This window comes from Pseudomonas sp. G2-4, from assembly GCF_030064125.1.
GTDB lineage: Bacteria > Pseudomonadota > Gammaproteobacteria > Pseudomonadales > Pseudomonadaceae > Aquipseudomonas.
Genome location: NZ_CP125957.1, coordinates 3,428,438 through 3,486,108 on the forward strand (window position 1 = coordinate 3,428,438; position 57,671 = coordinate 3,486,108).

At 60.2% G+C, this 57,671-nt stretch carries 45 protein-coding genes and 1 pseudogene (2 of these 46 running past the window's edge); 26 read left to right on the forward strand and 20 right to left on the reverse strand.

What is annotated here, in order from left to right:
• Together QNH97_RS14875 and QNH97_RS14880 are read left to right on the forward strand one after the other, a co-directional pair.
• A protein-coding gene (locus QNH97_RS14875; RefSeq protein ID WP_283552680.1) for a sugar phosphate isomerase/epimerase family protein crosses the window boundary here: on the forward strand, positions 1 to 624 show its 3' portion. The gene continues 336 nt to the left of window position 1, outside the view; 624 of the gene's 960 nt are visible here — the last part of the coding sequence; its start codon lies off the left edge, out of view; the stop codon is at positions 622 to 624.
• A 97-nt stretch (positions 625 to 721) separates the two neighbouring features.
• The gene (locus QNH97_RS14880; RefSeq protein ID WP_283552681.1) at positions 722 to 2,140 is read left to right on the forward strand and encodes a sugar porter family MFS transporter; all 1,419 of its coding nucleotides are present in this window, start codon (positions 722 to 724) and stop codon (positions 2,138 to 2,140) included.
• A gap of 244 nt (positions 2,141 to 2,384) precedes the next feature.
• On the opposite strand, the gene QNH97_RS14885 is transcribed toward QNH97_RS14880, so the two are convergent.
• The gene (locus QNH97_RS14885) at positions 2,385 to 2,870 is read right to left on the reverse strand and encodes a winged helix-turn-helix transcriptional regulator (protein ID WP_283552682.1); all 486 of its coding nucleotides are present in this window, start codon (positions 2,868 to 2,870) and stop codon (positions 2,385 to 2,387) included.
• A gap of 252 nt (positions 2,871 to 3,122) precedes the next feature.
• On the opposite strand from QNH97_RS14885, the gene QNH97_RS14890 reads away from it, so the two are divergent.
• From QNH97_RS14890 to QNH97_RS14905, 4 genes are read left to right on the forward strand one after another with little or no spacing between them, the layout of a single operon-like run.
• Entirely contained in the window at positions 3,123 to 4,106 is a 984-nt protein-coding gene (locus QNH97_RS14890) for an MBL fold metallo-hydrolase (RefSeq protein ID WP_283552683.1), read from the forward strand.
• Between the two features lie 7 nt (positions 4,107 to 4,113).
• Positions 4,114 to 5,007: an alpha/beta hydrolase gene (locus QNH97_RS14895; protein ID WP_283552684.1), complete on the forward strand. Its 894-nt coding sequence runs from the start codon at positions 4,114 to 4,116 to the stop codon at positions 5,005 to 5,007.
• 49 nt (positions 5,008 to 5,056) lie between these two features.
• Positions 5,057 to 5,467 (forward strand): hypothetical protein, encoded by a 411-nt coding sequence (locus tag QNH97_RS14900; protein ID WP_283552685.1) that lies wholly within the window; start codon positions 5,057 to 5,059, stop codon positions 5,465 to 5,467.
• Positions 5,468 to 5,522: 55 nt separating this feature from the next.
• Positions 5,523 to 5,936, forward strand: coding sequence for a tautomerase family protein (locus QNH97_RS14905; protein ID WP_123417567.1), 414 nt, complete (start codon positions 5,523 to 5,525; stop codon positions 5,934 to 5,936).
• Between the two features lie 66 nt (positions 5,937 to 6,002).
• Here the strand turns inward: QNH97_RS14905 and QNH97_RS14910 are convergent, their stop codons facing one another.
• Positions 6,003 to 7,121 carry an NADH:flavin oxidoreductase gene (locus QNH97_RS14910; RefSeq protein ID WP_283552686.1) on the reverse strand — a complete coding sequence of 373 codons (1,119 nt, stop codon included), beginning with the start codon at positions 7,119 to 7,121 and terminating at the stop codon, positions 6,003 to 6,005.
• 102 nt (positions 7,122 to 7,223) lie between these two features.
• On the opposite strand from QNH97_RS14910, the gene QNH97_RS14915 reads away from it, so the two are divergent.
• Complete coding sequence (locus QNH97_RS14915) at positions 7,224 to 7,607, forward strand: winged helix-turn-helix transcriptional regulator (RefSeq protein ID WP_123417569.1); 384 nt, start codon at positions 7,224 to 7,226, stop codon at positions 7,605 to 7,607.
• 192 nt (positions 7,608 to 7,799) lie between these two features.
• Here the strand turns inward: QNH97_RS14915 and QNH97_RS14920 are convergent, their stop codons facing one another.
• Positions 7,800 to 7,994 carry an OprD family outer membrane porin gene (locus QNH97_RS14920; RefSeq protein ID WP_502944542.1) on the reverse strand — a complete coding sequence of 65 codons (195 nt, stop codon included), beginning with the start codon at positions 7,992 to 7,994 and terminating at the stop codon, positions 7,800 to 7,802.
• On the opposite strand from QNH97_RS14920, the gene QNH97_RS14925 reads away from it, so the two are divergent.
• Both QNH97_RS14925 and QNH97_RS14930 read left to right on the forward strand, forming a co-directional pair.
• Positions 7,911 to 8,579, forward strand: a complete 669-nt coding sequence (locus tag QNH97_RS14925) for an SDR family NAD(P)-dependent oxidoreductase (protein WP_502944541.1) — start codon at positions 7,911 to 7,913, stop codon at positions 8,577 to 8,579. The two genes, QNH97_RS14920 and QNH97_RS14925, sit on opposite strands and share 84 nt — an antisense overlap.
• A gap of 129 nt (positions 8,580 to 8,708) precedes the next feature.
• Complete coding sequence (locus QNH97_RS14930; RefSeq protein ID WP_283552688.1) at positions 8,709 to 8,858, forward strand: hypothetical protein; 150 nt, start codon at positions 8,709 to 8,711, stop codon at positions 8,856 to 8,858.
• A gap of 515 nt (positions 8,859 to 9,373) precedes the next feature.
• On the opposite strand, the gene QNH97_RS14935 is transcribed toward QNH97_RS14930, so the two are convergent.
• Positions 9,374 to 10,936, reverse strand: coding sequence for a carbohydrate porin (locus tag QNH97_RS14935; protein WP_283552689.1), 1,563 nt, complete (start codon positions 10,934 to 10,936; stop codon positions 9,374 to 9,376).
• A 168-nt stretch (positions 10,937 to 11,104) separates the two neighbouring features.
• Here QNH97_RS14935 and QNH97_RS14940 point away from each other — a divergent pair, with 168 nt between their 5' ends.
• The 6 genes from QNH97_RS14940 (at position 11,105) to QNH97_RS14965 (ending at position 17,939) form a co-directional block, all read left to right on the forward strand.
• Positions 11,105 to 12,379: an ABC transporter substrate-binding protein gene (locus QNH97_RS14940; protein WP_283552690.1), complete on the forward strand. Its 1,275-nt coding sequence runs from the start codon at positions 11,105 to 11,107 to the stop codon at positions 12,377 to 12,379.
• Positions 12,380 to 12,400: 21 nt separating this feature from the next.
• Positions 12,401 to 13,363, forward strand: a complete 963-nt coding sequence (locus tag QNH97_RS14945) for a carbohydrate ABC transporter permease (RefSeq protein ID WP_283552691.1) — start codon at positions 12,401 to 12,403, stop codon at positions 13,361 to 13,363.
• Complete coding sequence (locus QNH97_RS14950; RefSeq protein ID WP_283552692.1) at positions 13,360 to 14,202, forward strand: carbohydrate ABC transporter permease; 843 nt, start codon at positions 13,360 to 13,362, stop codon at positions 14,200 to 14,202. Before QNH97_RS14945 ends, QNH97_RS14950 begins: the two co-directional genes overlap by 4 nt.
• A 27-nt stretch (positions 14,203 to 14,229) precedes the next feature.
• Complete coding sequence (locus tag QNH97_RS14955) at positions 14,230 to 15,372, forward strand: ABC transporter ATP-binding protein (protein ID WP_283552693.1); 1,143 nt, start codon at positions 14,230 to 14,232, stop codon at positions 15,370 to 15,372.
• On the forward strand, positions 15,369 to 16,871 hold the full coding sequence (locus QNH97_RS14960) for a glycoside hydrolase family 32 protein (protein WP_283552694.1): 1,503 nt from the start codon (positions 15,369 to 15,371) through the stop codon (positions 16,869 to 16,871). Before QNH97_RS14955 ends, QNH97_RS14960 begins: the two co-directional genes overlap by 4 nt.
• Before the next feature lie 75 nt (positions 16,872 to 16,946).
• Positions 16,947 to 17,939, forward strand: coding sequence for a LacI family DNA-binding transcriptional regulator (locus tag QNH97_RS14965; protein WP_283552695.1), 993 nt, complete (start codon positions 16,947 to 16,949; stop codon positions 17,937 to 17,939).
• A 114-nt stretch (positions 17,940 to 18,053) separates the two neighbouring features.
• Here the strand turns inward: QNH97_RS14965 and QNH97_RS14970 are convergent, their stop codons facing one another.
• The 7 genes from QNH97_RS14970 to QNH97_RS15000 form a co-directional block, all read right to left on the reverse strand.
• Complete coding sequence (locus QNH97_RS14970) at positions 18,054 to 21,917, reverse strand: M10 family metallopeptidase (protein WP_283552696.1); 3,864 nt, start codon at positions 21,915 to 21,917, stop codon at positions 18,054 to 18,056.
• A 113-nt stretch (positions 21,918 to 22,030) separates the two neighbouring features.
• The gene (locus tag QNH97_RS14975; protein WP_283552697.1) at positions 22,031 to 23,362 is read right to left on the reverse strand and encodes a TolC family protein; all 1,332 of its coding nucleotides are present in this window, start codon (positions 23,360 to 23,362) and stop codon (positions 22,031 to 22,033) included.
• 1 nt (position 23,363) lies between these two features.
• The gene (locus QNH97_RS14980) at positions 23,364 to 24,683 is read right to left on the reverse strand and encodes an HlyD family type I secretion periplasmic adaptor subunit (RefSeq protein ID WP_283552698.1); all 1,320 of its coding nucleotides are present in this window, start codon (positions 24,681 to 24,683) and stop codon (positions 23,364 to 23,366) included.
• A gap of 18 nt (positions 24,684 to 24,701) precedes the next feature.
• Positions 24,702 to 26,405, reverse strand: a complete 1,704-nt coding sequence (locus QNH97_RS14985) for a type I secretion system permease/ATPase (RefSeq protein WP_283552699.1) — start codon at positions 26,403 to 26,405, stop codon at positions 24,702 to 24,704.
• 299 nt (positions 26,406 to 26,704) lie between these two features.
• A complete protein-coding gene (ocd, locus tag QNH97_RS14990) occupies positions 26,705 to 27,769 on the reverse strand; it encodes an ornithine cyclodeaminase (RefSeq protein WP_283552700.1) in 1,065 nt (354 codons plus the stop codon).
• A gap of 30 nt (positions 27,770 to 27,799) precedes the next feature.
• Entirely contained in the window at positions 27,800 to 29,200 is a 1,401-nt protein-coding gene (locus QNH97_RS14995) for an amino acid permease (protein WP_283552701.1), read from the reverse strand.
• Between the two features lie 98 nt (positions 29,201 to 29,298).
• Positions 29,299 to 30,330, reverse strand: coding sequence for a histone deacetylase family protein (locus QNH97_RS15000; RefSeq protein WP_283552702.1), 1,032 nt, complete (start codon positions 30,328 to 30,330; stop codon positions 29,299 to 29,301).
• A gap of 125 nt (positions 30,331 to 30,455) precedes the next feature.
• On the opposite strand from QNH97_RS15000, the gene QNH97_RS15005 reads away from it, so the two are divergent.
• Entirely contained in the window at positions 30,456 to 30,941 is a 486-nt protein-coding gene (locus QNH97_RS15005; protein ID WP_283552703.1) for an Lrp/AsnC family transcriptional regulator, read from the forward strand.
• A 231-nt stretch (positions 30,942 to 31,172) separates the two neighbouring features.
• Here the strand turns inward: QNH97_RS15005 and fabF are convergent, their stop codons facing one another.
• The 3 genes from fabF to QNH97_RS15020 are packed head-to-tail and all read right to left on the reverse strand — an operon-like array spanning position 31,173 to position 36,702.
• The gene (gene fabF, locus QNH97_RS15010) at positions 31,173 to 32,459 is read right to left on the reverse strand and encodes a beta-ketoacyl-ACP synthase II (RefSeq protein ID WP_283552704.1); all 1,287 of its coding nucleotides are present in this window, start codon (positions 32,457 to 32,459) and stop codon (positions 31,173 to 31,175) included.
• Between the two features lie 56 nt (positions 32,460 to 32,515).
• On the reverse strand, positions 32,516 to 35,596 hold the full coding sequence (locus QNH97_RS15015; RefSeq protein ID WP_283552705.1) for an efflux RND transporter permease subunit: 3,081 nt from the start codon (positions 35,594 to 35,596) through the stop codon (positions 32,516 to 32,518).
• Positions 35,593 to 36,702 (reverse strand): efflux RND transporter periplasmic adaptor subunit, encoded by a 1,110-nt coding sequence (locus QNH97_RS15020; RefSeq protein WP_283552706.1) that lies wholly within the window; start codon positions 36,700 to 36,702, stop codon positions 35,593 to 35,595. Before QNH97_RS15020 ends, QNH97_RS15015 begins: the two co-directional genes overlap by 4 nt.
• A 221-nt stretch (positions 36,703 to 36,923) precedes the next feature.
• Between QNH97_RS15020 and QNH97_RS15025 the strand changes: the two genes are divergently transcribed.
• The gene (locus QNH97_RS15025; RefSeq protein ID WP_283552707.1) at positions 36,924 to 38,378 is read left to right on the forward strand and encodes an efflux transporter outer membrane subunit; all 1,455 of its coding nucleotides are present in this window, start codon (positions 36,924 to 36,926) and stop codon (positions 38,376 to 38,378) included.
• Positions 38,379 to 38,453: 75 nt separating this feature from the next.
• Complete coding sequence (locus QNH97_RS15030; RefSeq protein WP_283552708.1) at positions 38,454 to 39,239, forward strand: SDR family NAD(P)-dependent oxidoreductase; 786 nt, start codon at positions 38,454 to 38,456, stop codon at positions 39,237 to 39,239.
• A 55-nt stretch (positions 39,240 to 39,294) separates the two neighbouring features.
• Here the strand turns inward: QNH97_RS15030 and QNH97_RS15035 are convergent.
• From QNH97_RS15035 to QNH97_RS15045, 3 genes and pseudogenes are all read right to left on the reverse strand, one after another.
• Positions 39,295 to 39,489, reverse strand: a pseudogene (locus QNH97_RS15035) (outer membrane protein transport protein); the annotation flags it as partial.
• 50 nt (positions 39,490 to 39,539) lie between these two features.
• Positions 39,540 to 40,319, reverse strand: a complete 780-nt coding sequence (locus tag QNH97_RS15040; RefSeq protein ID WP_283552709.1) for a thioesterase family protein — start codon at positions 40,317 to 40,319, stop codon at positions 39,540 to 39,542.
• Positions 40,320 to 40,542: 223 nt separating this feature from the next.
• Complete coding sequence (locus QNH97_RS15045) at positions 40,543 to 41,163, reverse strand: TetR/AcrR family transcriptional regulator (protein ID WP_283552710.1); 621 nt, start codon at positions 41,161 to 41,163, stop codon at positions 40,543 to 40,545.
• A 343-nt stretch (positions 41,164 to 41,506) separates the two neighbouring features.
• On the opposite strand from QNH97_RS15045, the gene QNH97_RS15050 reads away from it, so the two are divergent.
• The 4 genes from QNH97_RS15050 (at position 41,507) to QNH97_RS15065 (ending at position 48,336) form a co-directional block, all read left to right on the forward strand.
• On the forward strand, positions 41,507 to 42,271 hold the full coding sequence (locus QNH97_RS15050; protein WP_283557493.1) for a substrate-binding periplasmic protein: 765 nt from the start codon (positions 41,507 to 41,509) through the stop codon (positions 42,269 to 42,271).
• 198 nt (positions 42,272 to 42,469) lie between these two features.
• Positions 42,470 to 43,723 (forward strand): multidrug efflux RND transporter periplasmic adaptor subunit MexE, encoded by a 1,254-nt coding sequence (gene mexE, locus QNH97_RS15055; RefSeq protein ID WP_283552711.1) that lies wholly within the window; start codon positions 42,470 to 42,472, stop codon positions 43,721 to 43,723.
• 15 nt (positions 43,724 to 43,738) lie between these two features.
• Positions 43,739 to 46,918 (forward strand): efflux RND transporter permease subunit, encoded by a 3,180-nt coding sequence (locus QNH97_RS15060; RefSeq protein WP_283552712.1) that lies wholly within the window; start codon positions 43,739 to 43,741, stop codon positions 46,916 to 46,918.
• Positions 46,915 to 48,336, forward strand: a complete 1,422-nt coding sequence (locus QNH97_RS15065; RefSeq protein ID WP_283552713.1) for an efflux transporter outer membrane subunit — start codon at positions 46,915 to 46,917, stop codon at positions 48,334 to 48,336. The genes QNH97_RS15060 and QNH97_RS15065 overlap by 4 nt, the downstream gene beginning before the upstream one ends.
• Before the next feature lie 120 nt (positions 48,337 to 48,456).
• On the opposite strand, the gene feaR is transcribed toward QNH97_RS15065, so the two are convergent.
• From feaR to QNH97_RS15080, 3 genes are all read right to left on the reverse strand, one after another.
• A complete protein-coding gene (gene feaR, locus QNH97_RS15070) occupies positions 48,457 to 49,419 on the reverse strand; it encodes a transcriptional regulator FeaR (RefSeq protein WP_283552714.1) in 963 nt (320 codons plus the stop codon).
• A gap of 123 nt (positions 49,420 to 49,542) precedes the next feature.
• On the reverse strand, positions 49,543 to 50,163 hold the full coding sequence (locus tag QNH97_RS15075; protein ID WP_283552715.1) for a DUF3156 family protein: 621 nt from the start codon (positions 50,161 to 50,163) through the stop codon (positions 49,543 to 49,545).
• Positions 50,108 to 51,607: an APC family permease gene (locus QNH97_RS15080; RefSeq protein WP_283552716.1), complete on the reverse strand. Its 1,500-nt coding sequence runs from the start codon at positions 51,605 to 51,607 to the stop codon at positions 50,108 to 50,110. Before QNH97_RS15080 ends, QNH97_RS15075 begins: the two co-directional genes overlap by 56 nt.
• A gap of 292 nt (positions 51,608 to 51,899) precedes the next feature.
• Here QNH97_RS15080 and QNH97_RS15085 point away from each other — a divergent pair, with 292 nt between their 5' ends.
• The 4 genes from QNH97_RS15085 to QNH97_RS15100 form a co-directional block, all read left to right on the forward strand.
• Entirely contained in the window at positions 51,900 to 53,228 is a 1,329-nt protein-coding gene (locus tag QNH97_RS15085; RefSeq protein WP_283552717.1) for an alginate export family protein, read from the forward strand.
• Between the two features lie 149 nt (positions 53,229 to 53,377).
• Positions 53,378 to 54,865: an aldehyde dehydrogenase family protein gene (locus QNH97_RS15090; RefSeq protein ID WP_283552718.1), complete on the forward strand. Its 1,488-nt coding sequence runs from the start codon at positions 53,378 to 53,380 to the stop codon at positions 54,863 to 54,865.
• Positions 54,866 to 55,074: 209 nt separating this feature from the next.
• Entirely contained in the window at positions 55,075 to 55,875 is an 801-nt protein-coding gene (locus tag QNH97_RS15095; RefSeq protein ID WP_283552719.1) for an endonuclease/exonuclease/phosphatase family protein, read from the forward strand.
• Positions 55,876 to 56,054: 179 nt separating this feature from the next.
• Positions 56,055 to 57,671 carry the 5' portion of an autotransporter family protein gene (locus QNH97_RS15100; RefSeq protein ID WP_283552720.1) on the forward strand. Its footprint extends 807 nt past the window's final position, so only the first 1,617 of its 2,424 coding nucleotides appear in the window; its start codon is at positions 56,055 to 56,057; its stop codon lies off the right edge, out of view.

Consider the following 57,671-nt stretch of genomic DNA (forward strand, 5'->3'; position numbering starts at 1 on the left):
GAAGGTCAGGCCGGCGACAGTATGCCGAACTGGGTTATTGCCTCATGGCCTCCCGAAACCCAGACAATGCTGCGCTATCAATGGGAAGAACGTCTGCTGCCCTTCTGGAGCGAGATCGCTGATCTGGCCAAGGAAAATGGCGTGGAGCGTATCGCTCTGGAATTGCACGGTAACCAGTGCGTCTACAACGTCCGCTCGCTCCTGAAACTACGCAATGCAATCGGACCGGTGATTGGCGCCAACCTCGATCCCTCTCATCTGTTCTGGATGGGCGCTGACCCGCTGGTCGCCGCCGAGGCGCTGGGCGACGCCATTTACCACGTGCACGCCAAAGACACTTTGCTTAATGCGCCAGTCCAGGCCGTGGATTCACTCCTGGAAAATGGCTCATTGATGGACATCTCATCCCGAAGCTGGTCGTACATCACACTTGGATTCGGCCACGGTGAGCAATGGTGGCGGCAGTTCTGCTACCGCTTGAAGATGGCTGGCTACGATGGCTGGCTATCGATCGAGCATGAGGACGTTTTACTCAACAGCCTCGAGGGTTTGGAAAAATCCGTAAGACTGCTACAGAGCGTCATGCCGGTTGCCACCAGCGATTTCAAACCCCAACCCATCTGAATCGCACCACGAGAAAAACCAATGTAATTGCGTATTAAAACGCTCACCGCGATGGCGAGTGAGCATCAACCCATGAGTTCCAGTCAGGAATATCACAATGACAATTAATTCCTACGGAAATACGGCAGACACTTCAGCCGCCTATGTCAGTCCTGAAAAACACCAGGCACAGCGCTACCTGCAAAAAATCACTTGGATTGCCACATTTGGCGGCCTGCTCTTCGGCTTCGATACCGGCGTCATCAATGGCGCCTTGCTCTACATGAAAGATGACCTGGGCCTGACACCATTCACAGAAGGTTTGGTCGCCAGCGCCCTATTGATCGGCGCAATGATGGGGGCGCTGTTCAGCGGTCGCCTATCGGACCTCAAGGGTCGCCGCCGTATCATTCTTTTCCTCGCCGTAGTGTTTTTTCTTGGCGCGTTGGCTTGTGCGCTGGCGCCCACTCTCAACGTGATGGTGGCCGCCCGCTTCACGCTGGGGTTAGCGGTGGGCGGCGCATCGGTCGTCGTGCCGGCGTACCTTGCAGAAATGGCTCCATCCAGCATTCGCGGCCGCATCATTACCCGCAACGAGTTGATGATCGTCACTGGGCAATTCCTGGCCTTCACCACTAACGCCACACTGGGCAATTTGTTTAGCGATCTCGACGGTGTTTGGAGATGGATGCTTGCCTTGGCAACCCTGCCAGCAGTGGCACTCTGGTTGGGAATGCTCTATATGCCGGAAAGCCCGCGCTGGCTGGCCACCAAAGGCCGCTTCAGAGAGGGCCTGGAAGTACTCAAACTGGTACGGGAAGAGTACTACGCCAAGGCTGAGATGGAGGCGATCACGCAGCAGATCAGCAACGAACGATTCATCAGAAAAGGCGGCTGGCGCGACCTGTCTCAAAAGGGCGCGCGGCGAATCTTTTTGATTGGCATCGGTATCGCTGTTACGTCGCAGTTGACCGGAGTCAATTCAATCATGTACTTCGGCACGCAGATCCTTACAGAAGCGGGTCTGGAGCAACGCAGCGCACTGATCGCTAATGTCGTAAACGGCATTATTTCGATTGGCGCAACCTTCGTGGGCATTGCTCTGCTGGACCGCGTGGGCCGTCGCCCGATGATGCTGCTCGGTTTCACTGGCACCACATTGTCTTTACTGTTGATTGGCTTGGTTTCAGTTTTTGTCGATCCCTCCGTCACACGCGCCATGCTCATCCTCGGGGCCATGGCGATGTTCCTTGCCTCAATGCAAGGGCTGATCGGGCCCGCCTTTTGGGTACTTTTGGCGGAAATTTTCCCAATGCGCATCCGCGGCGGATGCATGGGAATGGCGATCGCAGCGTTCTGGTTGACCAACGTGATGATCGGCATGTTCTTTCCGTCTTTGGTTGCAACGATCGGGATCGGCCAAACCTTCTTTGTGTTTGTGGGGGCAGGACTCCTGTCTCTGACTTTCGTCGCGGTGTGGGTACCGGAGACACGAGGCAGCACGCTCGAGGAGATTGAACAGCGGTTGTATGGCTAGGCGGGATGAAGTCTCCCCTCAACTGCCGCTCCTCCGCTTCCTATTTCGTGGCATGTTTTTTTGGGAAGCGGCTCTTCTCTGCTGATGGCCGTGCCCGAGGTCAGGCTGCTTTCTTTACGACGCAATTCAAAGCTGCAACCCCTTCGGCCCGTGGCGCTTTTGTACATCTCGCACAAGGCTAAAGCTATTCGAGCATGGATAGCTTTGCACCACATGTTGTATGTCATGAGGCCAAAAATTGGTACTAAGTAGCGATCGCCTGCTCGTCGTCGGCCCGGAGCTTGTCCAATACTGAGCGCTCCGGACGCGGTGCACCGAGATGCAAGTAACGTAGTTCATCCATAAAGGCACTCCAAAGTGAAGGGCCGCCCTTTTCCAGCACCTCCGCGCGCAAAGACGCTTCCTTGCTCGGATGCGTATGCCGAACACCCCAGGCAGCCACATGCGAGAGCAGAGGGACAAGCTGTATCGCCGCTTCCGTGAGGCTGTAAATCACTTTCTGCTGGTGACTCGGATCCGGGCATCGTGTCAGCAGGCCAGACGCGGTCAAGTGTTTCAGCCTACTCGCGAGGATGTTCGTGGCGATGCCTTCCTGGTTTTTCTCCAGCAGGACGCCATAAGTGCGTCTGTTCTCGAACATGACATCGCGGATAACGATCAGGCTCCAGCGGTCGCCGATCTGCTCAAGCGTCAGGTTGATCGGGCAGCCCGATCGTCTTGTTTGTTGCACAGCTACTCTCCTTGAATTTCCACTTGCATTGTGCAAGGTGCTCGAATATTATTCAACCACTTGCACATTGCAAGCACTATGACAGCTCAGGCGAATCGGTAAAAGAATCGAACATCCGGGCTTTCATCACGGGTAACACCGGCAATTCGATGCTGCGTATGGCCGGAAAGGCGGTAACAGCTGGCGTTTTGCTAAAGATCATTACAGCTGTACGTACCTACATACCCACCACACACAATGGTTAAGAACACTATGAAATTCTCCACCATCACTTCGCGTACCCTGCTCGCGCTATCGTTAGCATTCGCCGGCGCCTTCGCTGCTGTAGCTCCGGTCCAAGCTGCAGCGCCGATGCAGCACAAGCAGGTTCCGGGCTTCTATCGCACGATGATTGGCGACTATGAAGTCACTGCGCTCTATGACGGCGGCGGTAGTATCGACTCCAGTCTCCTACACGGTGATCCCGCGCTCATTCAGTCCCTCTTGGCACGCTCCTTCCAAAACGATCCCAAGCATGTTTCGGCAACCGTCCAAGGCTTCCTCGTCAACACTGGCTCCAAACTCCTTCTCATTGATACCGGTGCAGGCGGCCACTGGGGCCCTCCCACTTTGGGCAAGCTCGCGCAGAACTTGAAGGCCTCCGGCTACAAACCGGAGCAGATCGACCTGGTTCTACTGACTCATCTCCACGCTGACCATGCTGGCGGTATTTACCAAAACGGGAAACGCGTCTTTCCGAACGCGACCGTGATGATGACGAAGGCCGACGCCGACTTTTGGCTGTCGAAGGAAATCATGGCCCAGGCCCCGGAGGACGCAAAAATCTTCTTCAAAGTCGCACAGGATGGCGCCGCGCCTTACATCGCCGCAGGCAAATGGAAGCCGTACGAAGGCATGGCCGAAATCGTCCCCGGTATCGCACCGTATGCCATTCCCGGCCACACGCCCGGTCACACCGGCTACATGATTTCCTCAAAGGGTCAGTCGCTGCTCATCTGGGGCGACGTAGCTCATGTTGGCGCCGTCCAAATGCCGCATCCGGAAATCAGCATCGCCTTCGACTCAGACAGCGCGTCGGCCATCAAAACGCGTGAAGACCTGCTGGTGAAACTCGCTGCGGACAAGACGATGATTGCCGCAGCCCACATGCCGTTCCCTGGCCTGGGCCGTCTTCGCAAAGCCGACAACAGCGAGGGCTATGACTGGGTACCGACGACTTTCCTCAACCTGGAGTGAGCTGATCATGACTTACGATTCATCTTCCGTCCGTGAGCTTCGGGATGCGATGTTCGCCTTCGACTTTGCGCATCCTGTACGCACCATCGAGACGCTCCGCGTCGGCATGGAGGCAATTTCACAAGCGAACCCGCCGGCGGCCGACCTAACCGTCGAGACGATCGAGCTCGATGGCGTAGCCGCGGTGGCGATTACGGCTCCCGGCGCATCCAAAGATCGAGTCATCTACCATTTCCATGGTGGTGGCTGGGTGGCTGGCTCTCCTGCCTCGCATTTGGGCATGCTTGGGGAGCTGTCTCGAGCGGCAAAGTCCCAGGTCATCGTTCTGGACCACTCCAAGGCACCCGAGCACCCATTTCCAGCCTCCTACGACGAGTCCATCCGCGGCTACGAAGCCGTGCGTGCGCTTGGCAAGCCGTTTGCCGTGACAGGTGATTCCAGTGGCGGCGGCATGGCTCTCAACGTTCTGGCCTATGCAGCCTCGAAGGGCCACAAGGACGCGCGAGCAGCGCTCCTAATTAGCCCGTGGGCAGACTTAACGCTGACGCTGCCCTCGTTAACTCAGCTGGCCCACCGAGACCCCATGGTCAACGTGAGCGGGATGCGGGACATGGTAGAGGCTTACGCTGGCAACCACGATTTGAAGGATCCGCTCATCTCACCTTTGTTCGCCGACATGCATGGTTTTCCTCCGCTGCTCATACATGTCGGAAGCGACGAAGTACTTCTCGACGACGCGCTTGAAATTGACCGAAAGGTGCGCGCTGCCGGCGGCGAGTCACACCTTGAGGTCTGGCCGGAGATGCTGCACGTCTGGCACATTCAGACAGCCTCTTTGCCTCAGGCCCACGACGCGCTCCAGAGAGCCGGCGAGTTTCTCATCGGGCACCTCGCTGACTAGCACGCGCACGCACACTGCAAAAACTGCAGACATTAGATAGGAGATTGTAATGACTACTGACACCACCCCACCGGGAACAGCATGGATGCAAATCGTCAAGAAGAAAGGAACAAGCGACTTCGCGACGTCGTTCACTGCTGACGCCAGCCTTCAGACCTCAGCCCTAAGCAAGACCGTGATCGGCCCGACATCCATCGGGGCATTCTTTGCCGCGACGAGCACGATGTACGAAAACTTCGTGTTCACTGCGGAGACGGTTGACGGTACGAAGACTTACCTTGAGTGGGATGCCACCCACGGTGGTAAGCCGGTCGCCGGCACCACCATCATCACTCGGAATGAGGCTGGCCTCGTCCACAATATCAAGCTCTTTCAAAGCCCGTTCCACGTCGTCCGTGAGTTCTCGGCTGGCCTGAAAGAGCGACTCGAAGAAACACTCGGTCAAGACTTCTTTAGCTAAGCCGGGCCAGTTCGTCGCCGCGTAGTAGCTGAACGACACAACTGAGGAAGCACTCATGCCAATTTTTCACGCCCACATCCCAGCTCAAAAGTTCTCTAGTGAAGAGAAACGCGCACTGGCGGACGCCTTGAATCTCGCTCTTCATGAAGCCATGGATACGCCCAGGGATGACCGTTTCGTCATCATCAGTGAGCACAAGGACGATGAGCTTTTCATCCATCCGACTTTTCCTGACATGAAGAGATCTGACAAGCGCATGGTCGTAACGGTGACGATAGGCACGAGCAGGACAGTGGAGCAGAAACGCAAGCTCGCGGAGTTGGTCACCCGTTACGCGGTAGAAAAGGTGGGCGTCAGCCAGGACGATATCAGCCTGATCATGTATGCCGTTCCCTTGGAGAACATGAGCTTCGGCGGCGGCAAGCTGGTCTCTGACATTGACCTCTCCATGCCTTGGGTAAACAAGTAAGAAATACGAAACTGCCCCGTTTTTGGAAACGGGGCAGCGGAATTGACTCGAAACGAATTTTGAGGCTCAAACCAATTCAGCTAAAGATGCCGGATTGAAGCCCTTCAGATCCGCGTAATCGCCTTTTTCCACTTTGGCGACCCAATCCGTGTCACTCAGCAGAACGCGCCCTACTGCGATCAGATCAAACTCTTCGCGCTCCATACGCTCGACGAGCCGATCCAGCCTCGCAGGGGTTGATCCTTTGCCGGCGAAGGCGTTAGTGACATCATTATCCAGCCCAACCGAACCGACGCTAATGGTTGTGGCGCCAGTGACTTTCTTCGCCCAACCCGCGCAGTTCAACCCGTTCTCACCGTCAATTTCGGGAAACTCAGGTTCCCAGAAGCGCCGCTGCGAGCAGTGCAGGACGTCCACACCGGCCTCGACCAGTGGCAGCAGCCAGTCCTCCATCACCGCTGGCGTGTCAGCGACGCGTACGCCGTAGTCCTGTTGCTTCCACTGGCTGACGCGCATGATGATCGGAAATTCAGGGCCAACAGCCTGACGAACAGCAGATACGATCTCACTGGCAAAACGCGAGCGTTCCTTGATTGTCGGGCCGCCGTAGCGGTCAGTGCGCAGATTGCTACCAGCCCAGAAAAACTGATCGATTAAATAGCCATGGGCTCCGTGGATCTCGACGGTATCGAAGCCCAGTCGTTTGGCATCTGCTGCGGCCTTGGCGAACGCTGCGACCGTGTCTGCAATGTCCTCTTCACTCATCACCACGCCACGCAGGTCACCTGGCGAAACAAGGCCCGACGGGCTTTCCACTGGCGCATCAGGCTCCCAGTCGTTGATGTAACGCGTGGACCCAGTGTGCCAGATCTGCGGTGCCATGCGCCCGCCAGCGTTGTGGACCGCATCGATCACGTTTTTCCACCCAGCCAGCGCCGCTTCGCCATGAAAAAAAGGGATGCCTGCGTCATTGCGTGATGCTGGGCGATCAATCACGGTGCCTTCCGACAAAATCAGCCCGACACCTCCCTCTGCCCGCCGCCGGTAATAGGCGGTGCTCGCTTCACCCGGGATGCCTTCGGGTGAGAACAGCCGCGTCATCGGCGCCATGACAATCCGGTTTTTCAGTTCAAGTGACCGGATGGAAAGAGGATGAAATAAAACGCTGGTATCAGGGTTCGACATTGGATGGACTCCATTTGCTTTCGGAAGCCATATAAGTATATTTTGTAAACCAAATGTCAATTAGGCACCTAGAGTCGCCTAGGCATACATGAGGAAACTTCGATGCTGGAATTAAAGCCGCAATGTTTTTCGTCGGAGTGCCCAAGCCGGGCGCTGTTCGACCAAATCGCAGATAAATGGTCAATGATGGTTCTGGCGGTGCTTGATGACGGGCCGCATCGCTTCAATGCCATCAGACGCCGCCTGGAAGGCGTCACCCAGAAGGCACTTACACAGTGCCTCCGGCGGCTGGAACGAAATGGTCTCGTCTCGCGCCAGGTCATTTCGTTTTCGCCTGTGGCAGTGCAGTATCAGATCACCCCACTGGGTCGAACACTGCAGCAGCCATTTCGCGAATTGCATAAATGGACGCTCGACAAATTGCCTGAGGTTGAAGCGGCCCGGTCGAAGTTTGACGAAGCCGCGGAGGATAAGCTGACGGTGTGATTCGGTTAGCCGCGCGCGCTACAGTTTATAGTTAAATGTCATCAGTGCATTACGCGGCGCCCCATAACTGACAGTATCGAAATCGCCTTTCTGCATTGCATATTTTTTATCAAACACATTGTTCACATTGACTGATACATCCATGTTTCTTGTCAGTTCATAACGTGCCATCAGTGACGAACCAGTGACGTTTTATAGCAGCGAGATGGGATAACTGATGAAAATCCGGTTTTCATCAAACTCATTGTTGAAGTCGTGGCGCACTTGCCAGGATTTTTCCTGGGCGTCATCGCCGCTGAGTTTTTGCAGGCCGACGTAGAAGGTGTTTCCGCCGTATTTGGCCGAGAGCATGGCGAAGGCGGTTTTGTTGTCCAGATCGCCGGCCAGGGCGTTGCCGTCTTCCTTGCCGATGAAGTAGCCGAGGTTGGCGGGCTCGATGTGCTGGTGGCGAATGCCGGCATTGCCAGCCCTGGCGCGATCTGTGATTTGTCCATCAAGGACTGGGACGACATGTTCTCGGTCAATCTTCGCGGCGCCTGGCTGCTTGCCAAAGCCAGCTACCCGCATTTGCGCGAGAGCCGAGGCTCGGCGTGCTTCACCTCGTCGATGTCTGGCCAGCTTCCGCATGCCGGCTCAGGCGCCTACAGCCCCACCAAAGCGGCATTGACGATGCTCGCCCAGACGCTCGCGCTGGAATGGGCGCCTGACGGGATCCGTGTCAACGTGGTATCCCCTGGGATGACGCACACGCCGATGTCGGAAAAAATGTACGCCGATCCCCAGATCAAGAAAGCACGGGAAGCAATCATCCCGCTGGCGAGAATCGGCGACCCCATGGATATCGCGAATGTGATCGAGTTTCTCGTTAGCCCTTTATCCGGGTATGTCACGGGACAGGATATTTGTGTCGATGGCGGCTTCTCCAAATCGATACTGAGTCATATCCCGGGCCGACCAAGCTCCAAATCTTAAGCACGATTGGTTAAGAGTGGATTGATCACCCAAGTAAGAAGGTGCATGGCTAGCGCAGCAGTGGCTTGGAGTCATGCCAACCCAGGCCGTCTACCTAGCAGGCATCTACTGCCACCCGAGCGCAGCGCGATGCAAGTACCTCCTGAACTGGCGAACTTCACCGTTCGTTATGTCGAGGACGCCCTGGCTGACAGCTTCCGTTCGGTAGAGGTGTATCAGACCCGCTGGTTGCTGCAGGCCCTGGCGGTCATCGATACACCTGTAGTCAGTTCGTTCTAAAACTCGCCAACCGCAGCGCCCGCCCGCCTTCCCCATTCGCCAGCCACAGCTCACTGACGCTCAATAACCGCGCGAGCTGTTTTATTCGAGATGGAGGCACGCCTCGAGCGAACCAATTCGTCAAGCATTGGGGGCTAACGCCAAGCACTTCGGCGAACGACGTGGGTGCAACAGCGTACTCATCCAACAACGTTCGCAGACGTTGGCCTGACGCGCGTCGATCTTCCAGTCGAGCCCTGGGGTAGGACTCCGTGTTTTTATCCTCGATCATTGTTGCCCTGCTCCAGCCAGTACGATTGGCGCGGCATATGAACACTGCGACTCGGAATACGGAACGTTGCGAAGCGTAACGATCGAAAAAAAGAATAGGCCTACCCGCTGTAGTACCGAACTCCTACAGACCTATCCTCACGGCACCTTCGGACCCCGCTCACGGTTGCTGAGCGCAACGTTGCGCTCAGCAACCGTGAAGGGCTGAGAATCAAGTCTGTAGAACTAGCAACAAATACCGCTCTCTAGAACCAGGTCTCCATCTGTATCCCGTATTGCCACACGCCGCCGGCACTGAAGTCAGATTTACCGAATGAATCCGAGGCGCTGTAGCGGTCCAGATCCGAAGACCAATCCATGACACTCGCAAACACACGCAACTCAGGGCGCGTGAGCAGGTCGCCGAAGTCCGGCTTGAAGGTCGGGGCGATGGTGAATTTCCAGAAGTTACCGTCGACCGCATTGCGTTGCTGGTAGCCCTTGGGATCGAGGTCCATGGTTTGCCAGCTCATCTCGTAGGCCATTTCGAAATTGCTGTTGATTTCATTGGCCAACCGCACGTTCAGCGTCATCCAGCGGTAGTCGTCACCCTTGACGTAGCGGTCCTTGCTCTGTTCGGCCAGCAAGCTGGGGCCGATGCGCCAGCCGGGTGCGATGGGAGTCTCGCCGTAAAGCGCCAGGCGTAGCGCACGGGCATCGTCGATCAGCTCGCCATCGGAGCCGATGTTCTTGACCTCCGCCCCCAGGCCTTGCCCATAGAGCAGCGCCGCCTTGGTGAAGCCTTCCCGGCCGAAGAAGTTCTTCTGGTGGTTGGCCACCATGCTGTGCAGACCGGAGTCCGCTGGCGTCAGGCCCGCTTCGTTGCTGCGGACACCGATGTCGTTTTTCTTTGACCCGATGGCATTGAACATCCACTGCCACTGGCCATTGTCGAAAAACTGGTTGGAAGTCAGGATGTAGCTTTCCACATCGGCATTGACCCCGCCCTCACTGAACTCTCCGTAGTTACGCCCCATCAACGAGTAATTCGAGCGCCAGTTCTTATTCATCTGCACATCGTAGATACCACCGCCGGTCCCGGCGAGGTAGACGACGTCCGAGTCCAGCCAGTGGATGTCGAAATTGTCCCGATCAAATCGCTTGCCGGCCCACAGGGTGGAATTCTCGAACACCGAGTTGCCCTTGAACGCGGCGATATGATCCAGTTCGGTAAACACCTGGCGCACGTTCAGGTTGCTTTCGTCGGCGGTCCAATCATTGGAGCTTTCCACGCCATCGGCAATGGACACTGTGAATTTGGAGTGGGTGCCGTTCTGCGCGTACTGCTCTTTCGACAGGTCGATGCGCATGTAGGTGTCGTCTTCGTTACCCAGTCGCCCGACGGCGCCACCCACCGAACCGGCCGGGGTGGTATACGGGCCGCCACGGCCTCCGCCCAGCCCATCGTTGACCAGCAATCCGGAGCGAGCGTAGCCCTTGAAGCTGAAGCCGTCCGTGAGATGTGGGCTGCTGTCCTGTTTTTCCAGGCTTTGCTGGCGGGCTTCGAGCTTTGCCAGGCGCGTGTCCAGAGTGGGCGCTGGGACAGTCGCAGTGGACGCCGCCGGTTGAAGAGCAGGAGCGGCGCGTTTGAGTTGTTCCAGTTCCCTGGCCAGGGCCTGGGTTTGCTGTTCGGCGGCGGCGGCGCGTTTTTCGGCGGCGCTGGTGCGGGCCTCGAACGCGGCCATGCGCTCCTCCAACGTCGCGGCTTGAGCGGTGGCCGCCGAGGTGCCGAGCACGCCCGCGAGAAGCCAGCTTGATGCTTTCTGCATGTGGATTTCCCTGTTTTGTTTTTATTTTTTTGTTCCCGCGACTGCCGTCTTCCCGTGACTCCCGAATTGTCAGACTCCACGAAAAAAAGGATGCCTCATCGCAAATACGCTGCTACATTTGGCGATGTTAACGTTAACTTTTCTAAAAACAAAAATAAAGAGGGCTTTATGAAACAGCTCAAATCGCTCCTTCCAGCAGCATTTCTCGTACTTTGTGGAGGGCTTCCATCCCTCTCGACTGCCGCCAATCTGACGATCTCCTGCGGCGCGGTGGGCGCGGAACTGCAGCTGTGCAAGGAGGCTGTTGAAGCGTGGTCGAAACAGACCGGCAACAGCGTGGAAGTGGTTTCCACGCCTAACTCGGCGACTGAGCGATTGTCGTTTTACCAACAGATCCTGAGTGCGCAGTCCAGCGACATCGACATCATTCAAATCGACATGGTGTGGCCGGGAATGCTGGCCAAGCATCTGATGGATCTGCGCGAGGTGCTTCCCGCCAACGCGACCCAGGGCTACTTCCAGGCCCAGGTGGATAACGCCACGGTGAACGGACGCTTGGTGACGATGCCGTGGTTCACCGATTCGGGCCTGCTGTATTACCGCAAGGACTTGCTCGAGAAATACAACAAACAGGTACCCCAGACCTGGGAGGAAATGACCGCCACCGCCAGGGACGTTCAACTGGCCGAGCGCAACGCCGGCAACGCCAATGCCTGGGGCTACATATTCCAGGGCCGCGCCTACGAAGGCCTGACGTGTAATGCGCTGGAGTGGATCAGCAGTCACCCGGACGGTGGGCTGGTCAACGAAAAAGGCGACATTGTGGTCAACAACCAGGCCTCAAGAACGGCTTTGACCCTGGCAAAAAGCTGGGTAGGCGACATCTCTCCACGGGGCGTGCTCAATTACACCGAGGAAGAAGGCCGCGGCGTATTCCAGTCGGGCAATGCGCTGTTCATGCGTAACTGGCCGTATGTCTGGGCGTTGGTGCAAAGCCCGGACAGTGCCGTGAAAGACAAGGTCGGTGTCGCTCCCCTGCCCCGCGGCGGCGAGGCCGGTACCCATGCCTCCACCCTCGGTGGCTGGGGCTTGGCGGTATCGCGCTATAGCACCCATCCAAAGCTTGCCGCAGAACTGGTGAGCTACCTGAGCAGTGCCCAGCAGCAGAAACATCGTGCCCTGGTCGGTGCCTACAACCCGGTGATCGAATCGCTCTACCAAGATCCCGACTTACTCGCGGCGATGCCTTATTACAGCCAGCTGCACAGCATTCTCAATGATGGGGTCATGCGCCCTGCCTCAGTCACTGCTGATCGCTACCCACGGGTCTCCAATGCCTTCTTCGATCAGGTGCACGGCGTTCTCGCCGGAGAACGGCCTGTCGATCAGGCGCTGGCCGATCTGGAAAGCGAACTCACGCGCATCAAACGCCGGAACTGGTAAGCCACAAGGAAGGAAATCGCCATGTCTGTCTCCACTGCCGTTGCCCCCTCTGACGAGCTGTTGCTCACCCGGGAAACGCCGGTTCAACGCCGTCGAGTCCGCGCCGCCTGGCTGTTCCTGACGCCGATGTTACTGTGTCTGGCCCTGGTCGCGGCCTGGCCGTTGCTGCGTACATTCTGGTTCAGCCTGACCGATGCCAGCCTCGCGGAAACCGGTGACGCAACCTTTATAGGTTTGAGCAACTACTTGTTCCACAGCAGCGCCGGCTGGTCAGGCATCCTGGTCGATCCACAATGGTGGAACGCGGTGCGCAACACCTTGCATTTCACCGTGGTGTCGGTGGGCTTGGAGATCGTACTGGGATTACTGGTGGCGTTGCTGCTGAACATTCAGTTCACCGGGCGCGCCCTGGTGCGGGCGCTGATCCTGATTCCCTGGGCGATCCCGACCATTGTCTCGGCGAAGATCTGGTCCTGGATGCTCAACGACCAGTTCGGCATCATCAATCACCTGATGCTGAGCCTCGGCCTGATTGACGCGCCCCTGGCCTGGACGGCGGATGCCGGCCTGTCGATGTGGGCGGTGATCATCGTCGACGTCTGGAAGACCGTTCCCTTTGTGACGCTGCTGATGCTGGCGGCCTTGCAGATGTTGCCGGGCGATTGCTACGAAGCCGCCAGGGTCGATGGCATTCATCCGTTGAAGGTGTTCTGGCGGGTCACCCTGCCCCTGCTGATGCCGGCGCTGCTGGTGGCGGCGATCTTCCGCATTCTCGATTCATTGCGAGTGTTTGACGTCATCTATGTGCTGACCTCGAACTCATCGAGCACCATGAGCATGTCGGTGTATGCCCGCCAGCACCTGGTGGAGTTCCAGGACGTCGGCTACGGCAGCGCGGCCTCGACCCTGTTGTTTCTGGTGGTTGCGGTGATCGCCGTGGTTTATTTGTACCTCGGACGCCGTCAGCTGGAGGTGCGCTCATGAGCCCGCGCCTGCTGAAAAAAGCGCTGCTGCGCCTGGGGTTCTGGTGCCTGATCGGGGTTTTGCTGCTGTATGCGGTCTTCCCTTTCTACTACGCCATCGTGACCTCGCTGAAACCCTCCAGCGCCTTGTTCCAGGTGAGCTACTGGGTCGACAGCCCCGACTTCTCCAACTATGCGGCGGTACTCAGCCAAGCCTCATTCCTGCGGGCGATTGGTAACTCGCTGGTGGTGGCGCTGTGCGTGGTCACGTTGGCGCTGTTCCTCAGCCTGACCGCCGCCTATGCCCTGGGACGGGTGAAGTTCCGAGGGCGTGGCACAGTCTTGATGATGGTTCTTGGCGTGTCGATGTTTCCCCAGGTCGCGGTGCTGTCGGGATTGTTCGAAGTGATTCGGGCCCTGGGCCTGTACAACACGTCCTGGGCATTGATCCTGAGCTACACGATCTTCACCCTGCCCTTCACCGTCTGGGTGCTGACCACCTTCATGGGCCAACTGCCCCATGAGCTGGAAGAGGCGGCCATCATGGATGGCGCTTCCCCTTGGGTCACTTTGACCCGCGTGCTGCTGCCGCTGCTCTGGCCCGCGCTGGTCACCACCGGTCTGTTGGCGTTCATCGCCGCATGGAACGAGTTTCTGTTTGCCCTGACCTTCACCCTCACCGACACGCAGCGCACGGTCCCGGTTGCCATCGCCCTGATTTCCGGCGGCAGCCCCCATGAGTTGCCTTGGGGGCTGCTGATGGCCGCATCGGTGCTGGTCACCGTCCCATTGGTGATTCTGGTGCTGATCTTCCAGCGCCGAATCGTTTCCGGTCTCACTACCGGCGCGTTAAAGGGTTGATGCCCAACAAAGACAAGGAACAGCATCGTGATCAAGTTGAAGCTAGACAGCGTGAACAAACAATTGGGCGGCGCGCGCATTCTTCGCGATGTCAGCCTGGAAATCGCCGCGGGTGAGTTCGTGGTGTTCGTCGGTCCTTCGGGCTGCGGAAAATCGACCCTGCTGCGCCTGATCGCCGGCCTGGATTCGATCTGCGGCGGCGACCTGCTGATCGATGGGCGCCGGGTCAACGACCTGGAGCCCCGGGAGCGTGGCGTCGGCATGGTGTTTCAATCTTATGCGCTGTACCCGCACATGAGTGTTTACGACAACATCAGCTTTGGCCTCAAACTGGCCAAGACCGAAAAGACCACCCTGCGCGAGCGCGTGCTGAAAACCGCGCAAATCCTGCAATTGGACAAGCTCCTGCAACGCAAGCCCAAGGAACTGTCCGGCGGGCAGCGTCAACGGGTAGCAATGGGCAGGGCCATGGCCCGGGAGCCGGACATCTTGCTGTTCGATGAACCGCTGTCAAACCTGGATGCCTCGTTGCGGGTGCAGATGCGCAACGAAATCGCCCGGCTGCACGCACGACTGGGCTCAACCATGATCTACGTCACCCACGATCAGGTTGAAGCGATGACCCTGGCCGACAAGATTGTCGTGCTCAACGGCGGGCGCATCGAGCAAGTCGGTTCACCACGAGCACTCTACGAGCGTCCGGCCAGCCGTTTTGTCGCCGGTTTCCTCGGTTCGCCCAGAATGAATTTTCTTCCAGCGTTCCTGCACACCCCAGGCGCAACCAGTCTGGTTGAAAGCCTCGTATTGGGGATGACCTCCCTGCCCTTCGACAGCTCGGCGCTGGCGGAGAACACTGCGCTGACGCTGGGGATTCGTCCGGAACACGTCGGGCTCAAGGCGGCGCAAGGCAGCGCTGGCGTCACCGTGACCGTGACCGTTGTCGAATACCTGGGCAGCGAAACCTATGTGCACCTCGATACCGGCCAGGAGGAACCCTTGATCTGCCGTTGTGAAGTCAACGCTGGATGGCAGGTGGGCGATCGGGTCGAACTGGAGCTGGCGTTCGACAATCTGCACCTGTTCGCCGCCGACGGTACGGCCTTGACGCGTCACCCGCAAACCCCGCCGGAAAACGTGACCCTGCGCTCGGTACGAGCAAACGCCCTATGACTGTGTCTTTGAATCCCATGAACATCCCCATGTCCACCGCCCTCGAACTGGCGCAGCAAGCGCTGAGTGAAGGTCTGTCTCGCGTCATCCACGACTATCGACCTGACTATCATCTTGCCCCGCCAGTGGGCTGGATGAACGACCCGAATGGGGTGGTCTACTTTCGTGGCGAATATCACGTGTTCTATCAATATCACCCCTTCGACGCGAAATGGGGCCCGATGTATTGGGGGCACGCCAAGAGTGCCGACCTGGTCCATTGGCAGCACCTGCCCATTGCGCTGGCGCCGGGCGATGACTTTGACCGCGACGGGTGTTTTTCCGGGAGCGCGGTGGTGGATGGCGATACCTTGGCGCTGATTTACACGGGCCACACCTGGCTGGGGGACGTCGGGGATGAACGCCTGATCCGTCAAGTCCAGTGCCTGGCCACCAGTGTCGACGGCATCCACTTCGTCAAGCATGGCGCCGTCATCGACACCGCGCCGCAAGACACGATCATGCACTTTCGTGATCCCAAGGTATGGAAGGACGATGGTCACTGGTACCTGATTGCCGGCGCACGCCTGGACGATACGCCACTGCTGCCGCTGTACCGTTCCACGGATCTGCGCAACTGGGAGTTCCTCGACTATGTGGCCCGCGGCAATGAGGGCGATGGCTATATGTGGGAATGCCCGGATCTGTTTCGCCTGAACGGGCGCGATGTGCTGCTGTACTCGCCCCAGGGCATGCAGCCCGAGGGGTACGAGCGGCTCAACAAGTACCAGACCGGCTACCGCGTGGGCCAACTCGACAGCCAATGGCACTTCACCGGCGGGCCTTTCATCGAGCTGGATAACGGCCACGACTTCTACGCCGCGCAAACGCTGGAGGCTGCCGACGGTCGACGCCTGGTGTGGGCCTGGCTCGACATGTGGGAAAGCCCGATGCCGAGCCAGGCTCATCACTGGTGCGGGATGCTCGGCTTGCCGCGTGAATTGCAATTGCAGGGTGATCGACTGTGCGTGTTTCCGGCCCGGGAACTGACGGCTCTGCGCAAGGCGCCGTTGCCGGTCACCTCCCCATGGAGTGAGTCGGGCAGCCAATGGGTGCCGCAGGTGCACGGTGACCGCCTTGAAATCCGTGTGCACCTGGATTTGCTCGGCTGCACCGAGGGCCACCTGGGCGTCGCCCTGCGCTGCAGTGTCGATGGTCATGAAGAAACCCTGCTTTATTACGATGCATCCCTGCAACGCCTGGTGCTCGACCGCAGTCGTTCGGGCGAGCAAGTGACCGGCCAGCGCAGTGTGTCGATAGACTCGGCACAAGGGCCCCTGCAACTGCGGGTGTTCCTGGATCGCTCGTCCATCGAGGTGTTTGATGAAAACGGGCGCTTCAGCCTCAGCAGCCGCCTCTATCCCCGGCCCGACAGTCTGGGGGTGAAGCTCCTGGCAAACGGGACTGGCGGGAGTGTCTCCATTTCCCAGGCATGGCCCCTGGCCTCGGGATGGTTATGAACGTCGCCATTCGAGTCGCGAGAAGCCCGGGCCCTGTGTCATGATTCGGCGTCAACCTGACTGGCCGCCCCTCGCATGACTTCAGTGAAAGACGTTGCACAGCTGGCCGGCGTGTCCTTGATGACGGTTTCTCGAGCGCTCAACAATCCGGAAAAGCTGAGCCCCGAAACCCTTCAGCGGGTGCGTCGCGCCATTGACGAACTGCAATTCGTACCGAGCCTGTCGGCGCGCAAGATGCGCGGCGACAACTTGCAGTCGCGCACCATCGGGGTGTTCGCATTGGACACCGCGACCACACCGTTCGCGGTCGAGCTGCTACTGTCCATCGAACAGACTGCGCAGCAAGCGGGTTGGAATGTCTTCATCCTCAACCTGTTGAGCAATCCGCCCACCGACCAGAACATCGATTTGATGCTGTCGCACCGTCCCGACGGTTTGATTTTCAGCGCCATGGGCTTGCGCCAAGTGAGCATTCCCGAGCGATTGAAGAGCAAACCGCTGGTACTCGCCAATTGCCTGGCCGATGACAGTCGACTGGTCAGTTATGTACCCGATGATGAGGCCGGGCAGCATCGCGCCGTGCATCACGCCTTGGGCCAAGGTTATCGACGCCCGCTGTGCATCAACCTGCCGAAAAAGAGCCTCGCCTGGGGCCTGCGACAACAAGGCTTGCAGCGCGCCTGCCAGGCATTCGGAGTGGCACCTGACGCCCTCCTGCAATACGACCTTTCCGACCACGATGCCTACGGTGAAACCGCCGCCATCCTCGACCGGCACATCATCGACGGCCGCCCGCAATTCGACATCCTGATCTGTGGCAACGACCGCATTGCCTTTTGCGCCTATCAGCTGTTGTTGGGCCGAGGCCTGAAAATCCCGGGCGACGTCGCCGTGCTTGGCTATGACAACATGATCGGCATCGCCGAACTGTTCATCCCGCCATTGACCACGGTGCAACTGCCCTACTACGAGATCGGTCGCCAGGCGGCCCGACACCTGATCGAGGGGCTTGAGGTGTCGGGGGCCCAGCGGGTGGATTGTCCGTTGGTGGTTAGGGCGTCGTTGTAAATCGCTTGGTCTTATCTTCTGAGGGTGGATAATTCAGCGCGAAAATCGCATACAAAAACGCCGCTCAATGAGCGGCGCTGTTGGTTTTACCCTGTAGAGTTCTGAACTGCTGTATCAAGCAACCAGATCGTTGGCGCTGAAGGTGTTGACACCCAGCAACTGGATCTCGAAATCGGCGCCCAGATCGCCGTTGACGTTGCCGGAAAGCACCTGATCGACAAAGCGCAATTGCCCTGCGCCCGTGAAGTCACTCGAATCAATGAAACTGAACTTGTTTATCCCCGCAGTCAGGAGACTCGCGTCCAGTTTCGTCAGGTCGATCTTATCACCCTGCAGGCGGCTGAAATCGAAAATGACGTCGCGAGCGCTATCCAGGCCCAGCTCACCCAAGGCACTGAAGATGAATCGATCGGCCCCGGCACCGCCGATGAGGCTGTCAGTGCCGATGCCACCGATCAGCAGGTCATTGCCGGCACCGCCGTTGAGTTGATCGTTACCCGCCCCACCATTCAGCGTGTTGTTGCCGGTATTGCCGAGCAATACGTTATCCAAGGCATTGCCAGAACCATTCAGGTGAGTGATACCGGTGAGCGTGAGGTTTTCCAGGTTGGCGCCCAGGGTCCAATTCACCGAGGAACGCACGGTATCGATTTCGCTGGCCAGGGTGCTGGTTTCGCTGACGATATCCTTGAGATTGTCAACGACGTAGGTGTCGTTTCCGGTGCCACCGATAAGGGTGTCGATACCGGCACCGCCGTCCAGGGTATCCGCGCCACCCAGGCCATTGAGCACGTTGGCGGCGCTGTTGCCGATCAGGCTGTTGTCCAGGGCGTTGCCGACCAGATTGAGCGCGGCGACACCGAGCAACTGGCCGTCCTCGACGTTGGCGGACAAGGTATGACTGACGGTTGTACGTACCAGGTCGCGGCCTTCGCTGGCGCGCTCGATGACGTTGTCGCCAAGGTTATCCAGCAGATAGGTGTCATTGCCGGCACCCCCCATCAGCGTGTCCCGTCCGGCACCGCCGTTCAGCACGTTATTGCCAGTGTTGCCGGTCAGCAAGTTCGCCAGCGCGTTGCCGGTGCCATTGAGGTTGGCACTGCCGAGCAGCGTGAGATTTTCCAGATTGGCGCCAAGGATCCAGCTCACCGAAGCGCGCACGGTGTCGATTTCGCTGGCCAGGGTGCGGGTTTCGCTGATGACATCCTTGAGATTGTCGACCACGTAAGTGTCATTGCCTGCGCCGCCGATCAGGGTATCGATGCCGCTGCCACCGTCCAGAACGTTGGCGCCCGCATTGCCGGTGATGCGATTGTTCAGCGCGTTGCCGGTACCATTGAGGTTGCCGCTGCCGCTGAGAGTCAGGACCTCAAGGTTGGTCCCGAGCGTGTAGCTGACTGAAGAGATGACACTGTCGATTTCTGTGAGCGAAGCGCCCCGCTCAATGACCGTGTCGCCAAGGTTGTCGATGACATAGGTGTCATTGCCCGCGCCACCGTCAAGGTGATCGCTGCCTGCGCCACCGTTCAATACATTGCTTGCGGCGTTGCCGATCAACAGGTTTTTCAGGGTGTTGCCGGTGCCATTGAGGCTGGCGCTGCCAAGCAGTGTGAGGTTCTCCAGGTTGGCACCCAGGGTCCAACTCACCGAGGAACGCACGGTGTCGATTTCGCTGCCCAGGGTACTGGTTTCGCTGACGATGTCCTTGAGGTTGTCGACCACGTATGTGTCATTGCCGGTGCCGCCGATGAGCGTGTCAATACCGGCACCGCCGTCCAGAGTGTCGGCACCGCCCAAGCCATTGAGCACGTTGGCCGCACTGTTGCCGATCAGCACGTTGCCCAGGGCATTGCCGACAAGATTGAGGGCGGCAATGCCGAGCAGTTGCCCATCCTCGACATTGGCCGACAGGGTATGACTGACGGTTGTACGTACCTGGTCGCGGCCTTCGTCGGCGCGCTCGATGACGTTGTCGCCAAGGTTGTCCAGCAGATAGATGTCATTACCGGCCCCGCCAATCAGCGTGTCCCGTCCAGCACCGCCATTCAGCACGTTACTGCCAACGTTGCCGGTCAGCACGTTCGCCAGCGCGTTACCGGTGCCATTGAGATGGGCGCCGCCGAGCAGTGTAAGGTTTTCCAGGTTGGCGCCCAGGCTCCAGCTCAAGGAGGCGCGCACGGTGTCGATTTCGCTGGCCAGGGTGCTGGTTTCGGTAATGACGTCCTTGAGGTTGTCGACCACGTAGGTGTCGTTGCCCGCACCGCCGACCAGTGTGTCGATACCGCTGCCGCCGTCCAGAACGTTGGCGCCCGCATTGCCGGTGATGCGATTGTTCAACGCGTTGCCGGTACCGCTGAGGTTACCGCTGCCGCTGAGTGACAGGACCTCAAGATTGCTACCGAGCGTGTAATTGACTGAAGAGATGACGCTGTCGATTTCTGTGAGCGAAGCGCCCCGCTCAATGACTGTGTCACCTATGTTGTCGACGACATAAGTGTCATTGCCGGCGCCGCCGTCCAGGGTATCCGCGCCGCCCAGTCCATTGAGCACGTTGGCGGCAGTGTTACCAACCAAGCTGTTGTCCAGGGTATTGCCAACAAGATTAAGGGCGGCAACGCCGAGCAACTGGCCGTCCTCGACGTTGGCGGACAAGGTATGGCTGACGGTTGTACGTACCAGGTCGCGGCCTTGGCCCGCGAGCTCGATGACCTGGTCGCCGAGGTTGTCGAGCATATAGGTGTCGTTGCCGGCGCCACCCGCCAGCGTGTCCCGCCCGACGCCGCCGTTCAGCAGGTTGTTGCCGGCATTACCGGTCAGCACGTTGTTCAGGGCGTTGCCGGTGCCAGTGAGGTTGGCACTCCCGATCAGCGTAAGGTTTTCCAGATTGGCGCCCAGGGTCCAGGTCACCGAGGAACGCACGGTATCGATTTCGCTGGCCAGGGTACTGGTTTCGCTGACGATATCCGTGAGGTTGTCGACGACGTAGGTATCGTTGCCTGCCCCGCCGGTCATGGTGTCTTTGCCGACACCACCATTTAGAAGGTTGCCCAGTGCATTGCCAATCAGGGTGTCGTCATTAGCCGAGCCAATAGCGTTTTCGATTTTAGCGCCGTAGGCAATCGCCAGCCCTTCATTGAAAGCCGCCCCGGTCTTGAGGTTGGTGAAGGCCTGGCCGATTTTACTGAACTGGCCTTCATTCAGGTTGATGCGAACGGCACCCGCCTGATTGCTTGCATCAATGGTGTCATTGCCGCCCGCGTCCCAGATAGTCTCGAACACCGACTGACCAGCAGCCCAGCTATACGTGTTGTTGCCAGTCTGCCACTGGGTGTTGGCACCATAGAGGCTCTGGATGGCGGCGATGTCCAACAACATGGGCGTGGTTGGCTCATAGGAGTACCCACTGTTGTAACTCATGATCGTGTAGCGCACGTCATCGAACTGGGCGGAAAGCACCGTGGGGTTTGCCAGGCCTTGGGAGAACGGATGCTTGAGGCCCAGCGCGTGGCCGATCTCATGCATAAAGACCAGGTAGTCGTAGGAGCCCTTGTCGGGTGTCGGATCGTTCGTGATCGGTCCCAACCAGACATCGCCAGCGGCGGCCGTCCTGCCGGGGTAATAGCCCCACGCAGCGGTGTCGTCATCCATCCATTGATAGCCGCCGAACCGCAAGTCACCGACATTGGTAGAGGATTCGGCAACCTCAGTGAACTTAAGGTTGGCGACCGAACTCCACGCGCCGAGCGAACTGATAATGCCGTCTTGCTGCGCCGACGTCACCTCGTAGCCGCCCAGGTATTCGCGCTCACCGCTGTACTGGGTGGAGAAATATGAATCCGCCGTCATGAAGCTGTACGTCAGGGACGTACCCGTGATCGCGCTGCCGCTCCAATAAGTGCCGTAAAGCAAACTGTTGACCTGCGCGTTAGCGGTCAGCTTTGCGTACGAAATAGAGGAGTAACCAAGTGGACTGGGCATACGAGCTTCCTGAGATCAATCTGCGGCCATTCCTGGGATGCGACCGCTACAAAGGGTTATTTTGCATGAGAAACAGGGCGTTTGATATCAGTTGGCCACTGTTTTTTTAACCGTTAATCCGAAGAGGCCGGCGCCACCAGCCAATCATTGGCCCGGCGAATATCCCCCTCCCCCAATCTTCCGCTCCAGCGGTGCAATACGAGCAAGCTGGTCACGAACTTGTACTGGGACTGATAGAAATCCCGCCGTGCGCGAAACTCTTCCTTGATGCTGTCCAGCACATCGACGGCATTCTTGACGCCATAGGCGAAGGCTTTCTCGGTCGCTATCCGTGACTTCTCAGCGGATTCCAGTGCGCGACGCGTTGCCTTGATTCGGCTCAGTTCAGCGGTCATGCCGAGGTACGCCGTGCGGGTTTCCTTGACGACCTGGCGCCGCAGGGCTTCCAGCTCCTGCTGGGCGACTTCCTTGTCGCTTTCGGAAGTCGACACTCGGGCACGGGTGGAGCCGCCACTGTAAAGCGGCACCTGCAAGTCGAGGGAAGCGACTAGATTGTCCGAGCGAGGCGCCAATGCACCCTCATAGCCGATGTCACTGCGTTGCGCCGTCAAGTTCAGGCCCAGCCGGGGCAGATGGCCGGCCTTGGCCTCACCAATCGCCGCATCCGCGGCACGGATACTGTGTTCGCGGGCATGCAATGCCGGGTTGCTGTCCAGTGCAGTCTGCACCCAATAATCCTGCGCCTGGGCCGGCAGGCTGAAGGCCGGATTGTCGCCGATGCGCTTGAGCGGTTCCTGGACGTCGCGCCCCACCAGTTCGGAGATGGCTTCACGACTGACCTGGACCTTGTTGCTGGCTTCGATCTCATCAGCCTTGAGCGCATCCACTCGCGCCTCAAGATCCAGTGTGTCGGTCACCATCGCCATCTGCCGCGCATACAGGGCATTGACGCGCTTGAGGTTGCGCTCGGTCGCGTCCAGCTCGCTGCGCACCAGGGACAGTTCATCCTCCGCCGCCAGCACGGCGAAGTAGCGCTCGGACAGGTCAATGCTGGCCTGCACTTGGGTGTCATCGGATTCGTATTCGCCCTGCCGGGCCAGCTCTATGTACTTCTGGTAACTGCGCCAGACCTGAGGGTCGTAGATCACCTGGTTGAGCATCACCGCCATGCGTTTGCCGTTGTACTGGATGCGGTTCAGGTCGTCGTCACGGCGGCTGCGATTGACACTGCCGCTGGCGTTGAGCTGCGGCAACAGTTGACCCAAGGCCGCACGCTCGTTGCCCTCGCCGCTACGGATCAGGGCTTGAGCCCGCAAGATGCGCGGATCAGCACCCTGCGCCTCCTGATGTAACTGCCACAGGTCTATGTAAGAGCCCGTTATCCCGCTGCCAGCAAGGGTGCCAAGCGGCATGACAGCCAGGCATATCGCGATCAGGAACTTCATGTCAGTCCTCGATCATCGAGCGGGCGAAAGCATTGCTGGCAGGCTGCATCAAGTACTGCAACAGCGTCCGCTCCCCCGTATTGATCAACACTTCGACCGGCATTCCCGGCACCAGGGTGAGATTGCCCAGTGCCTGACGGCCTTTGTCGGTCAGGGCCACGCGTGCCAGGTAATAGGCTGTGCCGGTGTCCTTGTTGGTCAGGCGGTCTGCGGATATCTGCACCAATTGCCCTTCGATGACCGGTGTGGTGCTGCTCTTGAACGCACTGAAGCGAATGTGCGCCAGCTTGCCCAGGGCGATACGGTCGATGTCCATCGGTGAAACCTGTGCTTCGATGATCAGTTCTTCGTTGACCGGGACGATGTCCAGCAGCGCAGTGCCTGGGCTGACCACCGCGCCCAGGGTGTGCACGGTCATGCCCATGACCATGCCCGACTCGGGCGCCAGGATATCGGTGCGTTGGTCGCGGTCTTGCAGGGTCGCCAGTCGCTCGCGCAATTCATAGACCTTGCTCCGTGCATCCCCCAGCAGGCCGGCGACCTCGGTGGCAAAGGTCTTTTTCAGTTGCAGTATTTTCAACTGCGCCTCGTCGATATGGACCCGCGCTCGAGCGATCTCGGATTGGCTTTCGGCGATTTCGGCCTGCAAGCGAGAGAGGCTGCGCTCTTGCTCGCGCAGGCGCTGCTTGTCTACGTAGCCCTCGGCCAACAGCGCACGCAAGTCGACAATCTCTTCCTCATAGGACGTGGCCAGTGTTTGCTTGCTGGCGATGACGGCCTTGAGTCCGCGAATCTGCTCCTCGATCTGTCCGATGGACTTCTCTTGCAAGCCGATTTCACCCAGCAACGAGGTCCGGCGGGTCTGGAAGATTCGCGCTTCACTGTCACGGGCCTCGCGTACTCGTGGGTCAGCCGAGTCCAGGGTCGGCTCAGGCGCAGGCTCGGGTAGCGAATCACGTTCAGCCACCAACCGGGCTTGCAGTTCGAGGGCGGCGATCAACTGGCTGCGCATGGCTTCCATTTCCGAGCGCGCCTGGGTGTTGTCGAGCACCAGTAACACATCGCCAGCCTTCACCTGGTCGCCGTCATGCACGCGCAGTTCGCGCACGATGCCGCCTTCAAGGTGTTGAACGGTCTTGCGGTAGCTTTTGACCGTGACCACACCCGGCGCGAGTGCCGCGCTGTCGAGCGGCGCCAGGGTAGCCCAGCCGCCGAACAAGCCAAAGGTGACCAACAGCATGAGGTAACCGATGCGACGTATCGGTGCGTCATCGATTGGCAGCCCGGACGTATCGGCGGATGAGGAGTGAGTGCTTTGCATGAAGTTGCTCATCCGTTTCTACGATTGAATCGCGGTAGCGGGCGTAACGCCCCGCAGTCGCGCCAGGACCTTGTCGCGCGGCCCAAACAGGCTTAGCTCGCCTTGATTGAGAACCAGCAATTTATCCACCTGCGCCAACACCCCGGAGCGATGGGTAATGACAAACACCGTGGCACGGCTCTGCTTGAGCTTTTGCAGCGCTTCGGCAAGCATTTTTTCACCGGCATCATCGAGGTTGGAGTTCGGTTCATCGAGCACCACCAGGCGCGGCTCGCCGTACAAGGCGCGGGCCAGGCCGATGCGTTGCCGCTGGCCGCCGGACAAGCCACCGCCATTGGCGCCAATCACCGTGTCGTAGCCATCGGGCAGTTGCAGCACCAGCTCGTGTACGCCGGCCATGCGCGCGGCAGCGACTACCGCAGGTGCATTCACGGGGCCGAAGCGTGAGATGTTCTGGCTGATGGTGCCCTCGAACAGCTCGATGTCCTGCGGCAAATAGCCGATGTATTGGCCCAGTTCGTCCCGACGCCATTGACTGATGTCCGCACCGTCCAGCCGCACGGTACCGCTCAGGCTTGGCCAGATCCCCAGCAATGCCCTGGCCAGGGTCGACTTTCCGGCGCCGCTGGGACCAATGATGCCCACTGCCTCACCGGCGAGCACTTGAAAGTCCAGCCCACGAATAATCGGCTTGCGGCTATCCGGAGACCCTACCGAAAGCCCCTCGACACGGATCGCCCCCTCAGGTGCCGGCAACGACATACGCTCAGGCTCGGCGGCAATCCTGGCTAGCAATTCGTGCAGCCGGGCATATTGCGAGCGTGCGCCCAGAAAGCCTTTCCACACGCCGATCAACTGATCGATGGGCGCTAGCGCACGGCCCAACAAGATAGAGCCGGCAATCATCAGTCCGGGCGAAATTTCATGATTGATCGTCAAGTAGGCGCCCAGGCCCAGCACCAGCGACTGGACGATCTGACGAAACGTTCGGGACACCGCCGAAATGCTCGTGGCGCGGTCGCTGGCCAGGCTTTGCAGGGTCAGGACCTTATGGGTTTGCCCGCTCCAGCGCTGGCGCAGACTCGCCAGCATGCCCATGGACTCAACCACTTCGGCATTGCGTAAACTTTTGTTGGTGAAGGCAGTAGCGGCCATCTGCTCACGGTTGGCAGCCTGCAACGGTGCATGCGTGAGCTTTTCGTTGACGAAGGCCAGCGCGCCCAGCAACACCGCACTCAATAACCCCATCCAGCCGAACCAAGGGTGAAAAATGAACATGACGGCGAGGTAGATAGGGATCCAGGGCGTGTCGAAAAACGCAAACAGGCCGTTACCCGTCAGGAACTGGCGCAACGCATTCAAATCGCTCAGTGGCTGGGCTGTGGCGTTCATACCGCAGGTATTGAGTGCCTGTCTGAAACTGGCATCGAACAAGCGCTGGCCCAACAGCGTGTCCAGGCGCGTACTGATGCGCACCATAATCCGCGAGCGAACCCATTCCAGGCCACCCATCGTGATCATCAACAGCATCATGATCAGCGTCAGCATCAACAGCGTCGACAGGCTCGCGCTGGCTACGGCGCGGTCGTATACCTGGAGCATGTAGAACGATGGAACCAACATCAGCAAGTTGACGAAAAAGCTGAAAAAACCAACGGATAGAAAACTGCCTTTGCATGCGGCAAGGGCGCTTTCCAGCTCGGTCCTGGGGTGGGCTGACATGGTTTATTACCTGAGGTCCGCTTATGTACAAACCTGAAAAAACGGAAGGAATACAGGCGTACGAATGCCTGGATTATCTTTAGCGGGGCACCTCTGGAGCGCCTGCGCAATCGGATCTACCGCGCTGTATCGGCACGTTCAAGGGATTCTTAAGGCGGGGATAACCAGGCGAGTGAAGATGTGCGAAGGGGGCCAACTGCAGGTTGGCCCCCTTCCATGCCGGACTGGATCCGCTGGGATGATCGGGCAAGCGGTACTTGTTTTCCCGCAGGCGAGTCTCTACCGGAAGGGAAAAGCGGTCAGGCTATTCGTCGTACCGACTTGCGCGACCTGCTGGACCGTGTGTAGCGGAACAAGTCCTTGGGGTCGTTATCATCGTCATCCTCGCCCCACGGCACCAACTCGATGCCAACCCCCAGGTTACCCGCCTCGGCCTGCTCGTTGATGTAACGCAGCACCGAGTAGTCCTCCAGTGCGAAGCCTACCGAGTCGAAGATGGTGATCTGCTCACGGTCGTCCCGCCCGACAATCTGGCCCGCCAACACACGCCAGAGATCGACCGTCGGGAAGTCCGCCGGCATTTGCTGGATGTCGCCCTCGATGCGCGTCTGGGGTTCGTACTCGACGAACACCTTGCCGGCACGCAGCACATCGGCATGGAGTTCGGTCTTGCCCGGGCAATCGCCACCGACGCCGTTGATATGCATGCCCGGCTCGATCATCTCCGGGGTGATAATGGTCGCGTAGGTTTTGTCGGCGGTCACCGTGGTGACGATATCGGCGCCGCGTACGGCGTCGGCGATCGAGGCCGCTCGAATGATCTTCAGCGAGGGGTGCCCGGCCAGATTGCGGATGAATTTCTCGGTAGCCAACGGATCGACGTCAAAGACCACGACCTCTTGGATGCCCAGGTGATAGTGGAAGGCCAGGGCCTGGAATTCGCTTTGTGCACCATTGCCGATCAGGGCCATGCGCCGGGAATCGGGCCGGGCCAGCGCTCGGGCAGCCATCAGGGAGGTCGCGCAGGTGCGCAGCGCGGTGGCCACGGTCAACTCCGAGAGCAACACCGGATAGCCGGTCTCGACATCGGCCAGCACACCGAACGCCATCACCGTGTACAAGCCGCGTTGGGTGTTCTTCGGATGGCCATTGACGTACTTGAAGGCGTAACGCTGAGCGTTGGACACTGGCATCAGCTCAATCACGCCGATCTCCGAGTGATTGGCGACCCGTGGCGATTTGTCGAAGGCCAGCCAGTCGATGAAATCATCGCGAATGGCGTCTGCCAGCTCGCCGATGAACCTGGAAATGCCGATATGTTCGACCAGCCGGGACATGGTGGGAACATCTACGAAACGCGTCATGAAATACCTCCGTGAAAATCAGGAATGAGACTACGCGGCCTTGCGGCGACGGTAAGCGAGGAGCAGGAAGATGAACCACAGCGGCATGGCGCACAGGGCTATCCGGGTGTCGGGTTCCAAGGCCAGCAGCACCAGCACAAAACCCAGGAAAACCAGCGTGGCGACAGCCATGGGTACGCCGCCCGGGGATTTGAAGCGCGAGGCTTGATGAGCCGCGGGATTCTTTTTGCGATAAGCGATATAGGACGCCAGGATCATCGACCAGGTGAAGATCACCAGGATTGCCGAGATGGTTGAGATCAGAGTGAACACCGTCATCACTTCGGGAATGATGAACAGCAACGCCAGCCCGGTCAGCATGCACACCCCCGAGAACAGCAGGCTGTAGACCGGCACGCTGAGCGCCGAAAGCCGGGCGAAGATGGCCGGTGCATTGCGCCGTTCGGCCAACCCGAAGAGCATCCGGCAACCGGAGTAGACGCCGCTGTTTGCCGACGAAGCGGCCGAGGTCAATACGACGAAATTGATCATCCCCGCTGCCGCCGGAAAACCGGCCAGCAGAAACAGCTCGACGAAGGGACTGCGGTTCGCCGGCACCTCGGCCCAGGACACCACACTGATGATGCACACCAGGGCCAGGATGTAGAACAACAGGATCCGCACCGGGATGGTGTTGATCGCTTTGGGCAGCGTGCGCTCCGGGTTCTTCGCTTCCGCGGCGGTGGTGCCGATCAGCTCGGTGCCGGCGAACGAGAACACGGCGATCTGGAACCCGGCGAAGAAGCCGCTGATGCCATGGGGAAAGATAGTCCCCGGCGCCACCACGTTCGAGAGTGAGGCGACAACACCGTTGGGTGAGGTGAAGGAAGTGGCGATCATTACCGCAGCAGTAAGGATCAATATGACGATGGCAACGATCTTGATAATGGCGAACCAGAACTCCACCTCACCAAAGACCCTCACCGCCAGCATGTTCAACCCCAGCAGCACGAACAGCGTGGCGAATGCCGGCATCCAGGCGGGAGCGTCCGGGTACCAGTACTGGAAGAATCCAGCCACCACGACCACATCGCCGACCACCGCGACGCTCCAACTCAGCCAGTAGGACCAGCTCAGCACGAACCCCGCGCGTGGTCCCAGATAATGGGCGACGATGTCAGCGAAGGACTTGAACCGAAGGTCGGACAGCAGCAGCTCGCCCATTGCCCGCATGACGAAGAACAGGAAAAACCCGAGGATCGTATACACCAGCAGGATCGAAGTGCCGGACAGCGCAATAACCTTGCCCGAGCCCATGAACAGCCCGGTGCCGATTGCACCACCAATGGCAAGCAGCTGGATGTGGCGGTTCTCCAGCGTTCGTTTCAGATGCCCGTCACGGCCGGGTTCGACAACGGAGCTTTTCTCAAGGCTCCCGGTAATGTTTTCCATGATCGACCTCTTATTATTGTTGGTAGGTGCATTGCGTAGCCGAACGAAGGCCCGAAGCGAGCCCTCCGTAGGTGTCACAGGTGTTGAAGCAAGCCGCGTCAGGTTCGGCTTTCGAACCCTTGCAAGGTGTTCACGGCATTGATGCCGATCTCGTCGACCATGTAGCCGCCTTCCATGACGAACAGGGTCGGGATGCCCGCACTGCCGATCTCGGCGCCCATGCGCAGGAAGTCTTCACTGGTGAGTTTGAAGTGGCTGATGGGGTCGTCTTCGAACGTGTCGACGCCGAGCGAGACCACCAGGAAATCGGGGCGCTGAGCGACAATGCGGGCCAGCGCATCCTTCAACGCGCTCTGGTACTGCGCCCAGGCGGTCCCTTTGGCCAGTGGGTAGTTCGCGGTAAAGCCCTCACCCGCCCCGACACCCTTCTCGTGCACATAACCGGCGAAATACGGGTACGACACATGAGGGTCGCCATGGATCGAGACAAAAAACACGTCGGGACGGTCGTAGAAAATGTTCTGCGTGCCATTACCGTGGTGGAAGTCGACATCCAGCACGGCCACGCGTTTTGCCCCTTGGCTCAGGCAACGTTCGGCGGCTATAGCGGCGTTGTTCAGGTAGCAATAACCGCCCATGTATTCGCGGGCGGCATGGTGTCCCGGTGGACGGCACAGGGCGAAGGCACCATGAGCGCCGTCGATGACCCGCTGCATGCCGGTGAGCGCCACATTGGCGCTGCTGCGTACGGCCTCCCAGGTACCACCGGTGATCGGCGCGCCGGCGTCCATGGCGTAGAAACCGAGCTTGCCATCGATGAAGCCAGGCTCAAGGTCAATGGCCAGGTCACGCACCGGCCAGACCAGAGGCAGCGCGTCATGGGTCTTGCCTGTAGCGGTCCACTCTGCCCAGGCATTTTCCAGGAAACTGACATATCGCTCGCTGTGGGCCGCGACATAGCAGGAACGGTCAAACGACTGCTCCGCGATGACGTCTCCCAGGCCCGTGCTGTGCACACGTGCCAGCACGGTTTCGGCGCGTTGCGGGTTTTCGAACGACGGGGTCACCGCTCCGTCCTTGAGCTCGGAGCCATGGTGCAGTCGATGGTTGGAGCTGAAGACTGTCAGCACGCGAATGTCCTTTTTTCTGGGTGTGATTGGATGAGCTAATTTTCTCGTCACGAGCCTGAAAATGCTTTGCTTTATGCTCAGTAATTCCAGACCATTGAGCAAAATCACCCGGGATGGCGACCTATATGAGCAAAAGTATTGCTATGAACGAACTGGACGGGGTCGATCGCAATCTGCTGCGCCTGCTACAGGAGGACGGCACCTTGTCCAGCGCCGCACTGGGCGAACGGCTGTCCATGACCGTCACGCCCTGCTGGCGGCGGCGCAAGCGTCTGGAGGAGTTGGGGATCATCAAGGACTACCAGGCCAACCTGGACCGACGAAAGCTCGGCTTCGACGTGATGGCCTTCGCCCAGGTGCGTTTCGGCAATCACTCGGCCAACGCACCGGACGACTTCGAGCAGGTGATTTTGAAGCTGCCGCAGGTGCTGTCCTGCCACAAGGTGACGGGCGAAGCCGACTACGTGTTGACGGTGCTGGCTACCGATCTGGAAAGTTATGGCCGCTTCGTGGAGGACGTGCTGCGTCGGCAACCCGGCATCGCCTCGATCCAGTCGAGCCTGGCACTAAGGGAGATCAAGGCGGTCACCCGGGTACCGGTGCTGGACTAGCGAGCCTCCACAGACCTCGATACGTTGGTCGCGGATGCGGTCCTGTGGCGAGGGGATTTATCCCCGTGGGCTGAAGTAGCCCCCTGAAACCAGACCACTCTGTGTGCCTGATTGATTGAGCTTTGGGGCTGCTACGCAGCCCAGCGAGGATAAATCCCCTCGCCACAAAGTCACAAAATCACAAAGGGTGTTCGCTGTTATTTCGATTAACTGACCGGCATTCACGTGGGCTCAAGGTGCCCAACGACGGAACAACACACTGGCGTTGACCCCACCGAACCCAAACCCATTGGAAAGCGCGTGGGTGATCGGCATCTTCCGGGCACTCAAACCGACCAGGTCGAGCCCGTCGGCGGCTTCATCGGGATGAATCAGGTTCAAGGTTGGCGGTACGACTTGGTCGCGCAACGCCAATACCGTGAAGACGGCTTCAATGCCCCCGGCCGCGCCCAGCAAATGCCCAGTGGCGGATTTGGTCGAGGTAATCGCCACGCCAGAGCCTGTGCCAAACACCGCGCGAATGGCGGCCAGTTCCCCGCTGTCGCCGACCTGGGTGGAGGTCGCGTGGGCGTTGATGTGCTGCACGTCAGCAGGGCTGACATCTGCCTGGCGCAGCGCTTGCTCCATCGCCCGCCGTGCGCCATTGCCGTCTTCCGGACCTGCCGTCAGGTGGTAGGCATCGGCACTGGTGCCATAGCCGACCAGTTCCGCCAGGGGCTTGGCCCCACGCGCCAGGGCGTGTTCCAGTGATTCGATCACCAGCACCCCGGCGCCCTCGGCCATGACGAAGCCGTCGCGGTCACGGTCGAAGGGGCGCGAGGCCTCCTGCGGGCGCTCGGCAAATCCCGTGGACAGCGCGCGAGCCGCCGCAAAACACCCCAGGGTCACCCGATCAATCGCCGCTTCGGTGCCACCGCACAAGGCAATATCTGCCTCACCGCTCCTGATCAGCCTGGCCGCATCGCCGATGGCCTGGACCCCGGCGGCGCAGGCCGTTACCGGCGCACCGAGCGGCCCCTTGAAACCGTGGCGGATGGAGACATGCCCCGCCGCCATGTTGGCGAGAAAGGCCGGTGCAGTGAACGGTGACAAGCGCCGCGGACCACGCGTATCGGTGGTGCGTACCGCATCGGCGATCGCGCCGAAGCCACCCACCCCCGATGAGATGATCGTGGCGGTCCGTTCCTGGTCGGCCGCTTCAGTCGGATGCCAGTCGGCCTGTGCCAGGGCCTCGTCGGCGGCGACCAGTGCAAACTCGATGAAGCGATCCATTTTCTTGCGATCCTTCACCGAAATGACGCGCTCCGGGTCGTAACCGGCGCTGGCGTCTTCTTCCAGCGACGGTACCTGTCCGCCCACCGCCACACCGGTACCCTCGGTGACATCGCCGGGCAGGATACGAATGCCCGAGCGTCCGGCCAGCAACCGTTGCCATACCTCTTCTACGCCGCAGCCCAAGGGGCCGACAATGCCGACGCCCGTGACAACGATTCGCTTTTGACCTTCGGGAGTACTCATAAGAACCTCTTCATTTTTCAGTCGCCGCTCACTGCCAGCCGAAAGCAATCACTCGCTTATGCCAGCCGTGCTGTTTCACGTTGAGCAGGATGGTCAGGACGGATCTTGAACCAGATGGAATACATCGCCGGCAGGAACACCAGCGTCATGAGGGTGCCGACGAACGTACCGCCGATCAGCGTGTAGGCCAGCGTGCCCCAGAACACGGAGTGTGTCAGGGGAATAAACGCCAGGATCGCGGCCAGCGCCGTCAGCAGCACGGGGCGGGCCCGTTGTACGGTGGCTTCGATGACGGCATTGAACGGATCCAGCCCTTCCTGGGCGTTGTGATGGATCTGCCCGATCAGGATCAGCGTATTGCGCATCAGGATGCCCGACAGTGCGATCAGGCCGACCAGGGCGTTGATGCCGAACGGCTGGTGAAATATCAGCAGCACCGGCACTACGCCAATCAGCCCGAGCGGCGCGGTGAAGAACACCATGATCATCGCCGAGATCGAGCGCACCTGGACAATGATGATCAGCAGCGTCAGCGCCACCATGATCGGCAATAGGGGCAAGATCGCCTGGCCGGCCTTGCCCGATTCCTCGATGGCCCCTGCCTGCTCGATCCGGTAGCCGTCAGGGAGCGTGTCGATGATCGGCTGCAATTGCTTGATCATCGCGCCCGAGACGTCCGGTGGCTGCAAGCCTTCGGCAATGTCGCCGCGCACGGTAATGGTCGGCGTACGATCACGTCGCCGAAGGATCGGATCCTCCATGCGCACATCCACCTCGCCGACCTGGGACAGCGGGATACGCTGCCCCGCAGCCCCCACCAGCGTAAAGCCTTCGATCCGGGCAGGATCGAGACGGATATCACCCCCCGCTCGACCGACCACCTGCACCGAACGGATATCCTCGCGAACCGCCGTGATCGGCACGCCGGCCAGCAGGAATTGCAGTTGCTGGGCGATGGCGCTGGATGTCAGCCCAACCGCCTGCAAGCGATCCTGATCCAGACTGAAATGCAGCGTTGGCACCAACGGTCCCCAATCGGCGTTGACCGTCCTCATCATCGGACTGGCTTGCATGACGTCCTGTACGCGGCCGGCAATTTCCCGCAGTTTCGATGGGTCAGGCCCCATCACCCGGTAGGCCACCGGGAACGGTGAGTACGGACCGAACACAATCTGGGTCGCCCTGACCCGGGCCTCCGGGGCGAGCCCTGCGGCAACCGCTTCGCGAAGACGGACCTTGAGGGTTTCCCGTGCCTCCTGGCTCTCCGTCAGCACGACGATCTTGGCGAACGACGGATCAGGGAGTTCTGGCGCAATCGCCAGGAAGAAACGCGGCGCGCCCTGTCCGATATAGGCCGTGACGATTTTCGCTTCCGCCTGTTTTTGCAGCCAGGCTTCGACCTTGGCCGTGGCGGCGCTGGTTTGCTCGATGGACGTTCCATAGGGCATTTGCACCTCGATCATCACCTCGGGGCGATCCGATGTCGGAAAGAACTGTTTCTTGACCAGCCCCATGCCCAGGATGGCCACGACAAACAGCGCGATCACCGTGCCGGCCACCAGCCATTTGTGGCCGATGACCCGCGTCAGGACGTGGCGGAAGCGATTGTAGTGGCGGGTGTTGTAAATGGCGGCATGCCCGCCCTCGACCGGCTTGATGTCCGGCAACATTTTCACCCCCAGGTAAGGGGTAAAGACCACCGCGACCACCCAGGAGGCGATCAGCGCGATGCCGACGATCCAGAACATGTTGCTGGTGTATTCGCCGGCCGTCGATTGCGCGAAGCCGTTGGGCATGAAGCCAATCGCCGTCACCAGCGTACCCGACAGCATCGGTGCGGCCGTGTGACTCCATGCGTAGGCGGAGGCTTTGATGCGGTCGTAGCCCTCCTCCATTTTCACCACCATCATTTCGATCGCGATGATCGCGTCGTCCACCAGCAGCCCGAGTGCCAGGATCAGCGAGCCCAGGGTGATCCGGTCGAAGTTCTTTCCGCTGGCCGCCATCACCACAAACACGATCGCCAGTGTCAGCGGTACGGCCGTTGCGACCACAACGCCTACGCGCCAGCCCATGCTGATGAAGCACACGAGCATGACCACCAGCAGCGCGACAAAAAACTTGACCATGAACTCGCCAACGGCCGAATCAATGTTCACGGCTTGATCGGTGACTTTGGTCAGCGTCATGCCCAGCGGCATGCCTTCGTTGATCTTGGTCGTCTCGGCGTCCAGTGCCTTGCCCAGGTCCAGGCCGTTCCAGCCTTCGCGCATGATGACCCCGAGCAACAAGGCCTCTTCGCCGTTATTGCGCACCAGGAAGGTGGCCGGGTCTTCGTAGCCTCGTTCAACCGTCGCCACGTCCGAGAGCTTCAACGTACGCCCCTGGATCGCCAACGGCGTATCACGAATTTTCTCCAACTTATCGAAAGCGCCATCCACCCGCAGGAAAACCTGCGGCCCGTTGGTGTCGATGGAGCCGGCGGGTGTGAGCACGTTCTGGCTGTTCAGCGCGGCGAAGATGTCCTGGGGTGAAACGCCCAAGGTGGCCAGCCGGTCGTGGGAGAAGGACACAAAGATGCGCTCGGCTTGCTCACCGATGATGTTGACCTTCTTCACGCCGGCCACATGCAACAGACGCTGGCGCAAGGATTCAGCATCACGTACCAGCAAACGCTGCGGCTCGCCCTTGGCTTTCAGCGCGAACAGCGCAAACGTCACGTCCGAATACTCGTCGTTGACCAACGGCCCGATCACACCCGCCGGTAGCTTGGTGCCTTCATCGTCAAGCTTTTTGCGCGCCTGATAGAACTCTTCCTGCACCTGTGAAGGCGGCGTGCGGTCCAGCAACGACACCATGGTGAAGGCCAGGCCGGGTCGGGTATAGGTTTCCGAGCGGTCGTACCATTTTAACTCTTGCAGGCGTTTTTCCAGTGGCTCAGCGACCTGGTCCTGCATCTCCTGGGCTGTCGCGCCCGGCCATGCAGTGATGACGGTCAACTGCTTGACCGTAAACGGAGGATCCTCTGCGCGCCCCAACTTGAAGAATGCCAGGGTCCCCGCGACGGCGATCAGGAAGATCAGGAACACCGTGATGGAGCGCTCGCGCACGGCAATGGCCGAGAGATTGAGGCTCATTGGCTGCCCCCGGCAACCTTCACACCATCGTGTTGGATCAGTCTCACTGACTCGCCATCCCGCAGCAGATGCGCGCCCAGTCCGACGATGCGCTCGCCTACCTTGAGAGGGCCTGCGACGCGCGCGGCGTCGTCGCTCAAGCCCAGGACCTGGACAGGTCGCCAGGTGACTTTTGCGGGCTCACCGTCAATGACCCACACGCCGGTACCGTTGCCCGGGTCGTACAAAGCAGCGATCGGCACTTGTAACACCGGCCCTGGGGCGGCACCTTCGGCAATGCGCAGTGTGACAGTGGAGCCCAGCGGCGCATTGGCCAGCGCCCCTTCCAACACATAGCGCGCCTCAAAGGTACGTGTCACCCGGTCGGCCGAATCCGAAAGCAGCCTGAGCTTCGCCGTGACAGTCCCAGTGGTGTTGCCATAAAGCGTCGCCTGCGCGCTGGATCCAGGGGCTGGCCGCAAGGTTTCGGGCAGTTGCACAACGGCTTCACGCTGCCCGGCTCGCGCCAGTCGAACCACCGGCTGCCCCGGGCTGACGACTTGCCCGGGCTCGGCGAGCGTCTCCATCACAACGCCGTCGGCATCCGCGACTAGCACGGCATAGCTGGACGCGTTACGGGCCACGTCAGCTTGCGCTTCGGCCGCGCTGAGTTGCGCCTTGGCCGTATCGGCGGCGGCTTTGATCTGGTCGTAGCCCGACGCGGAGATAGCCCCGGCGGCGACCAGTTCGCGATACCGGGCCTCGTCATCCGCTGTCTGCTTGGCCCGAGCCCGCGCGGCAGTGACCGCCTCTTGCTGCGCTCGCGCCTGCAACCCCAGATCGACCGGATCCAGGCGCATGAGCGACTGCCCCTTTTTAACGCTCTGACCGGCGTCCACCAGGCGTTCCAACACCTTGCCTGACACGCGAAAGCCCAAGTCGCTCTGTACGCGAGCAGCCACGACGCCGGTGAAAGAGCGAGCGTTGGCTGACGAACCCTGCACTTGCGCAACCCTCACCAGGGGAGCCAGCGTGCGCGGATCGGTGGCAGTGGATGAGCCGCCACACGCCGTGAGGACTAGAGGCAACAAGCAAGCGGCAATGGAGGTGGGTCGGAGCCGGAGCATAGGTTCCCTTTACTGAACAGTGGACTGGGAGCACATTTTTGCCACTTGTGACCAATACTGTCAATGGTCACAAAGCTAAGATTTGTTTTCAGCCAGCCTGATTTCCCGACAACCCGAGCAAAACAAAGGATCTTGGATCCATGCGGCAGTTTCCATCATCAATTGACAGCTTGTGACCATTCTATAATATGGTCACAAATATCGATCCCGAGGAAACCTCAATGCCAGCCTTCCGTCCCCTTGCGTTATTAGTAGGCGCCAGCTTGATGGCCGGCTGCGCGGTTGGCCCGGACTACCAGCGCCCGGACGCTGTACTGTCGGATCGTTTCCTGGGCCAGTCTTCTGTCGAACAAAGGAGCGACGCTACGCAGGCCAGTCTCACAAATTGGTGGGAGGGTTTTCGCGACCCGGTGCTGAGCGATTTCATCGCAAAGGCCCTGGAGCAAAACCTCGACCTTGCCCAGGCGTCGGCGCGCGTTGCCCAGGCGCGGGCAGGCCTTGGCGCAGCCAATGCCGCCCTGCTGCCTTCGGGAAATATCAGCGGCCAGGCCGCCCGCGCCTACCAGTCCGTCGAGACGCCGCTGGGCCAGGTGCTTGATTCGACGCCCGGCTTTGATCGATACGGAAATGCCTACGAACTGGACCTGGGCGCGAGCTGGGAATTGGACGTCTTTGGCGGCCTGCGACGCGGACACGAAGCCGCATTGGCTGAATACCAGGCCTCCGAGGCCGGGGCCACAGCCACGAGGCTGGCCGTGGCCGCGCAGACCGCTGACATCTACATCACCCTGCGCGGCTTGCAAGCGCGGCTGGACATTGCGAACCGCCAGCTCAGGACTCAGCAGGACCTGCTGGAGAAAGTCCAGTTGCTCTACAGCAAAGGCCTCGCTGCCAGCTATCAGGTCCGCCAGACCGAGGGCGCACTGGCTCAGGTCCAGGCAACGGTGCCCGTCCTGCAGACCGGTCTGGATTCAGCCATGAACGCGTTGGATGTCATGCTCGGCACACCGCCAGGCACCCATCGCCAGCAACTGGCCGAGACCGGCAGCATTCCCCTGCCCCCACAAATCAGCGGGATGGGTACGCCGGCTGATCTGTTGCGCCGTCGGCCGGATCTCATCGTCGCCGAACGCCGTCTTGCCGCCTCCAATGCCCGCATCGGCGAGGCCATCGCCGAGTACTACCCGAAATTTTCCCTCAGCGCGTTGCTCGGCAGTGCCACTGCTGTATCGGCCGGACACCTGTTCTCCGGCGGCGCCAGCCAGGCGTCGGGGGCGCTGGGTCTGCGCTGGAGGCTGTTCGATTTTGGCCGGATCAACGCCCAGATCGACCAAGCAAAGGGACAGGAAGCCGAAGCGCTGGCCGCCTATCGTCAGTCCGCGCTACGGGCCACCGAGGATGTCGAGAACGCATTCTCTGCCCTGGTAAACCGCGAATCCCAGGCCACCACGCTCACCGCAGGCGAAACGTCACTGAGCGAGGCGCGCCAGTCGTCCTTTATTGCCTATCAGAAAGGTACGGCCAGCCTGATCGACGTCCTCAACGCCGACCAGACATTGCTCCAAGCGTCCGATGCCCGAGCACAAGCACGAACCGAATCGGCGCGCGCGGCGGTCGCGGCATTCAAGGCCCTGGGTGGCGGCTGGCAAGCGCCGCAGCCCGTAGCGAGTCGATGACTGGAGATGAACGCAAGCGCTTCTCCTGGCCCCAACCACAGTCCCTGTCAATCATTACAACCGGAGTCCAGCTACATGAAAAACAACGAGAATTCCTGGGTGCTCATCACGGGCGCTTCGAGCGGCTTTGGCGAGGAGTTCGCCCGGCAATACGCAGCGCAGGGAAAATCCCTCGTTCTGGTAGCCCGCAGGCTGGACAAGCTCGAAGCGCTGTCAAAAGAACTGCGTGAGCGTTTCGGCATCGAGGTGATCAACGAACAAGTCGACCTGTCTTCGATTCCGGCAGTCATCGAACTGCACAAGCGGCTGGTTCAACAGGGTATTGCGGTCGATGTGCTCATCAACAACGCCGGCCATGGATTGCAAGGCCCGTTCCTGGACCACGCCATTGACCAATCCCTGGCAATGATCAATCTGGACATCGCCAGCCTGACCACCATGACTCGCCTCTTTGCGCAGGACATGCGTATTCGCCGCCGCGGCTACATTTTGCAGATCGCCAGCTTGCTTTCCTATCAGGGCGTGAAGAATTTCGCGGTCTATTCAGCGGCCAAGGCCTACGTGCTTCGCTTCTCCGAGGCGCTGCATCAGGAACTCAAGGGCGACGGCATCGTCGTGACCGCGCTATGCCCGGGCATGTCGGATACCGGGTTTGCGCAGAGCGCCAACCAGAAACTCACCCCAGCGCTGAAAATGGTGATGATGCAACCTCAACCGGTGGTTCGCGCCGGCATCCGCGCGCTGCAAGCCGGGCGCATGAGTGTCGTACCCGGTTTCGGCAACAAGGCGCTTACGGCGTTAACCTGGGCCACGCCACGCCGATTTCACCAGCGTCTCATGGCGACTGTCATGGGTGCATGAATGCGGTGTTGCGAAGGGCCGGGAGCGCACTGGCTCCCGGCACATGCATATTGCGTTAGAAGCGATAGCTGACTGAAGTGCCGAAACCGCTGGCACTGTTCCGGCATTTGGAACTGTATGACCCGCGAGCCGCAGAGGACTGATCGACTCGCACGCTCTCTTCCTGCAAGTAGGAATAAGCCACGTCGATCGTGACATCTTCCACCGGCGTCCAGCCCGCACCGAAGCTCAGAACCGTCCGATCTCCCGATTAGAACTCTAGGAACAATTGCTGGGGGGATGGAACGGTTTGTTTTTCTACTAGGTAAAAATCGCCACGGTCTGGCGCGCCCAAAGCACTCGCCGACCGCTTTCGTCCCAGATCTCCATATCCTGTAGCGAGTAGCCTTCCAAAGCTTGCTGACTGAAAGAGCTGATGAGGAACCATTCGCCGGTAACGGCTGGCTGCGGCAGATCGATTGTCCAGGAAGCCGAGCTGATGGCGGCCGGTTCGGTAAAACACGTCATGGCGGCGGGCGGCAGACTGTCAGCGAGGGCAATCAGCGCCACCGCCGGGTCCGCGCCTTGGGCATCCAGGTGACGGACCCACATCAGTAGCTCCGGATTCTCCGCACCGGACACCGGCAACGAACCGCCCGCGGGGCGCATTTCAAAGTTGAAGGCGCAGGCGGGCGCAATGCTGCTGTCCAGCGCCAACGTGGCATACCGCGACGGCCCCTCCACCGATGGGCATCCCCACGCCTCATGGGTAATCCTGCTGGCTCGTGGTTGAGCGAACAACAAGGTCGTGCGCAACGCCAACTCATTACCGGACTTACAGTCAACCGACACCGAAGTCACGGATCGCCCTTCGCGTAACACGCTTGTCTCGAAGGTCTGTGGCTGCGTGACCGGCCCTATGAATGACACCTGCGCAGACTTGAACGGCGGGAAGCCCTTCGGACGCTCACGCAGAACCGCCTCCAACGACAACGCCGCCGACAGGCCGCCAAAGATCGTTCGGCCCTGCTGCCAATTGGCCGGAGCAACAAACGCGACGCTCGGATCAAACTGCGCCAGCACTTGGGCAAAACCGCTCATTTCAACGTCCTCCGACCGGCCTGAACGTGAGCCCGCAGAAGCGTCGCGAGTAATGGCGACACACATTCAAAGGGATCACGGGAAACTTGATGCCATACTTACTCATGTGACCATTTGTGTCAATAGTCACTAATCAGGCAAAAATCGACCCCTCAGTCAGTTACAACCCGAATGCAAGGAAGTCGTTTTTTGGATCGGGACGGCTGCGCGCTGCAGCCTTCCCTCAGGGCATCAGGCTGCGCAGGATGAGGTTCGCGGTCAGCGTCGGCGCGACCTCGACGTGATCGAGGCTGTATTGCAGCAATAGAGGATTGACGAAAGGCCGAAGGGTCAGGTGAATCGCTTCAACGGTTTCATCCAGGGGCGTCTTGCGCTCGAACTCTCCGCTTTCACGCCCTTCGCGCACCACCTGCACGACGAATTGCTTGATTCGTGCGTCATACACCTGGGAGCTGGGCCAGCGCTCCGACGCGGAGAATGCGGCAATGTCGTAGAGCTTGCGATCATTGAAGAACAGATCGATTCCCGTGGTAATCAATGTCTTGACCAGACGGCGAAAGCGCTCTGTCGAAGAAAGCCCTTCCTCGTTGATGGCCAGCTCCACGGCCTCAACGATCTTCGCAAGACAGCTGGAGCAAATGGCCTCGCCAATCGCCTGCTTGGAGTCGAAGAACTTGTAGATGTACGCCTTGGAAAAGCCGATGGCCTTGGCCAGGTCGGACACGGTGGTCTTGGCGTAGCCGTATTGACTGAAATGCTCGTTGGCCGCCGCGACAATCTGGTCTCGGATGTCATGATCGGCTGGGCCGCGGGTACTGGGCGTAGGTATGGATGACTGGTTCATGGAGGCAGCTTACGCATCCTGAAGACGGTTGACAACTTGTGACCATTATGTAATTTAGTCACAAATCGTGCATTTCAGGGCATGTCTTCGACGACAAAATGGCTTCGTCACCCTCCCATCTATTTAAACGCCATCAAATCGCAAACCCTGGGTTTTTGTCGATGGGATGATCTATACCTTCAGAAACACGCAACAAAGGCCAAGACGATAACGTTGACGTGTTCCAATAAAAACACGGTGGCGAACCTGCTGGTGGTTCGAACACCATGGCCTGCCGGACGATGTTTCCCGACGCCGAGCACGTAGAATGGCGCACCACTTTTCCATGCCTGAAGTATCGACCATGAGCCCGATCACACGCGTTTTGAATGCCGGTACCAAAGCGCTTCCCAGGCTTTGTCTGTTGTTACCGCTAGTGGTTGCCCATAACGCGTGGGGTGAACCCCCGACGATTGAACTGCACATCCTGGACGCGCCTCCGCTGACGTTTGTCGACGACCCCAGGGGGCACGGCATCGTTGGCGATGTCGCCGTGGCAGCCATGACCAAGGCCGGGTATGCCGTGAAAATCCATGTGCTCCCCTGGGCCCGGGCACAGAAACACGTCAGTGAAGAACATGACTATTTGATTACACCTTTGTCGCGCATACCCGGGCGTGAAGATCGTTTTACCTGGATTGCCATGGTCATGCCCATGGAGCGCGCCTTTTTCAGCCTCGACAAGCGGGTGAGCAGCTTCGCCCAAGCGAAAGAAACCTACCGAAAGATCGGCGTCGGCCTGGGCAGTGCACAGGAGGAGATCCTGCGCACCGAAGGATTCAGGGACGACCAGATCTATCCGCTGGCCATCGGCGACAACCCCGCCCAGATGCTCTTGATGGGACGCATCGATGCCTGGTTCAACGGCGTCCCGGAGAGTCGCTACATTTGGCCAAAGGTGTCCAAGCGCAAACTGCTCATGAGCTCAGTCAAAAGCACTGCGGATCTCTACCTGGCCTGCTCGAAGCAATGTTCTCCAAAAATGGTTCAGGACTTGCGCGAGGCGGTTGACACCCTTCGCGCAGAGGGCGAACTTAAGCGTATCCATGACGTCTATTTGCCAGACTAGACGCTACCCAAGGACAGTTCCTGTCATCCAGCGACCATCAATTGGATTGATAGCAGCCTAACGAAAGCCCCGCACTAGAGGGTCTGTCGATGGCTTATATCATTCCGAATGATAGTTACCTTTGCTTCATTCGATTCGTTCCCCTGCGTTCAGCCACGCATCATCCGCCCATTCTCAATACATTGGCGGATGCTATCCATGGAACATTCACTTTCAAAACTGCGCTTTCCCCTCGCACTGCTGTCGGTGCTGGTGATGAGCGCCTGCGGCAAGACTCCCGACACAGCAGCCTCCATGCCGCCGGCCAAAGTCAGTGTGGCCAAGGTATTGGAGCAACCCGTCAACGAATGGGATGAATTCACCGGACGCCTCGAAGCACCGGAAACCGTCGAAATTCGTCCCCGGGTTTCCGGGCAGATCGATGAAGTGGCCTTCACCGAAGGCGCGCTGGTCAAGAAAGGCGACCTGCTGTTCCAGATCGACCCACGCCCCTTCCAGGCTGAAGTACGTCGTCTCGAAGCCCAATTGGCCCAGGCCCGCGCCACCGCCACCCGCAGCGAAAACGAAGCCCAGCGTGGTGAACGCCTGCGTTTGAGCAACGCCATTTCCGCCGAGTTGGCCGATTCGCGCACCAGCGCTGCCCAGGAAGCCCGCGCCGCCGCAGCAGCCATCCAGGCGCAACTGGACCTGGCCAAGCTGAACCTGAGCTTCACCCGCGTCAGCTCGCCCATCAGCGGCCGTGTCAGCCGCGCAGACATCACCGCCGGCAACCTGGTGACCGCCGACGTCACACCGCTGACCAGCGTGGTGTCCACCGACAAGGTCTACGCCTACTTCGACGCCGACGAGCGTGTCTTCCTCAAGTACAACCAACTCGCCCGTCAGGGCCAGCGCGGCCAAGCCACACCGGTCTACATGGGGCTGTCCAACGAGGACGGCAACCCGCACCAGGGCCAGATGAACTTCGTCGACAACCAGGTCAACCCGCAGACCGGCACCATCCGTGGTCGCGCGGTGTTCGACAACAAGGACGGCGCCTATACCCCAGGCCTGTATGCCCGACTGAAGCTGGTGGGCAGCGGCACTTATTCCGCTGTGTTGATCAACGACGAAGCCGTGGGCACTGACCTGGGCAAGAAGTTCGTGCTGGTGATGGACGGCGACAACAAGCCGGCTTATCGCGCCGTTGAGCTGGGACCGAAGATCGAAGGCCTGCGCATCGTGCGTAACGGCTTGAGCAAGGACGACACCATCATCGTCAAGGGGCTGCAACGGGCTCGTCCGGGTTCGCCGGTGACGCCTGAAACCATACCCATGGCCAGCGACGAAACACTCGCCGCCCTGGCACAACAACGTAAAGCGCTCGAAGCCAGCAACCTGCCCCAAGTCGCGCCGTCCAAGGCGGCGTCTGGATCGGCAGGCAAACTGGCCGCTGCGACCCCACGCGGTTAAGGGACTGAATCCAAGATGAAATTTTCCCAGTTCTTCATTTCGCGGCCGATCTTCGCAGCGGTGCTTTCGCTGCTGATCCTGATCGCCGGCGCCATCTCGCTGTTCCAGCTACCCATCAGCGAATACCCGGAAGTCGTGCCGCCGACCGTGGTCGTGCGTGCCAACTTCCCGGGCGCCAACCCCAAGGTCATCGGCGAAACCGTGGCCGCTCCGTTGGAGCAAGCCATCACTGGTGTCGAGAACATGCTGTACATGTCCTCGCAGTCCACCGCTGACGGCAAGATTACCCTGACCATCACCTTTGCCCTGGGCACCGACCTGGACAACGCCCAGGTGCAGGTGCAGAACCGCGTGACCCGCACCGAGCCCAAGCTGCCGGAAGAAGTGACCCGGATCGGCATCACGGTGGACAAGGCATCGCCCGACCTGACCATGGTCGTGCACTTGACCTCGCCGGACCAGCGCTACGACATGCTCTACCTGTCCAACTACGCCCTGCTCAACATCAAGGATGAGCTGGCGCGCCTGGGTGGCGTGGGGGATGTGCAGTTGTTCGGCATGGGTGATTATTCCCTGCGGGTCTGGCTGGACCCGAACAAGACCGCTTCGCGCAACCTGACCGCCACCGATGTGGTCACGGCCATCCGTGAGCAGAACCGTCAGGTGGCTGCCGGTGCGCTGGGTGCGCCACCCGCGCCGAATGCCCAGGCGTTCCAGCTCTCGATCAACACCCAGGGGCGCCTGGTGAGTGAAGAAGAGTTCGAGAACATCATCATTCGTTCCGGTGCCGACGGCGAGATCACTCGCCTGAAGGACATCGCCCGGGTCGAGCTGGGCTCCAGCCAATACGCCCTGCGCTCGTTGCTCGACAACCAGCCAGCGGTGGCGATCCCGATCTTCCAGCGCCCAGGCTCCAACGCCATCCAGATCTCCAACGACGTTCGCGCCAAGATGGACGAACTGAAGAAAGGCTTCCCGGCGGGAATGGACTACAGCATCGTCTATGACCCGACGATCTTCGTCCGCGGTTCCATTGAGGCGGTGGTCCACACCCTGTTCGAAGCACTGATTCTCGTGGTGTTGGTGGTGATCCTGTTCCTGCAGACCTGGCGCGCCTCGATCATTCCGTTGGTCGCCGTGCCGGTGTCGTTGATTGGTACGTTCGCCGTGATGCACCTGTTCGGCTTCTCGCTGAACGCCCTTTCACTGTTCGGCCTGGTACTGGCCATCGGTATCGTGGTGGACGACGCCATCGTGGTGGTGGAGAACGTCGAACGTAACATCGGCCTGGGACTCACACCGGTGGAAGCCACCAAACAAGCCATGGGCGAGGTGACCGGCCCGATCATTGCCACGGCCCTGGTGCTGTGCGCGGTGTTCATTCCGGCGGCGTTCATCAGCGGCTTGACCGGGCAGTTCTATAAGCAGTTCGCCCTGACCATTGCCATCTCCACGGTGATCTCGGCGATCAACTCCCTGACCCTGTCGCCCGCCCTGGCCGCCGTGTTGCTCAAGAGCCACGACGCACCCAAGGACCGTTTCTCGCGGTTCCTGGACAAGGTCTTCGGTGGCTGGTTGTTCCGTCCGTTCAACCGTTTCTTCGACCGCGCCAGCCACGGTTATGTGGGCACCGTCGCCCGCGTGATCCGCAGCAGCGGCATCGCCCTGCTGCTCTACGCGGGCCTGATGGTGCTGACTTTCTTCGGGTTCTCCAACACCCCGACCGGTTTCGTGCCCGGCCAGGACAAGCAATACCTGGTGGCCTTCGCACAACTGCCGGATGCCGCGAGCCTGGACCGCACCGAAGACGTGATCAAGCGCATGTCCGACCTGGCCCTCAAGCAACCGGGCGTGCAAAGCGCGGTGGCCTTCCCCGGCCTGTCGATCAACGGCTTCACCAACAGCCCGAACGCCGGCATCGTGTTCGTGACCCTCAAGCCTTTCAACGAGCGAAAGGATCCGAGCATGTCCGCCGGCGCCATTGCCGGAGCCTTGAACGGCAAGTATTCGGAAATCCAGGAAGCCTACATGGCGATCTTCCCACCGCCGCCGGTACAGGGCCTGGGCACCATCGGTGGTTTCCGCCTGCAAATCGAAGACCGGGGCAACCTGGGCTACGACGAGCTGTACAAAGAAACCATGAACATCATCACCAAGAGCCACAACGTGCCGGAACTGGCCGGGTTGTTCACCAGCTACACCGTGAACGTGCCCCAGGTCGATGCCGCCATCGACCGTGAAAAAGCCAAGACCCATGGCGTGGCCGTCAGTGACATCTTCGACACCCTGCAGATCTACCTGGGTTCGCTGTATGCCAACGACTTCAACCGCTTCGGTCGTACCTATCAGGTCAACGTCCAGGCCGAGCAACAGTTCCGCCTCGAGTCGGACCAGATCGGCCAGCTCAAAGTGCGAAACAACCGTGGCGAGATGATCCCGCTGGCGACCTTCATCAAGGTCAGCGACACCTCGGGGCCTGACCGTGTCATGCACTACAACGGCTTCATCACCGCTGAAATCAACGGTGCCGCCGCGCCGGGCTACAGCTCGGGCCAGGCGGAAAAAGCCATCGAGAAACTGCTCAAGGACGAACTGCCCAACGGCATGACCTACGAGTGGACCGACCTGACGTACCAGCAGATCCTTTCGGGCAACACCGCGCTGTTCGTGTTCCCACTCTGCGTACTACTGGCGTTCCTGGTACTCGCGGCACAGTACGAAAGCTGGAGCCTGCCGCTGGCGGTGATCCTGATCGTACCGATGACCCTGTTGTCGGCCATCACCGGGGTGATTCTCTCCGGCGGCGACAACAACATCTTTACCCAGATCGGCTTGATCGTCCTAGTGGGACTTGCCTGCAAGAACGCCATTCTGATCGTCGAGTTCGCCAAGGATAAACAGCTCGAAGGCATGAACCCGCTGGCTGCGGTGCTGGAGGCCTGCCGCCTGCGTCTGCGGCCGATCCTGATGACCTCCTTCGCCTTCATCATGGGCGTGGTGCCCCTGGTGTTCTCCAGCGGTGCCGGTGCCGAAATGCGCCATGCCATGGGTGTGGCGGTGTTCTCCGGGATGCTTGGCGTAACCTTCTTCGGCCTGCTGCTCACCCCAGTGTTCTATGTACTGATCCGCAACTTCGTCGAGCGCAGCGAGGCCCGCAAGGCGGCCCGGGCTTTGAAACTGGAGGCGCAACAATGAGTTTGAAAGCGTTCGTACCGAGCTTGCTGGTCTTGGCGCTGAGCGCCTGCGCCGTAGGCCCGGACTACCAGGCACCGCAAACGGAGGCGGCGAATATCACCACCGCCACCGACGGCGCCACCGGCCAGAAGAATTTCGACCGGGCCCGTTTCGAAGGCATCTGGTGGCAGCAATTCGAAGACCCGACCCTCAACGCGTTGGTGACCCGATCCCTGGAAGGCAACCGCGAGTTGCGCGTAGCCTTCGCCCGTCTGCGGGCCGCCCGGGCGATTCGCGATGACGCCAGCAATGACGTTATGCCCACCATCACCAGCCGCGCCAGCAGTGATTTGGGCAAAGGCCAGATTCCAGGGCAAACCACCGACCGGGTCAGCACCGAACGCTACGACCTAGGGCTGGACATGGCCTGGGAGCTGGATCTGTTCGGGCGCATCCGGCGCAACCTGGAAGCCACCGATGCCGATCAGCAGGCCGTCGAAGCCGACCTCTATCAGTTGCAGGTGACAATGATCGCCGAACTGGTGGACGCCTACGGTCAACTGCGCGGCGCCCAACTGCGGGAAAAAATCGCCCTGGCGAACCTGAAGAACCAGCAGGACTCACGCAAGATCACCGAAAGCCTGCGTGATGCCGGCGTCGGCGATCAGCTCGACGTGGTTCGCGCCGATGCGCGCCTGGCCTCGGTGGAAGCCAGCGTGCCGCAGTTGCAGGCCGAACAGGTGCGCCAACGCAATCGCATCGCCACGCTACTGGGCGAGCGCCCGGACAAACTGGACGTGGACCTGAGCCCCAAACAGCTGCCAGCCATCGCCAAGGCCCTGCCGATCGGCGACCCGGGTGAACTGCTGCAACGGCGTCCGGACATTCTCAGCGCCGAACGCCAATTGGCCGCTGCCACTGCACGCATCGGCGTGGCCAAGGCCGACCTGTTTCCACGGGTCAGCCTCAGCGGTTTCCTCGGCTTTACCGCCGGGCGCGGTTCGCAGATCGGCTCCTCGGCGGCCAACGCCTGGGCGCTGGGCCCGAGCATTACCTGGGCCGCCTTCGACCTCGGCAGTGTGCGGGCTCGCCTGCGCGGTGCCGGCGCCGAGGCGGATGGCGCCCTGGCGACTTACGAACAGCAAGTGCTGTTGGCCCTGGAAGAATCGGAAAACGCCTTCAGCGATTACGGCAAGCGCCAACAACGCCTGATTTCCCTGATCCGTCAGAGCGAATCAAGCCGTGCCGCCGCCGATCTGGCCGAGATTCGCTACCGCGAAGGCACCGTGGATTTCCTCGTGTTGCTCGACGCCCAGCGTGAACGCCTGGCAGCCGAAGACACTCAGGCCCAGGCCGAAGTGGATCTGTATCGCGGCATCGTCTCGATCTACAAAGCCTTGGGTGGCGGCTGGAAACCGGAAACCGTCGCCAGCAACTGACCCGTCCTGCTCAACCGAGCTCCTTTGGTTGGCCGCAACCAGCCAAATTTTTGCCCCGTTTCTCATTTGGAAACGGGGCTTTTTTTTGTTCAGCACACCCCGGACTCGATGGACCCTTTCTCAAGCCACGCCTTGCGCCTGCTGCAAATGGCTGGAGCGAAAATCCTTGGGCGAGAGTTCGAACTGCTTCTTGAACGAACGGCTGAAGTGGGCCGAGTCGGTGAAGCCCCACTTGTAGGCGATCGAGGTAATGGACTCGTCCCGCAGAAACGGGTTGGTCAGGTCGTCGGCGCTGCGCTTGAGCCGCGCCCGCTGGATGTAGCGGCAGACGCTGTCATCCTGCTCTTCGAACAAACGGTACAGGTGCCGCACCGAAATGTTCAGGCGATTGGCCAGGCCCACCGGGCTCAGGCCGGGCTGGGTCAGGGATTCATCGATGACCTTCTGCACATAGCTGCGCAAGTGGCTGCCCTGCAACGCCGAGCCATCGTCACGGGCATCGCCGTCCTGTTCCAGGGCCGAGCCCAACAGCGAAACAAAGGCACTCTGCAACGCAGCGCCCTCTCCCGCGGCACCCTCACCGTCCGGGGTGTCCTTGCACAGTTGATCCATCAACACATGCAGCATCCGCCCGCAGGCCTTGCTCGAGGAGATCTTGCCAAAAGTCTTGGTTTCCCCGCCCAGTTGCCTGGACACGTCATGGCGAGACAGGGACAGGACGGCGTGTTCAATCAACCCGAACGGGCTGATTTCAAGAGAGCCCACTGAATCCATCAACAACAGCTCGCCGGGTGCCAGCTGAATGCTCAGGCCGTTCTGGGTGATCCGGGAAAAGCCGCTGCGCTGGCTGACCAGAAAACAATCCTGGTCGTCGTCATGATCCGGATTGGGCGAGTGTCGCTTGATGGCGCCGGCATTGGTGCGCAGGCTGGCAAGCGCAAGGCCGCCGCGGGAGAAATTGGACACCTCGCCGATAAACAGCGCGCGATTGAAGGCCAGTTCTGTATCGAAGTGACCGCAAGTGGCGCGCAGATCCCGGTTCCAGGTCTCCAGCCCGTCTTGCCCAACCTGTTGCATGCTCATGGGTCTCTCCACGATGGCTTATTGTTTTTGTTGGGCAATAGTTAACATGTTATCTATATACGCGCAACAAGTACCTGATCGCCAAAGCAGTAGCAGGATCGATGCCAGAGTAGAGCCAAAAAATCAGAAGGTTCCCAACACCCGCTGCAAGCCGCTCAAGGCCGCCAGTAGAGCACTGCGCTGCTCGCGGCTCAGAGGAATGTAACGACGAAAGGCCGGCATGCGGTTCACCACTTCACTGCCGCCCATGTGTTCCAGGCGCACACACCACTGTCGCCCTTGCAGATCGATGCGCAGGCGTTTGAAGTCCAGTGGCATGAGGGCTTGATACAGCGCCGGATCGTTCTCTATCGCCGCCTTCAGACGGGTCGACAACCCAGCCTCCCCGTCCCGCTGCCGACAACGTATGCCGCTGCGTCGCACGGCCCCGCTGTGGTGCACCTCCAAACGTGCCGTGCCCTCTCTCGACGCAGGTACCCGTAGCACGAACTCGGTCATCACCAAGTGCATCAGCAACTGTGATTCGGTGCGCTCGACGATCTCCAGTTGCAGGCTGCCATCGTCGGTGACAACCGTCCCCGTCGCCGGCCCCGAGACCTCGAACCGCGCCAGCCCGAGGTTGCGCCGCAAAAGCTCCAGGGTCACCCCGGGCCGATAACCGGCCGGGGCACGCTGGGCGCTGAACAGTTCAGACAGCTTTTGCAGCACGGTCGACAAACTCGCCGGCAGGTTGCCCTGGCTCATGGGAAAACTCCTTGGCCAGCACGTCTTCTACCGACGCCGGCTTGAATGGATTGACCTTCTGCACCACCAGGGTCCAGAACAAGGCATACACCGCAGTGCCACCGAGCATCACGGCGAAGGGGATATAGATGTCCGCCGGGTTCATGCCGGGCGGGGTGATGAACCACATGCCGATGACGATGCCGACGCTGGAGAGGATCTGCGGCAGCGGGAAAAACGGCGAGCGATAGGCCCGGGGCAAGTCCGGACGACGAATCCGCAGGCTCACCACCGACACGGTCACCAGCAGGTAGGCAAAACTCCAGGCGCACACCGCCGCCAGCACCAGGTGCATGATGTTGTCGGCGTTGCCACCGAGCCACAGCGCGTGCAAACAAGGAATCAGCATCGCCACCAGGATGCACAGCAACGGTGTCTTGAAGCGTGGGTGCAGGTAGGTGAACACCTTGGGCAATGCACCGTCCACCGCCATGCCGTACAGAATCCGCGGCACGCCGGCCATCAGGGTATTGATGGTCGCCGCCCCGGCAAACAGAAAGCCTATCCCCAGCCATATCGGACCGACATCCCCCATGACTTGCTCGGCGAAGCGCGGAATCGCCATGGGCGTGTCCAGCAAGTGCACGCCGCTGCTGGCATCCAACAGCACGTTTTCCACCTGGCGCTTCATCGCCGCGCCGTAGATGAACATGCAGGTGGCGACGCTGAACAGACCCAGCATCATGGCCCGGGGCATCGTCCTGGCCGAACGGCGCAGGTCCGGTGCCAGCGGCGTGACGAATTCGCAACCGACGAACATGAACATCGCCATGCCCACCAGCGACAACACGGTGACCAGGTCAGTGCCGACCACGGACGCACCGAACCAGCCTTCCAGCTCCACCGCCGGTGCGGCAATCAACCCCAACACGCCGAACACCATCAGGGTCGTCCACATGCCGAAGGTAAGGATAATCTCGGCCCGGCCAAAGGCGCTGACGCCGAAGCCGTTGAGCACGCCAAAGACCACCACGAACCCCACGCCCAGCAACCAGGATCCGCCCGCCGATTCGGCCAGGGTATTGAGGTGCTCGAAGTTCACCAGGGCCATGACGCCGGCCAGGATGGTCTCGGCGGTGCCGGCGAAGACGTGGACAATCAAGTAGGCCGACAACGTACCGGTGATTGCGAAAAAACGGCCCATGCCACAGTTGATGTAGTCATAGACCGAACCCGTGGTGGGCAGGATCGAGGCGGCCTCGGCGAAGGTGGTCGCCTGGGCCAGCATCATCACCAGGGCGATCAGCATCGCCACGGCAAAGGCGCTGCCGCCGATGCCGAAACCCATGGTGGCGGTGAGAATCACCGGGCTTGCCATGATCAGGCCAATGGTGCTGGCCAACGCGGTGGGGAAGCCCACCGTTCCCCGGTTCAAGTGCTCGGTGAGCCTGTCATTGATCGACATCGTGCAGATCCTCGAAAGCGGATTTTTAGTATGGATGCCACAGCCGTTCAGGAGCCGGCGTTCAAGCCCTCCCCAGCCTGTCCCTGATCAAAACGGCGTCGCGTGCAGGATTAACTGTGCGCCGCTCTCGCCCTGGGCGTCTTGCCCATGTCTGCCGCCGGTTTTGTTGCTGCCTGCCAGAGTTCGCCCCCTGGCGGGCTGGATCAATTCCATGGCAGGCAGGTGAAAGACTTCCCCTGGCGCTGCTCCCCTTAATGCGCGCTCTGCTGTCCTATCACACGGGGAAACCACTATGGAGCGCACACGTCATACACCTTCGCTGCGTAACGCCATCGGCCTGGGCATCGCCCTGCTGGTCGCCGATTCGTCGGCCCAGGCTTATGAGCTTTACGCCGACGAAGACACCACCGTCACGGGTAACTTCCTGGCGGTCTACGGGATGTTCAACAGCCGCAAGAACTACGACGGCACCGCCGGCGGCTCAAGCTGGCGCGAAGGTTTCATCAAGTATGGCCTGAGTATCGACCAGACACTCGGCAGCCTGGGCAGTGTCTACGGGACGGCCAACCTGGTCAGCTCCGGGACATGGGGCGATGGCGATGCAGCCGGACTGAGCGATGGCTCCGAACGCACCACAAAGTTCGATGAAGCGTTCGCTGGCTGGCGCTCGGGGGATCTGTTCCCGGTGCTGGGCAAGGACGGCGTTGACCTGTCCTACGGCCGCCAGGTGATCACCCTCGGCGATGGCTTCATCATCAATGACGACGGCCTGAACCTGGGCAAAGGTGTGGCCGATGGCGAATTCAACCGCGGCGGCGCCTATTACCTGGCCGCCCGTCATGCCTTCGACAAGACGGCCGTTCTGCGCTTGGGCGGCAAGGAAGGCACACACGGCAGCCTGATGTGGATCAAGTCGGACAACCGTGCCCAGGCCAACACCGAAATGGCCGCCGGCACCCTGGAATACACCGCCGCGCCTGGCACCTTGGGGCTGACCTACATCCATGGCGTCGATGTCGACGAGCACTACGCCAGCGACTTCCAGAAGCAGCGCGAAGGCATGAATATCTATAGCCTGCGCGGCGCCGGGAATGCGGGTATCGAAAACGCCCACTTCGCCTTCGAATATGCCTGGCAAGACAAAGATGCCGGCCCCGAAAAAGCCTGGTACACCGAAGCCGGCTACACCTTTGCCGACTTGCCCTGGACACCGGACCTGACCTATCGCTACAGCCGTTATTCGAAAAACTGGGATTCGATGTTCAACGGTTTCAGCCGTGGCTACGGCACCTGGTTCCAGGGCGAAGTGACCGCTAACTATTCCGGACCGTTCAACAGCAACACCGAAATCCATCACCTGGGGCTGAAACTCAAGCCGACGGAAACAGTGACCATCGGCGCGCTGTTCTTCGACTACAAGACCCTGCACACCCGCGACGCGTTGAACCTCGATGGACGCGAAATGGACCTGTATGTGGAGTGGGCGGTGAACGAGCACCTGATCGTCACGCCGCTGCTGGGCCTGTACAAGCCGGAAAAGGATGGAAGCAACGGTGGTAACCAGGTGGGGGGCAATGGCACCAACGTCTACAGCCAACTGGTGGTGGCGGTGCCGTTCTAAGGATGGCGGGTAGATGGGTCTGTTTGCTCCTGGCTGCCAGCCCCAGCCTTGGCAGCCATAGACATAGCGTGCGGCAGACACAGTCAAGCGACCCCACGTCCCGGGGATTAACCTCGGGGCTTTCCCTTGTTCGCGATCAGGAAACCCTCATGAGCGATATTGCCCTGCTGCCTCAGGTCGAAGCCTTTCTCAGTCGACACCACGCGCTGTTCATCGATGGCCGCTACGTCGAAAGCCAAAGCGGCCAGACCCTGGACGTCGTCAACCCCGCCACCGGCCAGGTCATCGCCCAGGTCAGCGACGCGTCTTCCAGTGATATCGATGCAGCGGTGGAGTCGGCCCGGCGCGGCTTCAAGCAATGGTCCCAAGCGGCGCCGGCGGTCCGGGGGCATGTGTTGCTCAAGTTGGCGGACCTGTTGGAGCACAACCGCGAAGAGCTGGCGCAGATCGAAACCTGCCAATCGGGGAAGATCATCCATATCTCCCGCGCCTTTGAGGTCGACCAGGCTGCGCATTTCCTGCGTTATTACGCCGGTTGGGCGACCAAGATCGGCGGCGAGACAATCACCCCGTCGCTGCCCTCCTTTGCCGGTGAGCGCTACACCGCATTCACCCTGCGCGAACCGGTCGGGGTGGTGGTCGGCATTGTGCCGTGGAATTTTTCCACCATGATCGCCATCTGGAAACTCGCGTCCGCGCTGGTGACCGGCTGCAGCATCATCATCAAACCCAGCGAGTTCACCCCGCTGACGATCCTGCGCATCGCTGAACTGGCCATGGAGGCCGGGCTGCCGGCGGGTGCCCTGAACGTGGTAACCGGTGGCGGCCACGTGGGCAAAGGCTTGATCGAGCATCCGGGCACCAACAAGGTGTCGTTCACCGGTTCCGTGGCCACCGGTATCGCCGTCGGCCAGGGCGCCATGGGCGCCGGGCTGACCCGTGCCACCCTGGAGCTTGGCGGCAAGAATGCGGCGGGATTCCTGCGGGACGTGGATCCGGACGTGGCGGTGAACGGCATCATCGAAGCGGGTTTCCTGCACTCGGGGCAAATCTGTGCGGCGGCCGAGCGGTTCTTTGTCCATCGCTCGCAACTTGAACCGATCATGGACAAACTGGCCCAACGCCTGGACAAGCTCCACATCGGCTCGCCGCTGGACGAACGCACCGAGTTCGGCCCCGTCACCAACCGCCAGCACCAACAGAAACTCGGGGAATTCTTCGCCAAGGCCCGGGCGCAAAACAACACCATCGTCCACGGCGGCAAACTGATCGATGGCCCGGGCTGTTACGTCGAACCCACCATCATCCTCGCCAACCGCCGCGACGACACGCTGCTCAACGAAGAAACCTTCGGCCCGATTGCCACGTTCTTCCCTTACGACACAGAGGACGAGTTACTGGAATTGATGAACGACACGCCGTACGGCCTGAGCGCCAGCCTTTGGACCAACGACCTCGGCAAAGCCCTGCGCATGGTGCCCGCCATCGAAGCCGGTACCGTCTGGGTGAACATGCACACCCTGCTCGATCCGGCGGTACCCTTTGGCGGCAGCAAGTCTTCAGGGATAGGCCGGGAATTTGGCAGTGCGTTTATCGACGACTACACCGAACTGAAATCGGTGATGATTCGTTACTGACGCCGCCTTCGCGAGCAGGCTCGCTCCCACAATGGATTCGCGGGTGCTCATGAATTCAGCAATCGCCACAGCCTCTTTGTGGGAACGAGCTTGCTCGCGATAGCGGTGGATCAGCTTGCGATGCGTTTGAATGCAAACCCGAAAAAATCCGGAACTGCCAAAGCCTCCCGTCAGTCGCATGAACAGATACGTCTGACTCAGGAGTAACCGTGACTCACGATCCCGACCGGCGGGCCGTCGAATCAGTGCCATTGGACCCGCCCACGGCGGTCCACCGGCTTCGGGTTCTGACGGTCAACACGCATAAGGGGTTCACCGCCCTCAACCGTCGTTTCATCCTGCCTGAATTACGTGAAGCGGTACGCAGTACCGGCGCTGACCTGGTGTTCCTGCAAGAGGTGCTGGGCGAACACGACCGCCACGCATCGCGCTACGACAACTGGCCGCAGACGTCGCAGTACGAATTTCTCGCCGACAGCATGTGGAGCGACTTCGCCTACGGCCGCAACGCGGTATACCCCGACGGCCATCACGGCAATGCGTTACTGTCCAAATACCCGATCCGCCAGTTCCGCAACCTCGACGTTTCCATCACCGGTCCCGAGCGACGCGGGCTGCTCCATTGCGTGCTGGACGTGCCGGGCCACGCCGAAGTCCATGGGATCTGCGTACACCTGAGCCTGTTGGAAAGCCATCGTCAGCTACAGCTCAAACTGCTTTGCCAACTGCTTGAATCGCTGCCCGACGACGCCCCGGTGATCATCGCCGGGGACTTCAACGACTGGCAGCTGCGTGGCAACCTCACCCTGGCCCGTCGCCAATACCTGCACGAAGTCTTCGAACACCATCACGGCCGCCCCGCCCGGACCTATCCGGCCCGCTTCCCCCTGCTGCGCCTGGACCGCATTTACCTGCGCAACGCCACCAGCCACGCGCCGCAAATCCTGGGCAGCAAACCCTGGACCCACCTGAGCGATCATCTGCCGCTTTCGGTGGAAGTGCATTTGTGATTCCTGGTTTTGCCCTTCAGAAGCGCCGCACTACCTGTAAGTTCTGACAGTAGCGACGGTTACTATTCGTTGTTACGGTGCGATCCATACAGCGAGCGTTGCCAGGCCCTGTGTGCCATCTGTCGTGCAACCGATGCTGAAACCGGCATACCTGGGATGCCGATGCAGAGGGATAGCACATGAGCTTGCGCGAGCACGGATTCAATCGATTGTTCAACGCCCTATGGGTAGCGGTCCCCTTGCTGTTACCCGCCCCGTCCGCCATGGCGGCGTGCACACTGACGCCGACGATAGGCAATGACGCCTACGTCTGCGACAGCGGCAACAGTCCCGGGCTGACGGACCTTTTGGGCGATAACCAGCTCACGATGCCGGCCAATGGCAGCGGTGTCATCCAGGGTGACGTCACCTTTGGCGCCGGAATCGATAAGATCCAGATCGACGCCAACGGGGTGATTCAAGGTGACGTACAACAAGGCTCCGGCATTGACGACTTCATCATGCGTGGCGGCAGCATCCAGTCCCTGGCCCAAGGCGACGGCCTCGATACGTTCCTGATGACCGGCGGCACCATTGTCGGAGCGTTTGAAGACGGCGATGATGCCACCATGACCGGCGGCACCATCGGCCGGGTCGACATGAAACTCGATGACAACATCTTCAGAATGTCCGGCGGGCAGATTATCGGCAACCTGGTGACTGGTTTTGGCCAGGACACCATCATCCTTTCCGCCGGACGCATCGGCGGCAACGTGAGTGTCAGCGGCGGCAACGACAGCATTACCGTGAGCGGTGGCGAAATCGTCGGCGAAGTCCGTACCAGTTTCGGCGATGACCAGTTCCAGTGGAGCGGCGGCCTTATTCGCTCGGCTGTCTTGATGGGTGAAGGCAACGATACGGCGCTACTGAGCAACCTTGATGAAACCGTGCTCGCCACCACCCCTAGCCTCGATGGCGGATTGGGCCAGGACACATTGACCTTTGAGGCCAGTACCCCCGGCACTGGCGCCCGCTACATAAACTGGGAAACCGTCGACCTCACCCAAGGCTCACGCCTGGATCTGACTGACACGCTGGTACTGGGCGACAGCGCCACCGCCACGGGCGTACTCAATATCGACACCAGCAGCGTGCTGACGTCTACCCAGGGCAGCGTCAACCCGTTTACCGCAGGCCAACGGGTCACGCTCAACAACAACGGAACAATCGACCTCAGCCTCGACAACACCCGCACCAACGATACCCTCACCGTGCAGGGCAACTATGTCGGCACCAACGGCCAGTTGCGCCTGCAAACGGCACTCGGCGCGGACGACTCCCCCAGCGACCGGCTGGTGGTCAATGGCGGAACACTCACGGGCAGTACCGCCATCGCCATCACGAACCTGGGCGGCGCGGGGGCATTGACCACCCAAAACGGCATCGAAGTGGTCCAGGCCCAGGGCGGTGCGGTCAGCGACAGCGGTGCATTTTCACTGGCGCAGGCCGTGTCGGCCGGCGCATTCGATTACCGTTTGTTCAAGGGCGGCGTGAGCGGCAATGAAAACAGCTGGTACTTGCGTTCCACCGTGGTCGCAGGCCCGGTAGCGCCCCCCAACCCAACGTTGCCGCCCTTGCCGGTCCCGGCACCTGGCGCGGCGCCGATTCCCTTGTATCGCCCGGAAGTACCGACCTGGTCAGTATTGCCTCCGGCGGCGGCGCAACTGACCCTGATGGCTCTGGGCACGTTTCATGACCGTCAGGGTGACCAGCGCCTGCTTACGGAAAACGGGGCGTTCGGCGCGGGTTGGGGTCGG

Excerpts from the sequence above, each read along its gene's own strand:
- QNH97_RS15030 (WP_283552708.1), top strand. The coding sequence starts at position 38,454 with ATGAAAAACAACGAGAATTCCTGGGTGCTCATCACGGGCGCTTCGAGC.
- QNH97_RS14935 (WP_283552689.1), bottom strand. The coding sequence starts at position 10,936 with ATGCAGAAAGCATCAAGCTGGCTTCTCGCGGGCGTGCTCGGCACCTCG.
- QNH97_RS15090 (WP_283552718.1), top strand. The coding sequence starts at position 53,378 with ATGAGCGATATTGCCCTGCTGCCTCAGGTCGAAGCCTTTCTCAGTCGA.
- QNH97_RS15015 (WP_283552705.1), bottom strand. The coding sequence starts at position 35,596 with ATGAGCCTCAATCTCTCGGCCATTGCCGTGCGCGAGCGCTCCATCACG.
- QNH97_RS15085 (WP_283552717.1), top strand. The coding sequence starts at position 51,900 with ATGGAGCGCACACGTCATACACCTTCGCTGCGTAACGCCATCGGCCTG.
- QNH97_RS14950 (WP_283552692.1), top strand. The coding sequence starts at position 13,360 with ATGAGCCCGCGCCTGCTGAAAAAAGCGCTGCTGCGCCTGGGGTTCTGG.
- QNH97_RS14890 (WP_283552683.1), top strand. The coding sequence starts at position 3,123 with ATGAAATTCTCCACCATCACTTCGCGTACCCTGCTCGCGCTATCGTTA.
- QNH97_RS15020 (WP_283552706.1), bottom strand. The coding sequence starts at position 36,702 with ATGCTCCGGCTCCGACCCACCTCCATTGCCGCTTGCTTGTTGCCTCTA.
- QNH97_RS14930 (WP_283552688.1), top strand. The coding sequence starts at position 8,709 with ATGCAAGTACCTCCTGAACTGGCGAACTTCACCGTTCGTTATGTCGAG.
- QNH97_RS14945 (WP_283552691.1), top strand. The coding sequence starts at position 12,401 with ATGTCTGTCTCCACTGCCGTTGCCCCCTCTGACGAGCTGTTGCTCACC.
- QNH97_RS14895 (WP_283552684.1), top strand. The coding sequence starts at position 4,114 with ATGACTTACGATTCATCTTCCGTCCGTGAGCTTCGGGATGCGATGTTC.
- QNH97_RS14960 (WP_283552694.1), top strand. The coding sequence starts at position 15,369 with ATGACTGTGTCTTTGAATCCCATGAACATCCCCATGTCCACCGCCCTC.
- QNH97_RS14965 (WP_283552695.1), top strand. The coding sequence starts at position 16,947 with ATGACTTCAGTGAAAGACGTTGCACAGCTGGCCGGCGTGTCCTTGATG.
- fabF (WP_283552704.1), bottom strand. The coding sequence starts at position 32,459 with ATGAGTACTCCCGAAGGTCAAAAGCGAATCGTTGTCACGGGCGTCGGC.
- mexE (WP_283552711.1), top strand. The coding sequence starts at position 42,470 with ATGGAACATTCACTTTCAAAACTGCGCTTTCCCCTCGCACTGCTGTCG.
- QNH97_RS15060 (WP_283552712.1), top strand. The coding sequence starts at position 43,739 with ATGAAATTTTCCCAGTTCTTCATTTCGCGGCCGATCTTCGCAGCGGTG.
- QNH97_RS14905 (WP_123417567.1), top strand. The coding sequence starts at position 5,523 with ATGCCAATTTTTCACGCCCACATCCCAGCTCAAAAGTTCTCTAGTGAA.
- QNH97_RS15045 (WP_283552710.1), bottom strand. The coding sequence starts at position 41,163 with ATGAACCAGTCATCCATACCTACGCCCAGTACCCGCGGCCCAGCCGAT.
- QNH97_RS14915 (WP_123417569.1), top strand. The coding sequence starts at position 7,224 with ATGCTGGAATTAAAGCCGCAATGTTTTTCGTCGGAGTGCCCAAGCCGG.
- QNH97_RS15065 (WP_283552713.1), top strand. The coding sequence starts at position 46,915 with ATGAGTTTGAAAGCGTTCGTACCGAGCTTGCTGGTCTTGGCGCTGAGC.
- QNH97_RS14880 (WP_283552681.1), top strand. The coding sequence starts at position 722 with ATGACAATTAATTCCTACGGAAATACGGCAGACACTTCAGCCGCCTAT.
- QNH97_RS15080 (WP_283552716.1), bottom strand. The coding sequence starts at position 51,607 with ATGTCGATCAATGACAGGCTCACCGAGCACTTGAACCGGGGAACGGTG.
- QNH97_RS15050 (WP_283557493.1), top strand. The coding sequence starts at position 41,507 with ATGAGCCCGATCACACGCGTTTTGAATGCCGGTACCAAAGCGCTTCCC.
- QNH97_RS14900 (WP_283552685.1), top strand. The coding sequence starts at position 5,057 with ATGACTACTGACACCACCCCACCGGGAACAGCATGGATGCAAATCGTC.
- QNH97_RS14910 (WP_283552686.1), bottom strand. The coding sequence starts at position 7,121 with ATGTCGAACCCTGATACCAGCGTTTTATTTCATCCTCTTTCCATCCGG.
- QNH97_RS14980 (WP_283552698.1), bottom strand. The coding sequence starts at position 24,683 with ATGCAAAGCACTCACTCCTCATCCGCCGATACGTCCGGGCTGCCAATC.
- ocd (WP_283552700.1), bottom strand. The coding sequence starts at position 27,769 with ATGACGCGTTTCGTAGATGTTCCCACCATGTCCCGGCTGGTCGAACAT.
- QNH97_RS15075 (WP_283552715.1), bottom strand. The coding sequence starts at position 50,163 with ATGAGCCAGGGCAACCTGCCGGCGAGTTTGTCGACCGTGCTGCAAAAG.
- QNH97_RS14985 (WP_283552699.1), bottom strand. The coding sequence starts at position 26,405 with ATGTCAGCCCACCCCAGGACCGAGCTGGAAAGCGCCCTTGCCGCATGC.
- QNH97_RS15040 (WP_283552709.1), bottom strand. The coding sequence starts at position 40,319 with ATGAGCGGTTTTGCCCAAGTGCTGGCGCAGTTTGATCCGAGCGTCGCG.
- QNH97_RS15005 (WP_283552703.1), top strand. The coding sequence starts at position 30,456 with ATGAGCAAAAGTATTGCTATGAACGAACTGGACGGGGTCGATCGCAAT.
- feaR (WP_283552714.1), bottom strand. The coding sequence starts at position 49,419 with ATGAGCATGCAACAGGTTGGGCAAGACGGGCTGGAGACCTGGAACCGG.
- QNH97_RS14995 (WP_283552701.1), bottom strand. The coding sequence starts at position 29,200 with ATGGAAAACATTACCGGGAGCCTTGAGAAAAGCTCCGTTGTCGAACCC.
- QNH97_RS15025 (WP_283552707.1), top strand. The coding sequence starts at position 36,924 with ATGCCAGCCTTCCGTCCCCTTGCGTTATTAGTAGGCGCCAGCTTGATG.
- QNH97_RS14940 (WP_283552690.1), top strand. The coding sequence starts at position 11,105 with ATGAAACAGCTCAAATCGCTCCTTCCAGCAGCATTTCTCGTACTTTGT.
- QNH97_RS14975 (WP_283552697.1), bottom strand. The coding sequence starts at position 23,362 with ATGAAGTTCCTGATCGCGATATGCCTGGCTGTCATGCCGCTTGGCACC.
- QNH97_RS14970 (WP_283552696.1), bottom strand. The coding sequence starts at position 21,917 with ATGCCCAGTCCACTTGGTTACTCCTCTATTTCGTACGCAAAGCTGACC.